The organism is uncultured Senegalimassilia sp. (genome assembly GCF_934630535.1).
Classification (GTDB): domain Bacteria; phylum Actinomycetota; class Coriobacteriia; order Coriobacteriales; family Eggerthellaceae; genus Senegalimassilia.
This window is the reverse complement of sequence record NZ_CAKTVU010000002.1, coordinates 172,641-230,311: the sequence shown is the minus strand read 5'-3', so window position 1 is coordinate 230,311 and position 57,671 is coordinate 172,641. Positions and strand designations below refer to the sequence as shown.

Annotated in this window: 45 protein-coding genes and 1 tRNA gene (1 of these 46 only partly in view); 28 read left to right on the top strand and 18 right to left on the bottom strand. The window is 60.4% G+C overall.

Features of this window, described 5'->3' with window-relative positions; translation table 11 throughout:
• Positions 1 to 13: 13 nt before the first annotated feature.
• Positions 14 to 856 carry a phosphorylcholine transferase LicD gene (locus Q0D52_RS02515; protein WP_294379952.1) on the top strand — a complete coding sequence of 281 codons (843 nt, stop codon included), beginning with the start codon at positions 14 to 16 and terminating at the stop codon, positions 854 to 856.
• A gap of 187 nt (positions 857 to 1,043) precedes the next feature.
• Here Q0D52_RS02515 and Q0D52_RS02510 read toward each other — a convergent pair whose 3' ends face one another.
• Positions 1,044 to 2,153, bottom strand: a complete 1,110-nt coding sequence (locus tag Q0D52_RS02510; RefSeq protein WP_294379951.1) for a glycosyltransferase — start codon at positions 2,151 to 2,153, stop codon at positions 1,044 to 1,046.
• Positions 2,154 to 2,278: 125 nt separating this feature from the next.
• On the opposite strand from Q0D52_RS02510, the gene Q0D52_RS02505 reads away from it, so the two are divergent.
• On the top strand, positions 2,279 to 4,354 hold the full coding sequence (locus tag Q0D52_RS02505; protein WP_294379950.1) for a DUF6541 family protein: 2,076 nt from the start codon (positions 2,279 to 2,281) through the stop codon (positions 4,352 to 4,354).
• A 117-nt stretch (positions 4,355 to 4,471) separates the two neighbouring features.
• Here the strand turns inward: Q0D52_RS02505 and Q0D52_RS02500 are convergent, their stop codons facing one another.
• The 3 genes from Q0D52_RS02500 to Q0D52_RS02490 are packed head-to-tail and all read right to left on the bottom strand — an operon-like array spanning position 4,472 to position 7,658.
• Positions 4,472 to 4,744 (bottom strand): hypothetical protein, encoded by a 273-nt coding sequence (locus tag Q0D52_RS02500; RefSeq protein WP_294379949.1) that lies wholly within the window; start codon positions 4,742 to 4,744, stop codon positions 4,472 to 4,474.
• Positions 4,745 to 4,747: 3 nt separating this feature from the next.
• Positions 4,748 to 5,854 carry a hypothetical protein gene (locus Q0D52_RS02495; RefSeq protein ID WP_294379948.1) on the bottom strand — a complete coding sequence of 369 codons (1,107 nt, stop codon included), beginning with the start codon at positions 5,852 to 5,854 and terminating at the stop codon, positions 4,748 to 4,750.
• Positions 5,855 to 5,891: 37 nt separating this feature from the next.
• Positions 5,892 to 7,658 (bottom strand): phosphotransferase, encoded by a 1,767-nt coding sequence (locus Q0D52_RS02490; RefSeq protein ID WP_294379947.1) that lies wholly within the window; start codon positions 7,656 to 7,658, stop codon positions 5,892 to 5,894.
• 286 nt (positions 7,659 to 7,944) lie between these two features.
• Between Q0D52_RS02490 and Q0D52_RS02485 the strand changes: the two genes are divergently transcribed.
• Positions 7,945 to 11,682, top strand: coding sequence for a hypothetical protein (locus Q0D52_RS02485; RefSeq protein WP_294379946.1), 3,738 nt, complete (start codon positions 7,945 to 7,947; stop codon positions 11,680 to 11,682).
• Positions 11,683 to 11,762: 80 nt separating this feature from the next.
• On the opposite strand, the gene Q0D52_RS02480 is transcribed toward Q0D52_RS02485, so the two are convergent.
• The gene (locus Q0D52_RS02480) at positions 11,763 to 14,363 is read right to left on the bottom strand and encodes a hypothetical protein (RefSeq protein ID WP_294379945.1); all 2,601 of its coding nucleotides are present in this window, start codon (positions 14,361 to 14,363) and stop codon (positions 11,763 to 11,765) included.
• A gap of 158 nt (positions 14,364 to 14,521) precedes the next feature.
• Positions 14,522 to 16,372, bottom strand: coding sequence for a L,D-transpeptidase family protein (locus tag Q0D52_RS02475; protein WP_294379944.1), 1,851 nt, complete (start codon positions 16,370 to 16,372; stop codon positions 14,522 to 14,524).
• Between the two features lie 274 nt (positions 16,373 to 16,646).
• Between Q0D52_RS02475 and Q0D52_RS02470 the strand changes: the two genes are divergently transcribed.
• Positions 16,647 to 18,524 (top strand): GH25 family lysozyme, encoded by a 1,878-nt coding sequence (locus Q0D52_RS02470; protein ID WP_294379943.1) that lies wholly within the window; start codon positions 16,647 to 16,649, stop codon positions 18,522 to 18,524.
• A gap of 143 nt (positions 18,525 to 18,667) precedes the next feature.
• On the opposite strand, the gene Q0D52_RS02465 is transcribed toward Q0D52_RS02470, so the two are convergent.
• Positions 18,668 to 19,030, bottom strand: coding sequence for an Hpt domain-containing protein (locus Q0D52_RS02465; RefSeq protein WP_294379942.1), 363 nt, complete (start codon positions 19,028 to 19,030; stop codon positions 18,668 to 18,670).
• A gap of 52 nt (positions 19,031 to 19,082) precedes the next feature.
• On the opposite strand from Q0D52_RS02465, the gene Q0D52_RS02460 reads away from it, so the two are divergent.
• The 7 genes from Q0D52_RS02460 (at position 19,083) to Q0D52_RS02430 (ending at position 29,100) form a co-directional block, all read left to right on the top strand.
• Positions 19,083 to 21,578: a hypothetical protein gene (locus Q0D52_RS02460; protein WP_294379941.1), complete on the top strand. Its 2,496-nt coding sequence runs from the start codon at positions 19,083 to 19,085 to the stop codon at positions 21,576 to 21,578.
• A gap of 368 nt (positions 21,579 to 21,946) precedes the next feature.
• A tRNA-Asn gene (locus tag Q0D52_RS02455) sits at positions 21,947 to 22,021 on the top strand.
• Between the two features lie 160 nt (positions 22,022 to 22,181).
• Positions 22,182 to 24,266, top strand: a complete 2,085-nt coding sequence (abc-f, locus tag Q0D52_RS02450) for a ribosomal protection-like ABC-F family protein (protein WP_294379940.1) — start codon at positions 22,182 to 22,184, stop codon at positions 24,264 to 24,266.
• Between the two features lie 141 nt (positions 24,267 to 24,407).
• Positions 24,408 to 24,869 carry a tRNA (cytidine(34)-2'-O)-methyltransferase gene (locus Q0D52_RS02445; RefSeq protein WP_294379939.1) on the top strand — a complete coding sequence of 154 codons (462 nt, stop codon included), beginning with the start codon at positions 24,408 to 24,410 and terminating at the stop codon, positions 24,867 to 24,869.
• 39 nt (positions 24,870 to 24,908) lie between these two features.
• Entirely contained in the window at positions 24,909 to 26,117 is a 1,209-nt protein-coding gene (locus Q0D52_RS02440; protein ID WP_294379938.1) for a hypothetical protein, read from the top strand.
• Positions 26,114 to 28,114 carry an AarF/UbiB family protein gene (locus Q0D52_RS02435; RefSeq protein ID WP_294379937.1) on the top strand — a complete coding sequence of 667 codons (2,001 nt, stop codon included), beginning with the start codon at positions 26,114 to 26,116 and terminating at the stop codon, positions 28,112 to 28,114. The genes Q0D52_RS02440 and Q0D52_RS02435 overlap by 4 nt, the downstream gene beginning before the upstream one ends.
• A 5-nt stretch (positions 28,115 to 28,119) precedes the next feature.
• The gene (locus Q0D52_RS02430; protein ID WP_294379936.1) at positions 28,120 to 29,100 is read left to right on the top strand and encodes an FHA domain-containing protein; all 981 of its coding nucleotides are present in this window, start codon (positions 28,120 to 28,122) and stop codon (positions 29,098 to 29,100) included.
• Positions 29,101 to 29,237: 137 nt separating this feature from the next.
• Here the strand turns inward: Q0D52_RS02430 and Q0D52_RS02425 are convergent, their stop codons facing one another.
• The 4 genes from Q0D52_RS02425 to nadA are packed head-to-tail and all read right to left on the bottom strand — an operon-like array spanning position 29,238 to position 33,393.
• Positions 29,238 to 29,846 carry a transcription repressor NadR gene (locus Q0D52_RS02425; RefSeq protein WP_294379935.1) on the bottom strand — a complete coding sequence of 203 codons (609 nt, stop codon included), beginning with the start codon at positions 29,844 to 29,846 and terminating at the stop codon, positions 29,238 to 29,240.
• A 2-nt stretch (positions 29,847 to 29,848) separates the two neighbouring features.
• Entirely contained in the window at positions 29,849 to 30,763 is a 915-nt protein-coding gene (nadC, locus tag Q0D52_RS02420; protein ID WP_294379934.1) for a carboxylating nicotinate-nucleotide diphosphorylase, read from the bottom strand.
• A complete protein-coding gene (locus Q0D52_RS02415) occupies positions 30,760 to 32,385 on the bottom strand; it encodes an FAD-binding protein (protein ID WP_294379933.1) in 1,626 nt (541 codons plus the stop codon). Before Q0D52_RS02415 ends, nadC begins: the two co-directional genes overlap by 4 nt.
• Before the next feature lie 9 nt (positions 32,386 to 32,394).
• Positions 32,395 to 33,393, bottom strand: a complete 999-nt coding sequence (gene nadA, locus Q0D52_RS02410; RefSeq protein WP_294379932.1) for a quinolinate synthase NadA — start codon at positions 33,391 to 33,393, stop codon at positions 32,395 to 32,397.
• A gap of 288 nt (positions 33,394 to 33,681) precedes the next feature.
• Here nadA and serC point away from each other — a divergent pair, with 288 nt between their 5' ends.
• The 15 genes from serC (at position 33,682) to Q0D52_RS02335 (ending at position 50,003) form a co-directional block, all read left to right on the top strand.
• The gene (gene serC, locus Q0D52_RS02405) at positions 33,682 to 34,764 is read left to right on the top strand and encodes a 3-phosphoserine/phosphohydroxythreonine transaminase (protein WP_294379931.1); all 1,083 of its coding nucleotides are present in this window, start codon (positions 33,682 to 33,684) and stop codon (positions 34,762 to 34,764) included.
• An 804-nt stretch (positions 34,765 to 35,568) separates the two neighbouring features.
• Entirely contained in the window at positions 35,569 to 36,255 is a 687-nt protein-coding gene (locus Q0D52_RS02400) for a site-2 protease family protein (RefSeq protein ID WP_294379930.1), read from the top strand.
• Positions 36,256 to 36,270: 15 nt separating this feature from the next.
• Positions 36,271 to 37,062, top strand: coding sequence for a segregation/condensation protein A (locus Q0D52_RS02395; protein WP_294379929.1), 792 nt, complete (start codon positions 36,271 to 36,273; stop codon positions 37,060 to 37,062).
• Positions 37,063 to 38,040, top strand: a complete 978-nt coding sequence (gene scpB / locus Q0D52_RS02390) for an SMC-Scp complex subunit ScpB (protein WP_294379928.1) — start codon at positions 37,063 to 37,065, stop codon at positions 38,038 to 38,040.
• Between the two features lie 42 nt (positions 38,041 to 38,082).
• Positions 38,083 to 38,964, top strand: a complete 882-nt coding sequence (locus Q0D52_RS02385) for a pseudouridine synthase (RefSeq protein WP_294359965.1) — start codon at positions 38,083 to 38,085, stop codon at positions 38,962 to 38,964.
• A 323-nt stretch (positions 38,965 to 39,287) separates the two neighbouring features.
• A complete protein-coding gene (locus tag Q0D52_RS02380) occupies positions 39,288 to 40,460 on the top strand; it encodes a prephenate dehydrogenase/arogenate dehydrogenase family protein (RefSeq protein ID WP_294379927.1) in 1,173 nt (390 codons plus the stop codon).
• Positions 40,450 to 41,769 (top strand): 3-phosphoshikimate 1-carboxyvinyltransferase, encoded by a 1,320-nt coding sequence (aroA, locus tag Q0D52_RS02375; RefSeq protein ID WP_294379926.1) that lies wholly within the window; start codon positions 40,450 to 40,452, stop codon positions 41,767 to 41,769. Before Q0D52_RS02380 ends, aroA begins: the two co-directional genes overlap by 11 nt.
• The gene (gene cmk, locus Q0D52_RS02370; protein ID WP_294379925.1) at positions 41,766 to 42,446 is read left to right on the top strand and encodes a (d)CMP kinase; all 681 of its coding nucleotides are present in this window, start codon (positions 41,766 to 41,768) and stop codon (positions 42,444 to 42,446) included. The genes aroA and cmk overlap by 4 nt, the downstream gene beginning before the upstream one ends.
• Positions 42,443 to 43,294 carry a 1-acyl-sn-glycerol-3-phosphate acyltransferase gene (locus tag Q0D52_RS02365; RefSeq protein WP_294379924.1) on the top strand — a complete coding sequence of 284 codons (852 nt, stop codon included), beginning with the start codon at positions 42,443 to 42,445 and terminating at the stop codon, positions 43,292 to 43,294. The genes cmk and Q0D52_RS02365 overlap by 4 nt, the downstream gene beginning before the upstream one ends.
• 139 nt (positions 43,295 to 43,433) lie before the next feature.
• Entirely contained in the window at positions 43,434 to 44,270 is an 837-nt protein-coding gene (ispH, locus tag Q0D52_RS02360) for a 4-hydroxy-3-methylbut-2-enyl diphosphate reductase (RefSeq protein WP_294379923.1), read from the top strand.
• A 274-nt stretch (positions 44,271 to 44,544) separates the two neighbouring features.
• Positions 44,545 to 45,273, top strand: coding sequence for a LytTR family DNA-binding domain-containing protein (locus Q0D52_RS02355; protein ID WP_294379922.1), 729 nt, complete (start codon positions 44,545 to 44,547; stop codon positions 45,271 to 45,273).
• 252 nt (positions 45,274 to 45,525) lie between these two features.
• Positions 45,526 to 46,944, top strand: coding sequence for a DUF512 domain-containing protein (locus Q0D52_RS02350; protein WP_294379921.1), 1,419 nt, complete (start codon positions 45,526 to 45,528; stop codon positions 46,942 to 46,944).
• A gap of 45 nt (positions 46,945 to 46,989) precedes the next feature.
• The gene (gene der, locus Q0D52_RS02345) at positions 46,990 to 48,306 is read left to right on the top strand and encodes a ribosome biogenesis GTPase Der (RefSeq protein WP_294379920.1); all 1,317 of its coding nucleotides are present in this window, start codon (positions 46,990 to 46,992) and stop codon (positions 48,304 to 48,306) included.
• Positions 48,307 to 48,318: 12 nt separating this feature from the next.
• Positions 48,319 to 48,984 (top strand): glycerol-3-phosphate 1-O-acyltransferase PlsY, encoded by a 666-nt coding sequence (gene plsY / locus Q0D52_RS02340; RefSeq protein ID WP_294379919.1) that lies wholly within the window; start codon positions 48,319 to 48,321, stop codon positions 48,982 to 48,984.
• A gap of 5 nt (positions 48,985 to 48,989) precedes the next feature.
• The gene (locus tag Q0D52_RS02335) at positions 48,990 to 50,003 is read left to right on the top strand and encodes an NAD(P)H-dependent glycerol-3-phosphate dehydrogenase (RefSeq protein WP_294379918.1); all 1,014 of its coding nucleotides are present in this window, start codon (positions 48,990 to 48,992) and stop codon (positions 50,001 to 50,003) included.
• Positions 50,004 to 50,042: 39 nt separating this feature from the next.
• On the opposite strand, the gene Q0D52_RS02330 is transcribed toward Q0D52_RS02335, so the two are convergent.
• From Q0D52_RS02330 to Q0D52_RS02300, 7 genes are all read right to left on the bottom strand, one after another.
• Entirely contained in the window at positions 50,043 to 50,291 is a 249-nt protein-coding gene (locus Q0D52_RS02330) for a hypothetical protein (protein ID WP_294379917.1), read from the bottom strand.
• Between the two features lie 331 nt (positions 50,292 to 50,622).
• Complete coding sequence (locus Q0D52_RS02325; protein WP_294379916.1) at positions 50,623 to 51,984, bottom strand: radical SAM protein; 1,362 nt, start codon at positions 51,982 to 51,984, stop codon at positions 50,623 to 50,625.
• Between the two features lie 25 nt (positions 51,985 to 52,009).
• Positions 52,010 to 52,159 carry a hypothetical protein gene (locus Q0D52_RS02320; protein WP_294379915.1) on the bottom strand — a complete coding sequence of 50 codons (150 nt, stop codon included), beginning with the start codon at positions 52,157 to 52,159 and terminating at the stop codon, positions 52,010 to 52,012.
• Positions 52,160 to 52,299: 140 nt separating this feature from the next.
• Positions 52,300 to 53,418 carry a radical SAM protein gene (locus tag Q0D52_RS02315; protein WP_294379914.1) on the bottom strand — a complete coding sequence of 373 codons (1,119 nt, stop codon included), beginning with the start codon at positions 53,416 to 53,418 and terminating at the stop codon, positions 52,300 to 52,302.
• A 290-nt stretch (positions 53,419 to 53,708) separates the two neighbouring features.
• Entirely contained in the window at positions 53,709 to 54,206 is a 498-nt protein-coding gene (locus Q0D52_RS02310; RefSeq protein WP_294379913.1) for a hypothetical protein, read from the bottom strand.
• A gap of 217 nt (positions 54,207 to 54,423) precedes the next feature.
• Complete coding sequence (locus Q0D52_RS02305) at positions 54,424 to 55,158, bottom strand: hypothetical protein (protein WP_294379912.1); 735 nt, start codon at positions 55,156 to 55,158, stop codon at positions 54,424 to 54,426.
• A 210-nt stretch (positions 55,159 to 55,368) separates the two neighbouring features.
• Positions 55,369 to 55,974: a recombinase family protein gene (locus Q0D52_RS02300; RefSeq protein ID WP_294379911.1), complete on the bottom strand. Its 606-nt coding sequence runs from the start codon at positions 55,972 to 55,974 to the stop codon at positions 55,369 to 55,371.
• 435 nt (positions 55,975 to 56,409) lie between these two features.
• Here Q0D52_RS02300 and Q0D52_RS02295 point away from each other — a divergent pair, with 435 nt between their 5' ends.
• Together Q0D52_RS02295 and Q0D52_RS02290 are read left to right on the top strand one after the other, a co-directional pair.
• Entirely contained in the window at positions 56,410 to 56,592 is a 183-nt protein-coding gene (locus tag Q0D52_RS02295; protein WP_294379910.1) for a hypothetical protein, read from the top strand.
• Between the two features lie 502 nt (positions 56,593 to 57,094).
• Positions 57,095 to 57,671, top strand: partial view of a hypothetical protein gene (locus Q0D52_RS02290; protein ID WP_294379909.1) — the start only. 2,975 nt of this gene lie beyond the right edge of the window; only the first 577 of its 3,552 coding nucleotides appear in the window; the start codon lies at positions 57,095 to 57,097; the stop codon falls past the right edge of the window.

Below are 57,671 nucleotides of genomic sequence, written 5' to 3'. Positions count from 1 at the left end.
TAAAGGGGAATCTATGCAATACGAACAGGCTACATTGCGCCGTTTGCAGATGATGGAGCTTGAGATTCTTGAAGCAATCGATTCCGTGTGTCGTGAGCATGGGATTACTTACTTTTTAGATTCCGGTACTGTGCTTGGCGCTCGACGTCACGGCGGTTTCATCCCTTGGGATGACGATATTGACCTAGGTATGCCGCGCGAAGATTACGAGCGTTTCTTAGAGGTTGCTCCTGTGGCTCTGGGGGAGCGATTCTGCGTGACTTGTTCTCGGATGAATCCGCGTCAGGCTGCTTTGTTTGCGAAGGTTATGTTGACAGACACGCGTTTTGTAACCGACGAAACGGAAGAAGCCGGATTTGACCAGGGCGTTTTCGTGGATATCTTCCCGTATGATGCCGTTTGTGCTGAATCGAATGCGGCTAAGCGGCAGCGTAAACGCTGCATGATGTGGCAGAGTATCTCGTATTTGTATCATTCCAAGCACATTGTGGTGCCGCACAAAGGTGCTATGGGGACGATAGAAGCAATTGCGTGTCGTGTAGCGCACTATGCGGTGCGTGCGCTGTTTTCTCCTGAGCGTATCAACCGTGGGTTCGACAAGGTTGCTATGATTGCGAAGGATGATTCAGAGTCTGATATGCTGATGGCGTCTTCGTATGCGGCTACTGAGCCGTTTCCGAAGAGCATGTTGTTACCTCCGAGCGTCATTTGTTTTGAGGGAAAAGAGTTTTTCGCTCCTGCCGATGTCGAGGGTTACTTGCGTACGCAATATGGTCAAACGTGGAATCAACTGCCACCTGAGGATCAACGTCGTAATCATGCGCCAAAAGAATTGTATTTGGGCAAGGACTTATAGATGCTCTTGCCTTGTCCATACTTCATGCGTGAACCCGGTTGCGTTATGGTCGGTATTTGTAATTGGCGCAGTAAAGTCTATGCTTGTATGGACAAAATCAGTAGGCACAGTTTGGCTGATTAGCTTTACTGAAGCGAATGGGCTGCCCGTATTGGGCAGCCCATTCGCTTGGTTGGAGTGGTCGGAGTTATTTCCCCTCGCGTCGGTTTCGTTTTGCGAGATAGTTCTTTGTTGCAAAAAGGGTATTAACTACCCCGGTGTTCTTCAGATTGTAAACGCCCTGTCCGATTAGTCCCATCATGTGTGGCATGGGGTTGATCTTCGGGCAGGGGATGCCTCTTAGATTTGCATAAAGGCGCTTCATACCCGGCGATACCTCGTTGTCGGTAAACACTAGGTTTGCATCCATGCGCTCGAACATATGCTTTGCCTCCGCGCGAACGTCATCATGGGTCAGGTCGACTTCTTCGATGATGCCGGACAGGTAGGTGAATCCGCGGCTGTTGTGAGCTCGCAGAATGCGTTCGTCGGTGACGTTCAACCGCTCGAGAACATCCATCATATCGTTCCAACGCTCAAGTGGCAGCAGGGTGTTCGTGTGGGCGAAGTTCTTCGATTTTTCCGGCGTTTCCTCGCGATAGCAGTAATATGCGGTGTCGAAGTAGCCGATACGGTCTGTTTGGCACAGCGTTTCAACCAGGAATGGATTGTCGGCCCAGCCGGCACCAGGGATCTCTTTAAAGCGAATGCCATGATCGTCCAAGAATGATTTGCGATAGATGGCAGACCAGATAGACGGATGATGGCACAGCAGGTGTGCTGCATCAGCAATGGCAAAAGGCTGCTTTGCAGGATGGATGCGGTTTTTGTAGCTGCAGTTCAGCTTGCGCTGCTGTTTGGTGTCGGGCATCCAGATGCGCCAATACGGTGTTTTCACGATGTCGAGTGGTGTCCCTGCTTGAGCAAAATCGCTCTCAAAGGCAAGCATGTCGGAATACATGCCAGGTTCGATCCAGTCGTCAGGTTCCACAATGGAGATCCAGGTGCCAGTAGCTTCGGTGAGGCCTCGATTGCACGTGGCGCCATAACCTTGGTTCTGCTTATCGATGATTTTGATACGGTTATCGTTGGCGGCATAGCGTTGCATGATGGAAAGCGACTTGTCGGTGCTGCCGTCGTTGAGCAAGATGATTTCCAAGTTATCTTGCGTTTGCCCGACGATGCTGTCTAGACATTGCTCCAGATAGGGGCCTGCGTTGTAAATCGGCACGATTATCGATACAAGCGATTCGCTCATGTTCGTCCTTTGGTTGATCTGGCGCCTATGCTGTAATGTAAGCTGCGCCGTTATTTTGCCAAACTGTTCAAATCATAACGTAAAATAGTTCGATATTGCTAAATACCATAAGGAAGGTGCCTCCCATGTGGGGTTTGTTTTTTCTGACGACTGCCATAGTCGCGATATCGTTGTTCGGCCCAGGGTTTCTTATGCTGCGCGGATTCGGCGTGTCGCGTTGTCTTGCGTTCTCGCTGGCTTCGCTTTTGGGTGTGGCCGCATACGCACTGGTTGGTTTGGCGTATGAGAAGCTTGGGATTTGGTCTTGCTGGGCGTCGCAGGCGGGTCCGCTGCTTGCTTTAGCTGCGATTATTTTTGCGATTCTGCGTTTCGGTCTCAAACGAAAGCACCCTGTCTCATTTTCCCTGTCGGATCACGGGACGGTGCTTGGTGGCAGGCTATCGTTTGATAGTGCATGCCTTCTTGGCTACATTGCGTTTGCGTGCCTGTTTGCCGGCGGTTTGTTCGTCTGGTATTTAGGGTCTCCTGATTCGTACGCGCAACAATTCGACAACATCAGTCATCTTGGAACTGTTCAGAGCTTTGTTAACTCCGGGGTTTGGTCGCCATTTGCTTCATCGTTGTATTCGTCAGCTAGCGATGCTGCCATTAATCCTTTGCCGGGTGGTGGTTTTTACCCGACCGCATGGTATTCAATAGCTGCATTAGCGGTCACTTCTATGGGGGTCACAACTGCTCTTGCGGAAAACGTGGCAAACTTCGTTTTTGTGGCATTCGTCCTTCCTGCTGGTTCGTTTGCTTTTATGCGTGTGCTGTTCGACGATCGAAAGGCTGTTATTCCTTTTGGCACTTTCTGCACGCTGCTGTTTGCAGGGTTTCCTTGGATGATTATCTTGTTCGGTCCTCTCTATCCGAACTTATCCGCGTTTTGTCTTGTTCCTGCCGCCGCGGCTACTTTTTTGCTGATGTTTCAGTTCGGTTGTTCTCGTAAACAGCGCGTAGGTCTTGCCGTTGTCTTCGTCTTTGCATTGCTGTCGCTGGCTTTGGCTCAGCCGAATGCTGTGTTCACGCTTGCCGTGTTGCTTGCGCCTTTCTGCATCTGGCAGGCATCGCGTATTCCTCTGTCGATGAGGTGCAGGGCGAAATCTTGCGTTGCTATGCGTATCTTGTTCGGCGCAATTGCTCTTGCCATCATTTATGCAATCTGGATGGCGTGCTATAACGCTCCTTTTTTGGCTTCGGTTGTTCAGCATACCTGGCTTCCCTATGCTGATAGGTTGGAGGCTTTTGAGGACGCCCTGGTCGTTGGGTTTATGGCCGAAGGGTCTCAGATAATCCTGGCTGGACTCATTATGATAGGGGCCGCTTGGACGCTTTGGCACCGTAGGTATCTTTGGCTGTCGTTTTCTTATGCGTTTGCCTGCTTGATTTTTGTGGTGAACGGATACTCCGATGGGCCGTTGAAGCACATTTTTGGCGGGTTTTGGTATACCGATCCATGGCGCTGCGGTGCTATGGCGTCGTTGATCGGTATCTTCTTATCGGCAATGGGTCTATATGCATGCTGGCGAGGGATTATCATGCTTATCGAGAAAGTGCGAAAAGCTACGGTTCCGCTTTCTGCGTCAACGGCTATTGCTGCCTGCCTTGCGCTGTTCGCGGTGCTAGGTTCGACGTTTCCGGGAATACCTGCTCCAGGGTCGCAAACTGGAGCCATTGCGTTTAGATCGGTGCTGAGCGGTCTGCATACCGGAGCGTTGGTTGCTTCTGTGTACGATGATGCTGAGCAGGCTTTTGTTCAGGAAGTCAAACATGCGGTGCCTTATGGTGCCTTGATTATCAATGTTCCGGATGATGGATCGGCTTTCGCATTTGCTGCGGATGATTTACGAACCTATTTCAGGCATACGCGCGATTATGACGTCCCGAATGAGACGATGGAGAGTCGAATTATCCGTGATAATCTCTGCGATGCTGCCACTAGAAATGATGTTCGGGAGGCAGTGTCAGTAATCGGCGGACAATACGTTCTGCAGCTCGACCAAGGGGAGCCTTACGTCGAGAGCCCGCATTTGTTCACCTATGGAGAGGGAGAGCAGTGGCGGGGCATTGACTCGATACGTGATGATACTCCGGGATTCGAGGTTGTCCTTGCGGAAGGCGATATGCGTTTGTACAAGATAACCGCGGTGGAGGGCTAGCGTTTGACTTGAACGATTGTGTTTGATTTTGCGCGACGAGCAGGGAGGATCGATTGCTCGATGCTCGTCGCGCTGTGCGTCCCAAAATGATGCGAGGAATGATGCGGATACGTTTGATTATCCGATATACCGCGCAATCATATCTTTCCCGAAGTCGTTCGCAATATAGTAGGTTCGCAGCTCGTTATTGGCGTCTATTTCCCAATCGCACTCGTCTAGAAGCCCATTTTCCTTGGCGGTTGCTAGCGCTTCGTCGATGTCTTTCCTGGTGAACAGCTTGTAGGCGCTATAGCTGGCGGCCAGATCACGCATTACGCCCTCTGCGCAATCGGGTTTGCCGTTGGTGAAGTGTTTCATGATTGCGTAATACAAAGGCAGTTCGTTGCTCATCGTTTAATCCTCCTGCTTTTTGCGAATCATATCGATCGGGTTCACTGCGATGCAGAAGATACCTGCGACCATGATGATCGCTCCGAACCATTGCGTCATCGAGAGCGGCGGGTAATCGGCGCTCATGCCGCCGATGTTCAGTACTCCAAGAATCAACCAGATGAATAGCGGACCCCAGAATGCGTACATGCCATTGCATGCCATGCCCAGAGCTGTACCGCACATCGAATTGCCCTTATACCAGAAGGAGTAAGCTGGCATGGCAAATAGGCCGGAGATGGCAAAGATAAGCAATGCCGGAGTGGAGGTTGCCGCGCCAAGCAGCTCCGGAACGCTGCCGATACCTCCACCGATGGTAGCAAGGATGGGGAAGGCGACCAGCAGTTCTAGGAGTCCTGCGGTGGTTTGGCGAATGGCGATGCCGATTCGGTAATCAATCAATATAGTGCCGAAGCCGGCGACGCAGCCTTCGAATCCCCATCCGAACGCCGCCAGGAAGGCGAACAGGCAACCGAGCAGTGCGTCGGGTCCCATGGAGGCGAAGCTTGCTCCTCCGATCATGCCCGCAGATGCTAGACAAACCAGAATGCCGATAACCTTATGCGCACTCAGCTTTTGCTTGAAGAGGATGCGTCCGAGCACTGCGCCGATGGCGCAATTTAAAGCAGCGATAGGTACGATTACGCCTGGGTTTCCTGAAGCCGTCGCCGAGTTGAGACCGATTACATAGCAGATCGTCGCGAAGGGACCTCCGATTATCGCGCAGAGCATCATCACGCGGCCCGGCTTGGTTTTAAGGGTTTTCCAGAAATCGCCAAGCTGCCGGTTTTTCGCGCAAACTGCAATCGACCATATGCCGCTGAACAGGTCGTTGAGGCCTGCTGCTAAGGCGGCAAGCGTGAACGTGATGGTGAATGCGTTCAGTGCTGCATTGCCGTTGCCCCATTCGGTGCCCGCGAACCAGTCGCCCCATACTCCTTGGGTTTCCGCCAAGGTGAGGAAGCCCGTGTATAAGCCGTAGCAGATACCTGATGCCACGGCAAAGGTGATGCCCCTCGTCATGAACTGTTTTCGCCGCTGGTTGCGTAGTGTTTTGACTTTTGCCTCCATCGGATTCCTCCCTTGATCTCGTGGTGCCTTTTGAGAGCTATTGCTGTTTGTACAGGTCCAGCGCTTTTTTCAGATACGTTTTGCCGTAGCGGTAGTAGATGTAGGCCCACTCGCCGACGTTTTCGCCTTCCGATTCTTTCAGAAGCGACCACGCGTACCAACACCAGCCTGCCATTCCAACCTGGGCAAGGTTATGCCGCCATTCGGCATCCGTGGGCGTGCGCCCGAAGTAGTGCGTGAGAGCGCGATGCATCTCTTCCTCGTCAAGTTGATCGCATACGCAAAACGTGCCAAAATCATTTGCATAGTCGCTCATGCCTGCGTATTCCCAGTCGATTAGGCTGACGTTGCCGTTTTCCTCAACAAGGAAATTCAGGCTGAAGAAGTCGTTGTGGCACAACACCGGTTCGCTGCTTTCCGCCTCAAGCAGCATATGGAGCTCCGTTGCCTGGGCTTCCATGTCCGCCCAATCCGTAACATCGATGGGGCCTCTTGCCAAGAGCGATTGCTCGTAGCCTTTGCCTTCGTCGTAGAAGCTGAAGCGGCGTTCGACGGTGGCGTCGGACTCGTGCAGCTGACGCGCCATAGTCATTGCTTTCTGCAGCTGGGCATCGTTTTTCGGGTCGAGGTTTTTGCAGTCGGGAATGAACTTCGAGATCTTCCAACCGCGTCGAGGATTTTCGAAAACGAAGGTGTTGTCCAGCCCAAGAGTTCGCGCGGTTTCGAGGGCGGTTTTCTCCGCTGCGCGGTCGATGAGCAGCTCTGTTCCTACGCCGGGGTGGCGATATACCCATTCGCCATCATTGGTGGAGAAGTGGCAGCTGAGGTTCGTAAGCCCCTGTTTGAGCGGGTAGACGTTATGGATTTCGGATTTGTCGCAGCCGAGAACTGCGACGATGTTGTCGAAGATCTCGGAATCAAGGTTCTCAAGGAAGAGGGGGTCGAAGTCTCGCAGCTCATCGAGTGAGTCGAACTCGTGGATGATCGGCTGGTCGTATCGTCTGATTTGCATGTCGAACTCTTTGATGTGCTCGACGTACAGGTCTTCCCAGAGCTTGTCGCGAGTTTGGGGTAGATCGTACTCGGCCTCAAGGATTTCGCGGAAATGTGCGGAGAACACGCGGTCGAAGAACACGTGACCAATCATGTACCACGCATCGGTTCCGCCGACAGTCACCTTTGTGATTCGGTCATGCGATCCGGTTTTGATGCACCATTCCTTCGTGAAGCCCTCAGCGTACTCTGCGGAGTAATAAGCCTTCCACACATGGCTTTCGAAGGGGTTTTCCTCAAAATAGTTATCCGACGAGCAGATGTAGGTGTTGTCGAGAATCTCGCGAACCAGCATGAGCGAGGAATTGTTGTTGCGAGATGCATACTCGCGATTAACAACGATCTTCACCCCATATTTGTCCTCGAGGTAGAAGAACGATTCCTTTTTGTAGCCGACTACGATGACGATGTCGCGGATTCCTACAGCTTGGAGCTGTTCGATTTGGCGCTCGATGAGGATTTCGCCGCGAACTTTTAGCAGTCCCTTAGGGCGCTCATAGGAAATAGGGGCGAAACGCGATGAGAGGCCGGCTGCAAGGATAACCGCATTATCTACAGCATAGGGCTTCAATGCGGCTATGCCCGCAATAGTGAGTCGGCCGCTTTCGATCAAGCCGGCAGTTTCGCACTCTTTGCAGGTGGCGTTGATCGTGGCAAGGCTAAGTCCGGTCTCGTTTGAAAGCTCTCTTTGGGTAAGCTCGCTTTGCTTGTTGAGAGCGTTGATCACTTTGAATTGATTCTGAGACAGCATTGTTGAAGCGCCTTTCGTTGTTCGGATATTCGAATCGTAACAAGAAGTTCGAACAATGTGAGGTATTGTTCAAAATCATCACAAGTATGCTAAATATTGAACAGCAGGGTCATTTGCGTATCTATTGAACCTTGCCGAATATATGTGGCTAGATATGAGGGAGGGCTCACATTCCTCGTTTGAGCAAACGTAATAATGCGTTTAATTCGAGCGATACATGCTTTATGAAGAGCTTGTGAGGGGGGATAATACGGTCAGGTAGCTTTCTCTTAGGAAAGGGGTAGAAATGGCAAAGAGATTCCAATCGAGGCCGCCGTCGCGGGCTGTTAGGCTTGGGCTGTCTGCCGTGCTTGCCGTCGGGCTTATGCCCTGGGGTGGCGTGGCGGTTGCCGCTGAGGGGGAAGACGGATCGGCGGACGCCGTTGCGTCTTCTTCAGCCAGTGTTTCCGGTTTGTACGGATGGACGTCAAGCCAGTATTCTTTTGACGAAAACGGATATCCTCTGTATGACGAAAGCGGAAACCCTATCCAGGAGCTTTACTCTGTCGATATTAGCGATGCTGATTTGTCGGGCGATACTTTGGCAATCCCTAAAACATTCGATATGGAGACGAGCCAGGGCAATTCCGGAAACATTACTCCGAAGAACCTTGATATAGCCGGTGACGAACGCGATGGCAATGCGCTTGTGGGTGTGAGGCGCCTGATTCTCGAAGATGCCTCGAATCTGGACTCACTATATGTTCGAGGCATGCCTTCGCTTGAGTCGATTGAGGTTCGCAATGCCAATCATTTGACGCAGTTGATCGTCAGCGAATGCGCCAATCTTAGTTCGCTGGATATCCCGGTCGATAGTATTCGCGGCTTAGGGCTGGTTAAATGTCCCAAGTTGAACTATGAGAGGGTTATTGCAAAATGCAGCAACACGTTGACTAATTTATCTTTGACGTTTTGCTCAGGAGCTTTGAATTTTGATGGATCATTGTTTCCGAATTTAGAGCGTTGCTCATTCAATTCTCTGGATTTGCAATCGTATGATTTCCTTCCATGCAACAAGTTGGAGAGTCTTAACTTGTATTCATGCGGCTTGGATTTTGTCGACCTGAGCAAGATTCCCCAATCGGTAACCAGCTTTAGTTGCCAGGGTAATCGAATCGCTGATACAACACCGATTGTTGAGCGTTTCGGTGATGGGGCGAAAGTTGACGGGCAGTTCTCCAATATGAGCGCGGAGCCGAACTGGGGAATTCATGTTATCGATGATGGATGCGCTAATGGCTACCTGATGCCAGGTGCCTCTGTTGCTTTTGACACCGCTGACACCTATCTTCCTACTATGGATAAGCGTGGCTGGCTTTCCGAGGATCGCGTGGCAAGGAACGCTTTGTCTAACTACTCGGTCGAATCAAGCGATCCCTCGGTGGTTTCATGCAAACTGGATGAAAACGGTAGCGAGTCCGGCATCGGCGGGCGATTGGTTTTGGACGCCGTGGCTTCCGGTACTGCAACGATAAAGGTTCATTACTCGTTCCAGGGTCGATATCGAACCTATGAAGACGATCAGGTTGTCAATGTGGTCGTTTCCGCTGAAGAGAATCCCATTGCATCCATCGAGAGCGCTGATTCCCTGTCCTTCAACGCGGTTACGGATTGCGCTATTTGCAAGGCGAGCGGCGTCAATCACGTGGAACAGCTTGGAACGCAAGCATATGTGTTGGTGCGCGGTGCTGATTCGGCTCATGCGTTCACGCTTGGGCAAGATGTGCGTGTTTCCTCTTCGGATGAATCTGTTGTTTCCGCCTATCTTAGCCGCAACCAGTTTAGCGCCAATGCTAATCTTGAGGTTTGCGTGGGCGACCCTGGCGATGCCGTGTTAACGTTGACTGCTTATAAGGACGGTAATCCGACGGGCGTTGAGAAGAAAATCGCCGTTCACGTTGGCGAGCAGGTGAATCCAACATTGGTTGTTCAGCCTGAAGCGACGATTTACATGGAGAAGAACATCACGAAGGGGGCGAGCATAGTCGCTCGACCGAACTCGTCAGGAACTTACCTCTCTTCATACGAAGCAAATGGAGCTATTGAGGCCCTAAAGCGACAGCATGTTCAGTTTGACTACGGAGTCACCTCGTCCGGTTACCCGGATTATGTTCCGTATGTAACCGCCACTAGCGATAATCCCGAAGTGGCTACCATCAAAGATGGGTATCTTAGCGAAAGAAGCGCAGGTGTTGCCAATATCACTATCAGTGACATTTGGGGCAATCAAGGCACGTGCAAGGTCACCGTTGTCGATCGAGATGATATTGGCGCAAAGCTGAGCTTGACGCAGGATGAGCTGACCGTTGAGCAGGGTAAGCAACTCGATATGTCGAAGTACATTGCCGGTTTGGACAAGCTTACCGAATCGGAACGCAGTGCGCTGCAGCCCTTGGTTTTCAAAACGGGCAATACCGGCGTAGCCGTTTTCAAGAGCGCCGACGGCACCGAAGGTTTGAATAATCAAGATGTTTTGCAGATGCTTGCACGAGGTGTTGGGGATACGACGGTAACGCTGTGCTATCCCACCTCCGCGCGCTATGGCTCTTATGTGCAGGATGTTAACAATTGGGAAGTGAAAGAGCTTGGCTCCATGACGATTCACGTTATCGAGCCGAAACCGGATAAGAGGCAATCCGTTGAGGCTCCGTCAGCTCCGCAAGGGTTAGCGTACACGGGTGCTGAGCAGGTGGGAATCAAAGATTCCGATTTCTATACGGTCGAAAACGGCTCCGCCACGAACGCCGGCTCTTATGCGGCAAAGCTGTCCCTGAAGGATAAGGAGCATTGCGTCTGGGCTTCTACCGGCACCTCCGATGATCTTACCGTTGATTGGCGCATAGAGCCCACTTCCATCTCCGAGGTGGAGGTTTCCGGTATCGATGAAACGTACGCCTATACCGGTAAGGCGATTTCCCCAAATGTGAAATGCACGTTCAACGGGAAAGAGCTGAAGCGTGGGACGGATTACGTGTTAACGCTTTCCGATAACGTGAAGGTTGGGACGGCAAAAGTCTCCATCGCGGGCAAGGGCAATTTCTCCGGCACCCAAGATAAAACCTTTACAATCGAGAAGAACCCGGCGAAATGGATGAGCGATTCGCGTGGCTGGTGGTACAGCAACGGCGACGATACCTATCCTTCTTCCTGCTGGAAAGAAATCGATGGCTCTTTCTATTATTTCGATGCATCTGGATACATGAAAACCGGATGGGTGTCAGACGGTGGAAAGTGGTATTACTGCAACGGCTCTGGCGCCATGCAGACCGGCTGGCAAGTTATCGGCGGCGCATGGTATTGGTTCGACGTTGACGGTGAAATGGCGACCGGATGGCGTATCGTTGATGGCGCGTACTACTTGTTTGCAGGCTCTGGCGCCATGCAGACCGGCTGGCAGCAATCCGGTGGCGCGTGGTATTACCTCGCAAGTTCGGGTGCCATGGCAACCGGGTGGCAAGCTATCGGCGGAGCGTGGTACTGGTTTGCCGATTCCGGCGCAATGGCTACTGGCTGGTCGAGGATTGGCGGTACGTACTACTTGTTCGCCGGTTCTGGTGCCATGTTAACTGGTTGGCAGCAGTCCGGTGGCGCGTGGTATTACCTTGCGGGTTCTGGCGCCATGCAGACTGGATGGCTGCAACTCGGGAGCACCTGGTATTGGTTCGATGCTTCAGGCGCGATGGCTACGGGCTGGAGAAGCATTGGCGGTACTTATTATTACTTTGATGGTTCCGGCGCGATGGCGACCAATCGCTGGGTTGGCGACTATTACGTAACCGGTTCCGGTGCAATGGCCACAAACCAGTGGGTTGGTGGCTACTATGTGGGCGCTGATGGTCAATGGCAGTACGTCTATTGGACGCCAAGCGGTGGTAGCTATCACAGAACTACCGGTTGTCCCACGCTAAGCAAGTCGACTACGATACTTCACGGCACGTGGTATGACGCCGGCAATCGCAGCATGTGCAAGGTTTGCTGGCACTAGCATCAGCTGGCTAAAGCAAGGGAGGGTTGCCATGAAAGGCAACCCTCCCTTTTTGCTATTCTGAATTTAAATCTGGGTATCTACCAGACCAATTCGCTATGTGCTCGATCGATGGCATTTACCAGATTCGCCATGCACCAGCTGTTTTCATGGATGTTATCGGACATGATTGCCACAACATAGGGGTGGTCGCCGCGCATAACCAGATAGCCCTCATTGTGCGAATTAACGTAGCCGTTTACCCATCCTGATTTCGCATAAACCGTTGCTCCGGTCCAGGACAGAGCGCCGCGTGAGGTGATATGGGAGTTGTTGCCCATAACGTTTTGCAGCCATTCGGCGTTCTGGCCGCCATTGATAAGGTAGTCTGCCACATCAACCCACATTTTGCAAAGGTCCTTAGAGTTGTAATAACCGTAATCGCAGTCCCAAGCGAATCCGCCAGCACCTACTTCGCTGACCATGTAATCTAACGGGAAATGCCCATAGCGATTGCAAAGGTTTGCATAGGTGAAATTGCTGGAAACATCAAGCGTGATGAACATATCGGACTCGGAATTCGCCAGCTCCCAAGGCCATAACTTGTTCAGCGCTACGACATAAGGACCTTTGATGGTGGACGCGCTGTTGTGACGCCAGTGGGCATTGTATGCAACGCCAGCACCTGTGGTTAGGTCTATCATTGTGAATCCGACCGTGCATCCCATGTTGGAATAGTTGTTAATAGCATTCTGCAATTCGTCCCAAGCACCGTTTGAAATCGAGCGGCTGGTATTGAAGGAATTGAGGCCGTTGAATCCAAAAGAGTTCAGTGCCCATACCATGTCATTGATCTTAAAAAGGGCGCCATTTGCCTGAAGGAAGTACCAACGGCTTCCGTCCCATATCCAACCCGTTGCCATAGCTCCGTTTTGGCGAAGGTAATACCAGGCGTTGTCCCATATCCAGCCCGTGGCCATAGCTCCGCTATTGTTGAGGAAGTACCACGTGCCGCCTTCCGAAAGCCAGCCGGTTTTCATAGCTCCGCTTGCGGGGCTAAGGTAATACCAGGTGTTTCCAATCGATTGCCAGCCAGTTTGCATGATTCCGTCTTGGCCGAGGTAATACCAGCAGCCATCAACATGGGTCCAGCCTGTGTGCATGCTTCCTGAAGCGGCGTCTAGATAATAGTATCCTTCATCTCGTTTCAGCCAGCCTGTTTTTGCCTGATGTGTCTCGGGATCGACGTAAAGACGCGTGCCGCCAAGTTCTACCCAACCCGACAAGGCATTTCCCTCGCTGTCGACGATGGTGCCATTTGCATCTTTTCTGACAACGCTTGAAATTACGCCGTCGGTTCCTGCGAAGGAGTAGAACCCTGATTCGTCTATGGCTACCCATGCGGCAGTTTGCATTTCGCCAGATGGGCCAAACGAATATTGCTTGTCATCTATAGTTGCAAGACCGGTGGTCATAGGATGCTTGGCATCTTTAGGGTCAAGGTAGTATTTCGCTGCTCCTTTGATAAGCCATCCGCTTGCCATGGCGCCCGATTTGTTGGCCCAATGCCAGTATCCCTCGCTATCGTGGACCCAACTATTCGACGCCATGATGCCATCGGCGTTCACCCAATAGAACGTACCGCGATCGTTTACCCAGTCTGCTGTGGACATCATGCCGGTCTCGGGGTCGAGCCAGTACCAGGACCCGCCCCAGGACAGCCAGCCAGATCCCATGCGGCCCGACGCGTCGACCCAGTACCAGGAGCCGGCCCAGCCGGCGACCCAGCGCTGGCCCGACAGCGTGCCGTCGCCCAGCAGGTACCACCACGCGCCGCCGCCGTCCTGCGCCCAGCCGACGGCCATGGCCCCGCTCTCCGGGTCGAGCCAGTACCATGCGCCGTCCCACAGCCAGCCGGCGTCCATGCGCCCGGAGCCGGCCAGGTGGTACCAGCGCCCGCCGGTCGCCTGCCAGCCGGTGAGCATGCGGCCCGAGCCGTCCGCCAGGTACCAGTCCCCGCCGCCGTCGCGGAACCAGCCGGCCGCCATCTTGCCGCTCTTCGGGTCCAGCCAGTACCACGCGCCGTCCCACAGCCAGCCGGTGGTCAGCGCGCCCGAGGGGCTCGTGCGGTACCACGCGCCGTCCCAGGCCCAGCCCCGCCCGGTGAGCAGCGCGCCCGAGGCGGTGGCGTGCCACAGCGACCCCTGCGCCTCGAAGGTGCCCTCGGCCATGCGCCCGTCCTCGCCCAGCCAGTACCACGAGCCGCGGTCGCTCACCCAGCGGGCCTCTGCGGCGCAGGGGGAGCCGTCGAACCAGTACCACGCGCCCTCGAAGCTCTTCCACCCGCTGGCGGCGCACGGCTCGCCGTTCTTGGTCCACGTCAGGTGCGGGGACGATTCGGACGGAACGAGGGCGTAGACGTCCTCGGCAGGGGACGCGGGCTTCGTTTCGCTGCCGCCTTCGTCGGCGGCTGGGCTCGCGTCCGCCGCAGGTATGGTGGTGGCCGGATCTGCCGCTGAGGTATCAACGAGCTGATCGGAGCCTCGCTCGATTGTGCTCGATGTTGCTTCGTCAGCTATGGCAATGCTTGCGTTTCCTGCGCTTGAGATCGCGGCGCAGCACGCTGCCGCCAACGCGACGATGGCGGCTTGTCGAGTGGCGCTTCGGAAGTACGCGAGCGCTGTGAAGCGTCTGTTCTCCATCTTGTTCCTTTCCTTGGTGTCCGTGAAGCCTAGCTTCGAGATTACATCTTTGTTGATTGCCTCTTGTGCGGCATTTTGCAAGAGGTTTGGCGGAAAGCGCAAAACGCCGGAGCGCAGGTGGGTTTTCATCTGCGCCCCGGCATAATATGCTATCGGGCTTAGCCCATGTATGTTACGACTTTTGTGTTGTATGGGATGTTGTCGTATACCCATTTCGCTCGATCAAGGGTCAATCGAACGCAACCGTGAGAGATGTTCACGCCTTGACGGTTATCCATTTCCACGAAAGTCCCCTGATAGTACTCGCCGGAATGAATCAGGTAGTCACCATAGAATTGGGTGTAATAGTAACAGCTGAATCCTGATCCGAACACGTATCCTTTAATGCCGACGGTATACTCACCGAGAACCGTAGGCGTTGCCCAAGCTCCCGTTGAGCAGCTCCAATGGTATTGAAGCTTCCAATTGCCTTGCCATCCCCAATATACGCCGAATTCGTTGTTAACGGTGTCTATCATAATGAGCCAGTTTGTGGCGCTGTAATAGCCTTGTGCTCGCTGGGTCATGGGGTCGGCATAAGGGTCCCATGCTCCACTGGCGTTGAAGTAGTAATAACCTCCATCGACGTATTGCCAGCCGATTAACATGGCGCCGCTTGCGCTAAGCCAATACCAAGTTCCGTTTTCGTTGAGCCATCCGGTTTTCATCGCGCCCGAGGAGGGGTCGAGATAGTACCAGGCTCCATCGACATATTGCCATCCGGTTTTCATTTCGCCGCTTTGAGCCATGAGATACCACGACCCGTTGGCGCTTGTCCATCCGGTTGCCATCGCTCCTTGGCTGCCGAACCAATACCAGTTGCCGTCGATCATCTGCCATTGCGTTGCCATGGCCCCCGAATCCGGTTTGGCATAGAAGTGAAATCCGTCGATTTTGACCCATCCAGACAGGGGCGCATCGGAGTCGTCTAACAGCACCAGTTCGCCGTTAGTCTTGCTGGCGTTGGCGGTTAGTTCGCCGTTTGCCGTGGCAAAGCGGTACTTCCCGGTATCGTCGACGGGAACCCATTGCTTTGCAGCCATCGAGCCAGACTCTGTGAAGTAGTAGTCTTGCTTGCCGATCGTTTCCGGGCCGGTTGCCATCATGCCGGTCTCGGGGTCGAGCCAGTACCAGGACCCGCCCCAGGGCAGCCAGCCCGAGCCCATGCGGCCCGATGCGTCGACCCAGTACCAGGAGCCGGCCCAGCCGGCCACCCAGCGGTTGCCGGATAGCCTGCCGTCGGGCGCCAGGAACCACCATGTTCCGGCGCCGTCCTGGGCCCACCACGTCGCCATGGCGCCGGACTCGGGGTCGAGCCAGTACCACGCGCCGTCCCACAGCCAGCCCGTGTCCATTCTCCCCGATCCCGCCAGGTGGTACCAGCGCCCGCCGGCGGCCTGCCAGCCGGTGAGCATGCGGCCCGAGCCGTCCGCCAGGTACCAGTCCCCGCCGCCGTCGCGGAACCAGCCGGCCGCCATCTTGCCGCTCTTCGGGTCCAGCCAGTACCACGCGCCGTCCCACAGCCAGCCGGTGGTCAGCGCGCCCGAGGGGCTCGTGCGGTACCACGCGCCGTCCCAGGCCCAGCCCCGCCCGGTGAGCAGCGCGCCCGAGGCGGTGGCGTGCCACAGCGACCCCTGCGCCTCGAAGGTGCCCTCGGCCATGCGCCCGTCCTCGCCCAGCCAGTACCACGAGCCGCGGTCGCTCACCCAGCGGGCCTCTGCGGCGCAGGGGGAGCCGTCGAACCAGTACCACGCGCCCTCGAAGCTCTTCCACCCGCTGGCGGCGCACGGCTCGCCGTTCTTGGTCCACGTCAGGTGCGGGGACGACTCGGACGGCACGAGGGCGTAGACGTCCTCGGCAGGGGGCGCGGGCTCCGTTTCGCTGCCGCCTTCATTGGCGGCTGGGCTTGCGTCCGCTGCAGGTATGCTGGTGGCAGGAAGAGCGCTTTTGTTCGACTTGCCGGTTGGCATCTCTTTCGCGTTTGCGTTGGCCCCAAGCGAAGGCTCATTGGCTGTCGAAACCTGTGCGGTGTTTGTTTCGTTAATTTGAACCGGCTCTTCGGCGATTGCTGGAGACGCGTTTCCCATGCACAGTGCTAGGCATGTCGCCGTCGGTAAAACGGCGAGTTTTCGCCATTGAAACGGATTTCGGTGCTTTCTTCTGCTCATAAGATGCTCCTCTCCTCTATAGTGGTGCTACTTACAGTTCCGAATTTCTAAGTTCAGAATAGCGTATAGGAGTGTGTTGGTCTTGTTTAATCGGGTGACTTTGCCTTTGATTTGTGCGTTAGCGGTGGCGCTGTCGCTTGCTGTTCCTGTTTGCTCGTTTGCCGATGTTGTTGATGATGCATGCGCCGAGCGCGAGTCGGGTGGATTTGCTAACGAATACGACCAAGGCTCCGGTTCGTATGCGAGTAGTTGGCGTTACGGAAATTACGATGCCTATGGAGAGGGAACCGGTATCGCGTTGTTCGCAAATCGGCTAAATTCGTGGTGGAATGAGGGCGGCGTTTGGTATGGCTCTAACGGGACGATAGTCAATAGCGCCGTGGGATTCGGCGTTGATGTTTCGGAGCATCAGGGCAATATCGATTGGTCCCAGGTTCAGTCTTCCGGTGTGACGTATGCGATTCTTCGATGCGGCTATGGAAGCGATTATTCGAATCAGGACGACAAGCAATTTCTGAGGAATGTTCAGGAATGCCAACGTTATGGAATTCCTTTTGGCGTGTATCTGTATTCATATGCTACCGATAATGCAATGGCCCAAAGCGAAGCAGAGCATACCTTGAGGCTCTTGCGAGAAGCCGGCCTTAGCCCTTATAGCCTTTCTTACCCTGTTTACTATGATATGGAAGATGAGAATCAGCAGGGGAAACTTGGATCCGCGGCTTTAGGGAGTATCGCTTCGACATATTGCAATGCTATTGCTGCTGCTGGTTATACGCCAGGTGTGTACGCGAATACCAATTGGTGGACTAACCGTTTGACCGACTCCGCTTTCTCCTCTTGGCCTCGTTGGGTCGCTCAATATAACTATAAATGCACGTATTCCGGCAAATATGGGATGTGGCAGGCTGACAGCAATACATTGATTAACGGCATTGCTGGGGGAGTAGATATCAATTTCGATTTTGCGGGCCCGATTCGTCATAAAGATACGTGGGTTTTCTCTAATGGCTCTTGGTGGTATCAGTATAAAAATGGGAGCTACCCGTCGAATGGTTGGGCCTATATCGATGACACGTGGTATTACTTTGATTCCGCTGGCTGGATGCAGACCGGTTGGGTGCTTTCGAATGGCAGTTGGTACTATTTGAACTCATCCGGCGCCATGTTGAAAGGTTGGCAGTGGATCAATGGTTCCTGGTACTACCTCAGCCCCGCAAACGGCGCGATGGCAACCGGATGGTTGAAGGACGGTCAGAGCTGGTACTGGCTGACCTCGTCCGGCGCGATGGCCATTGGCTGGGCCGATGCCTGGGGGACGTGGTATTACATGGGCGGAAACGGTGTCATGCTCTTCGGTTGGCAGTTTGTGGGGGGAGCTTGGTACTACCTTGACCCCGCAAACGGCGCCATGGCAACCGGATGGTTGAAGGATGGTCAGAGCTGGTACTGGCTAAACGGATCTGGAGCTATGGGCATCGGCTGGTTGTTTGTAAACGGTTCTTGGTATTGGTCTGATAACTCGGGGTGCCTGAGAACGGGTTGGAATCAAATCGGGGCTAACTACTATTATTTCGACCCTACTAGCTGCGCTATGCATATTGGTTGGATAGACGATGAAGGTACCTGGTATTACTGCGACGGTTCTGGCGCGATGGGTACGGGGTGGCAGTTCGTGAATGGCAGCTGGTATTGCTTCTCCGATGCAGGCAAGATGCTGGTTGGGGAGCAGGTTATCGGAGGCGTTGCGTATCGATTCGCGTCATCTGGTGCAATGGTCACAGGTTGGTTTGATGACGGAGAAACCTGGCATTTTTATAGCGGTTCCGGGGCAATGAAATCATCTTCGTGGGAAGGGGATTACTACCTTCTCGAAGATGGAGCTATGGCAAAAGACCAGTGGATCGGTTCGTACTATGTCGGATCGGACGGAAGATGGATTCCTGGATACTAGATCGATGCAGCTGACCGGCTGAAAATGGCCGGGCTGTGCTTAGCGTCTTCCTCTCATACAAGAGCAGGCCGGGTCGCTTTGGTGATCCGGCCTGCTTCGTTGTTTGGTGTGACGTTGATGTGTTGCGTGTGCGCTATCGCTTTCTACCTCCCAAGCACCTCCCGCAAGGCTTCTACTGCCTTTGCGTATGCCTCGTCTAGCTCTGGGAGCAGCTTGGTTGCTGCGGTTTCGTTGCCATCCCGGAGGGCGTCGTTCATGCTTTTCGCCAGCTTGTGCACGTTGGTGAGCGAGAGGTTGCCGGCTACGCCTTTGAGGGCGTGGGCTTCCGTCTCCGCGGTTGCCAGATCGCCTGCGGCAAATGCCCGGCGGACGTTGGGCATGTGGGGGTCGTCGAGGAACAGCTCCGCCAGTTTCAGGTACAGCGATTCGTTGCCTTCGAAGCGGTCGATGATGTCCTCGTAATCTATGTCGGCGTTTTGCAACGCGGCAATGTCTTTTTCGTCCATTGTGCCTCCCTGGGATTCGGACGTGTTCGTTCCTGGAAGTATAATCCGGGCCATGGCTAATCGGAATCAACAGTATCATGACCCTTTCGAGCCGGGCGTTTCCTCGCCCGAGTTCGAGCAATACGCCCGCCAAAGCTACGCTTCCCACGGCGGGCGCGGCGCAGCGCGCCCCAGCAACCCCGACGCGGCTCGTCCTGTTGCCCCTGGTGCGCCTGCCGGCCGCAGCGGGCAGCCTGTGCAGCCCGTCAACACTCCCTATAGCCGTTGGTCGCGCGGCGGGTCGGGAACCTCGCGCATGCCGGGCGGCTCGGCAGCCGCCGGCGCCCACGCCGGCAACTCGGCGCAGCCTGCGTACGCCCGCCACGGCCGTCACGGCGCCGTGCGCCCGCAGCAGGGTTGGGCTTCGCCTTCCGAAACCTGCGACATGGGCTTTGCCGGGTCCGCCGGCGCCTATGTCAGCCCGATCAAGCGCTTCGCCGGCCTTGTTATCTGCGTGCTGATCGCCGTGCTCATCGAGGTGTTCGGCTTCAACCTGGCCTTCTTCACGTCCATGACCTACCCGCAGGTGGGGACGTACCTGGTCAACGGCGTGTCCGCGGGCACCGAGGGCGCGCTGACGCTCGACTCGTCCGCGAACTATTTTGAGATTACGGGCCTTGACGACGCCGTTCGCAGCATCCACTTCACCCCTCAGCTTAATGATCCCGCGGCGGCCGCGAAAGCCACCGACAGCAAGCTGCAGGTGGTCATGTATCTGCAGGACGAAGGCAATGCGAACTATTATCAGCTGCCGGCGGTCTCGGTTGACCCGAAGGACGCCGCCAGCACCTATATCAGCCTGGACCCGGCGGGCGACTGCCACTCCATCTACGTCTCGATCACGAACCTGGCCGACGTGGGCCCGGTGACTGTGACGGGCATCGGGCTGAACCAGCAAGTTCCGCTCGACATCGACCCGCTGCGTTTTGCCTTCATCCTGGCGGTGCTGCTGGCGCTGTACGCCGTCCGTCCGCAATCCGTCCTGTTCAGCCGCGTGTTTGACGGCCGCATCACGCGCCAGGGCTGGATGGTCATCGCGTTGGTCGCCGTGCAGTGCGTGGTCATCTTCATCCTGGTCATGTCCAACACGCACTTCCTGTCCATCACGCACACCGCAAGCACCGAAAACCAGTTTCAGTACCAAAAGCTTGCCCAGGCGCTGCTTCAGGGGCACTTCTACTTGGACGATGTGCCCTCGGCTGCGCTGCAGGCCATGGACAACCCCTACGACACCGCGGCGCGCGAGTCCGCTGGCGTTCCGTACCTGTGGGACCACGCGTACTACCAGGGGAAATACTACGTGTACTTCGGCGTGCTGCCGTGTCTGGTGTTCTACGTCCCGTGGCTTCTGCTCACGGGAGGCGGGTTCCCCACGTGGCTCGGCGTCGCCATCTGCGACTGCGCATACGTGGCGGGCATCGCATACCTGCTCACGCGCATTTCGCGCCGGTGGTTCCCTCGCACGTCGATTGGCGTGCTGCTCGTGCTCGACATCATGATGTTCGTTGCCGGCGGCGGTCTGATCTTGGCTCGCACGCCTAGCATGTACTTCCTGCCCGAGGCCATGGGCCTGGCCCTGATCAGCTGGGGCTTGGGGCTGTGGGTATCGGGCACCACGGGCGGGTTCATAGACCGCCGGCGCGTGGTGGCGGGTGCGGCGCTCATCGCGTTGACGCTTGCCGCGCGCCCGCAGATGGTGCTGGCCGCCGTGTTCGGGCTGGTGCTGTTCTGGCCTTTTTTGCGCGACGCCCGCGGTAACGCCCAAGCGCGACGGGCCTGCTTGGGCGCCTTCCGTGCCGCGCTCGTGCCGTTTCTGGCGGTCGCCGCGGCGGTCATGGTGTACAACTTCGCGCGCTTCGGCAGCCCGCTCGACTTCGGCGCGAACTACAACCTGACCACCAACGATATGACGCATCGCGGGTTCCACGCCGACCGCATCCCGTTCGGCCTGTACGCGTACCTGTTCCAGCCCCCGGCGCTGGGCAGCCAGTTCCCGTTCATGCACCAGACCTACATGGACCCGGCCTACCAGGGCGTCACCATCTACGAGCCCATGTTCGGCGGCTACTTCTTCCTGTACCCGATGACGCTCGTGCTGCTGGCTCTGCCGCGCGTCCGCCATGGCCTGAAAGCGAAGGGCCTTATGCCGCTGTGGATCTGCGCGGTGTGCGTGGCGGTGGTGCTGTGCATCTTCGACCTGCAGGGCGCTGGCATCCTTATGCGCTACATTTGCGACTTCGGGCTGTACTTCGCCCTTGCGGCGGCGCTGTCGTTTTTGGAGCTTTTGCAGGTGCGCTCGAGCGAGCCGCTGTCGAAGGGCTGGACCACGCAGTTGGGTGCCCATGCGCAGGTGCCCGTGCAGCAGGCGGGCGCGCACGCGGTGGCGTCGGCCGCCGTGGCGGGGCAGACGGTGTCGGTGTATCGCATCGCGCTGTATTTCATGTTCGGCTCGCTCGTGCTGATGATCGGCGCGAACGTCCTGCTGTGGAACGCGTTCGGGATGTACTAGAGCGCGGGAACCGTGGCGCGGCGCCTGTGCTGTTGCGTGGCGAAAGCGGCAGCTGCGCTGCCGCGCGGCGAAGCGGGCGGGGCGTGAACGGGGGACGGAGGTGTGTTCACGATACGTCGTCGGAAGCGCGAAGGTCGACCGTGAACACACCTCCGTCCCCCGTTCACGCAGAAGGACTTTCCCAGACTCAGCCGGACATGTGCGGATGAGTTCGATAACGAAACCGAAGTGTTCGGATGAACTTGCGAATTAATCCACTCCCCCCGAAATCGGCTGTTGAAAAAATTTTTGAAAAAGGGGGTTGCGCCGAAAATTGAAATGTCTATAATACTTTCTTGCGCCAAGGAAACGAAGCGCACCGAAGAAATTCCTCGGTAGCTCAACGGCAGAGCATCCGGCTGTTAACCGGAGGGTTGTAGGTTCGAATCCTACCCGGGGAGCCATGAAGCTCCAAGAACCGCCAGCGCAAGTTGGCGGTTCTTTTTTTATCTCGCGCGGATTCCCTTCATAGGCAAGGGCATCCGTTTTTGCGTTCATTTCTCGGTGTCGGCTCCTCGCTGCCCTTGCGTGGTTTCGTTTTAACGCTAAAGGAGTTGTCGCACCATGATCATGCAGGTTGAGCATCTGTCGAAGTCGTTCGGCGGGCGCACGCTGTTCTCCGACGTCACGTTCAAGCTGGAGGAATACGACCGCTTAGCGCTCGTGGGCCCCAACGGCGCCGGCAAAACCACCATGCTCAACATCATCAGCGGCCGCGAGGACGCCGACGAGGGCCGCATCCTGTTCGCGAAGGGCGCCCGCGTGGGCTACCTGGAGCAGGAGGCCATCGAGATGCCCGATCGCCCCATCTTCGAGGAGGTCATGTCCTCGCAGGTGGAGATTCTGGAAGCCGAGCAGCGCCTGCGCGAGCTGGAGGAGTCGCTGGGCGACAACCCCACCGAGCGCCAGCTTGCCGCCGCCGGCCGCGCGCGCGACGCCTACGAGATGCTGGGCGGCTACACCATCGAGGCCAAGGTCCGCGGCGTGCTGTTCGGCCTGGGCTTCAAGGAAGGCGACATCAAGCAGGCCACCACGAACTTCTCCGGCGGCTGGCAGATGCGCATCGCGCTGGCCAAGCTTCTGGTCCGCAATCCCGAGGTGCTCATGCTCGACGAGCCCACAAACCACTTGGATCTTGAGTCGGTGAAGTGGCTCGAGGGCTTTTTGCGCGGCTACGAGGGCACCGTCATCGTGGTCAGCCACGACCGCGAGTTCATGGACAACATGATCGACCGCGTGGCCGAGGTGGCCAACGGCCGCGTCAACCTGTACAAGGGCAACTATTCCGCGTACCTCAAGGCGCGCGAGGAGCGCATCGAGCGCCTGCGCCAGCAGCGCACCAAGCAGCTCGAGGAGATGAAGCACCTGGAGGACTTCGTCGAGCGCTTCCGCTACAAGGCCACCAAGGCCCGCCAGGCCCAGGAGCGCGCGCAGCGCCTGGAGCGCCTGAAAGAGGAGCTCATCGAGATCCCCGAGGAGAAGAAGCCCATCCACTTCAACTTCGTGCAGCCGCCGCGCACCGGCGACGAGGTGGTGCGCTGCCGCGGCCTGGTGAAGGCCTTCGGCGACAAGCGCGTCTACGACAACTTCGACTTCACCATGTACCGCGGCGACAAGGTGGCGCTCGTCGGCCCCAACGGCGCGGGCAAATCCACGCTTATGAAGATGATCGCGGGCGTCATGAAGCCCGACGCCGGCACCATCGACTACGGCGTGCACGTGACGCTGACGTACTACGCGCAGCACCAGCTGGAGGAGCTGCACGCGGGCAACACCGTGTTCGAGGAGCTCGACCACGTGGCGCCGGGCTGGAACATCAGCCAGGTGCGCAGCCTGCTCGGCGCCTTCCTGTTCGAGGGTGACGCCGTCGAGAAGAAGGTCAGCGTGCTCTCCGGCGGCGAAAAGGGCCGTCTTGCGCTGGCGAAGATGCTAGTGGCGCCCAAGCCGCTGCTGTGCCTTGACGAGCCCACAAACCACCTTGACATCGCCAGCGCCGACGTGCTCGAGCAGGCGCTCAACCGCTTCGAGGGCACCATCCTGCTCATCACGCACGACCGCCACCTCATCCGCAGCATCGCGAACCGCATCGTCGAGGTGAAGCCCGGCAAGGTCACCGTCTACGACGGCGACTACGACTACTACCTGTTCAAGTCCGGCCAGCTCGATGGGCCCGAGCCCACCGACGAGTCGCTCGTCGACGAGCTGATGGAGCGCAAACCGGCCGGAAAGGGCGGATCGGGGAAGGGGAAGGCGTCGAAGAGCGCCTCTTCCGCGCCTTCCGCGCCCGCTACGCCTGCGCCGGCGGCCTCGGGAGAGCTGACGGCCAAGCGCGGCAGCTCGCCGAAGACCAAGGAGCAGAAGCGCCGCGAGGCTGAGGCGCGCAACCGCGCCTACGCCGCGCTGAAGAACCACCGCAAGCGCATCGCCGAGCTCGACAAGCAGATGGAGCGCGACAACGCCCGTATGGAGGAGCTGCTGGCGAAGATGGCCGACCCCGACTTCTACATCAACGAGGACGCGTCCTCGGATGCCGTGGCCGAGCACTCCAAGCTCAAGCAGCGCCTGGCCGCCGCCGAGGAGGAGTGGTTCATGCTCAACGAGGAGCTCGAGGAGGAGATGGCCAAACAAGCCGAGGCCATGGGAGTGTAGGGGCGCTGTGCCGGACGCGCGATTGCGCGACCGGCGGCGCTCGGGCTGTCAGGGTTCGGTCGTTTGGGGCTGCGGGTAGGCGCGGTAGCGGGAAGCCGCGGGCGCGTAAGGGGCTATTCGTTCGAACGAAAGGTTGCAAGGATGCTCAACATCGTGTTGGTGGAGCCTGAGATCCCTCAGAACACGGGGAACGTGGCGCGCACGTGCGCGTGCATCGGCGCGCGGCTGCACCTGGTGGAGCCCATGGGCTTCGCCGTTACGCAGCGCAACCTTGCGCGCGCGGGATGCGACTATTGGGACGACGTCGACATCGTGCGCTGGTCGTGCGCCGACGAGTTCTTCGAGGCCCACGTCGCCGACGAGCTGCACCTGTTCACGGGACATGTGCGGCGCAGCTTCGCCGATGTCGCGTACGGCCCGGATGCCTGGCTGGTGTTCGGGCGCGAAAGCCGCGGGCTCGATGAGGCCGTTATGCAGCGTTTCGAGCCCGCCTGCGTGCGCATCCCCATGCGCGACGGCATGCGCAGCTTAAACTTAAGCAATTCGGTTGCAATAGCCGCATACGAGGCTTTGCGCCAGCAAAACTGGCCTGGTTTGGCGTAGCGGCGCCTTTTGGGATAAGAAGGGAAAGGAGGGAAGGCGATGACGGAGCAAAACGCGCACGATGATGAGCGCAACACGGCGGATTTGGCCGCCGGCGATGCGGCGCGCCCTCAGGCGCCCGCCGAGCAGCTGACGCCCGCGGGACGCGCCGTCAGCCCTTCCTCCAGCCCTACGCCCACGTTCGCGGCCACCGACCGCCCAGCGCGCCGCGCGCGCAGGCTGCGGTGGAAGCCCGGCATCACCCGTCCCATGATGGCGCTTTCGGCCGCGTCGTTCGCCCTGATGGTGGCGGGCGTCGGCGGCTACGTGTCCGCCATCCCCGCCGTGGTGGCCGATGCCAAGCCCAGCGCGGTGGTAATCCCGCTGGAATCGGCGTTGTGGCTTGACGGCCAGATGCGCGAGGTTCAGGCGGGCCCTGCGGGCTCGGTGCGCGCGGTGGGCCCGGTGACGATCGAGGCCTCCAAGGTCAACGCCGCCGCGCCCGATGCCGCGGCCGCTTTGGGCATCGGTTCCGGCTCCGGTGCCGGCGCGTTGGGTGTTGCGTCGCTGACCGGGGCAACGGCGGTTTCCTCGGTGGATTCGTCGTTCGCTCGCGCCCAGCAGATCGCCGGCGGCGGCTCGACGGCGTCGGGCTCGGCTTCGACGTCGGGCTCCGCGTCCTCGGGCGGCAGCGGGTCCGCGTCCGGTTCCGGCTCGGGCTCGGGCGGCTCCGGCGGTTCGGGCAGCGCGTCGGGCGGCGCGAGCGGCTCGGGCTCGGAAAGCGCCGGCGGCTCCGGCTCTGCTTCCGCGCCCGCCGCGCCCACGGCCGAGCAGGAGGCGGCGGCGTATGCCGTGCTGGTGGACCATCAGGCGCGCGTGAATGCCTATGTTGTGCGCCTGAACAACGCCGTTGCAGCGTTCAACAACGATTGCATGAGCACCTCGCGCCCCCTTCGCCAAAGCGATTATAACGAGTGCGCGGCCATAGACAGCCAAACGCTCACCGACTTCCTGCTGCTGCGCAATTCGAGCGCGTTCGCAGAGGGCTCGCGTTGGCAGGAGCAGAAAAGCAACCTTCAGCGCGCCTATATCGCGCTGGACCGGTACCTGACCGTCATTTACGACGCATGGGGTCTGAACTTGGAATACGATAACCCGGCGGAAGGGGTCGATCGCTGGATGGAACCTGTTCGCGCCGATCAGGACGCTTCCGGCAACAGCATCAGGGCTGCGCAATTGAACGAAACGTTAGCGAGCATCAGCTTATGAGCGGGCTTGTGGACAAGGGCGGCGCGCTCGCCTCGTCGGGCGCCGTTCAGGGCATGCGCCTGGTGCGCGTGGCCGATTTCAGCGCGCCGCTTTCGCTTTCCGACGCCGATCGGCCGTCGTATGTCCGCCGTTTCGTCACGTTGTTCGTCTCGCAGGGCCAGGGGCATCGCGGCGGCACGGGGCGCGTGGAACATGCGCGCAACGCGCAGGGCGAGCATCTGGCGCTCAAGCTGCTCTCGCTTCCGCATCGCCGTGATGGCGAAACCGAGGACGATCATGCCCGCCGTGTGCGCGCCTCGCGTGCCGCGTTTGAGCGCGAATACGAATGCCATATCCTGCTGTCGGGGCTGAAGGGCTTTCCCCGTCTGTACGGCCGCGGGACGGTCGACGGGGTGCCGTGCATCGTCATGGAATGGGTCGAGGGCATCACCTTGGACCGCGTGCGCCGGCAGCTTGCCGTCGACGGTTGCGGGCGCGTGAGCCCGCTGGTGGCGGCGCGCCTGGGCCGCGACCTGTTCGACCTGGTGGCGCGCATGGGGTATGTGGAAGGCGGGTTCGTGCACCGCGACATGAGCCCGCGCAACGTCATGGTGCGCACGTCGCGGCTGTCCTTGGAGCAGCAGGTGGACGAGGGCGTGTTCGACCTGTACCTCATCGACTTCGGCTCGTCGGCCGAATCGGAGCCGCGTTCCACGTCGTTTACCAGCGAGAACGCGGTGTTCCGCGGCGCCACGGCCGATTTCGCGCCGCCCGAGATGCTCAGCGACGACATCCCGGGCCTGGCCGAGCTGCGCAAATCGCCGGCGATCGACGTGTACGCCGCGGCAAGCGTGGTGTATCAGCTGGCGTGCGGGTGCGCGCCTTACGATTTGCATGCGGTTACGGAAGAGGGGGCGCCCGTTTCGCCGTACCGTGCGAAGATGGCGGCTCCTGCGCCGGCGGCCGTGATGGCGCACGCCCGGGCCGACGAGCTGCTCGAGGCGCTTGCCCGCGAACCCGAGGTGGCGGTTGCGGTGCAGCATGCGCAGGACAAGCTGTCCGCGCCGATGGGCGTGTCGGAGGCGGCCGAGGCGCTGTCTTTCGTGGACGAGCAGCTGGGTATCGTGTTGGGCGATTGCCTGGCACGCGGGCAATCCGATCGCCCCGACGCTGCGGCGGTCCGCGATGCGCTGTCGTCGTTCTCCATCCACTATGCGGACAACGTGGAGCGGTCGTTTTGCGGCCGTCCGCTGGTGCCGTGCGTGCCCGGCGGGTTCGCCGCGTCGGCGCTTGATATGGCCGATTCCACGCTGGCTCATGTGCGCTTGGCGTGCAAGGGCGTTGCGGCGGCGGCGTTGGCGGGGGTCGCGGTCTCGGCGGGTGTGCTCGCCAACGGCGCGCAAGCGTCGCTTGATGCGGCGGGTTTTGCCTGGTCGGGCGGCGTTCCCGGGGCTGCGGTGGCCGTTGCGGCGCTGTTCCCCGCGTTGGTGGGGCTGTCATTGCGCTTCGGCGGCTCGCGCACCACGGCGGGCTTTTTGCGCGGCACGGCGGGCCTTGCGGTCACGTTCGCCGCGCTATGGCAGGTGCTTGCCGACATGCGTTTCGAGGCGGCGGCTCAGCAGCATTTGCTTTCCATGGCATTGGTGGCCGCAGCGGCGGCGGGCTGGTGCCTCATGGCGGCCGATTTCGCGCTGAACGTGGCGTTGCCCCAGGTGATTCGCCGTAAGGCGCTGCCATCGGGGGATGATGGCGAGGCGGCGCTTCCGGGCGCAGCGGCGCCGGCGTTTGAGGGCAAAGCCGGCAAGGGCGAAACGCGGCAGGTTTGCGGCCCGCAGGATGCGGGTGGGCGTGATGTTTGCGAGCCCGGGGTTTCTGGCGATGCACGCAACGGGGTTTGCGCCACCGACCCGCAGCCCGAGTACGAGATCGACGACCCTGCAGGCAAGGCTTCGGACGCAAAATCCCGGTTTGCGGGCAAACGAGATGTGTTGGACGACGATGTGAGCGAAGGAGCGTGAGGCAGATGGCAACGGAGTTGACGCCGTGTGGCGCCTTGTTCGAGACCATGAAACGCTATGGCGGCATCAGCCATAAGGACCTGGCGCGCCTGGTGCTGTCCGGCCGCCCGCTTGCCGACGGCAAAAGCCCGCTGTCGCGTTGCGATGATCGCACGTGGGTGTCGCGCTTCATCGTGCACGCCCCTGTGGGCTCGCTGCAGGACCGCTACTTTTGCGACTGGGGCGTGGCAGCGCTTCGCGTCTCGGCGCGCCTGCGCTCCCGCGACGGGAAGGGCTTGTCGGCTGATGAGGCGTTGTCGCTGGTCACGGACCAGGGCGGCGCGCTTATGAAGCAGGCGCTGCGCGAGTGCCATCAGGACCTGGCGTTGTATCGCAACGTGCTGGAACGCCTGGCGCGAGGTGCGGGCTACAGCGTGGAGGAGCGCGCCGAGCTGGCCATGGTGCTGTTTGTGGCGGCGGGATGCAGCGCAAACGTGAAGCGCGCGTGCGCCTACGTGCTCGATTACGTGAAGACGGTGCACGGCGGAAGGCTGGAAACCGTTCCTGCGTACGTCATGGACTCCGAGCAGCCTGACGCGCCGTCCGCCGACCCGCGCGAGCAGGCGCAGGCGTTGGGCCTGCTGCGCATGGTGGGAGGCCTGGTTTCGGGGGGTTTGCACTGGGTGCAGCCGCTGTCCGACGGCGTGGAGATCGGCGCGCTGGCCTTGGGGCCCGACGACATCAACGACGTGGAGCCCGATGTGTCGGGCCATCATCTGCGCGTTTGGTGCAACGAGGCTGGCCGGTGGTGTGTCCAGGGACTGGGAAGCTCCAACGGCACCGTGCTGATCAGCGGCGAAGACGGCTCCGAGACGGTGGTGGAGCCGGCGCGTGCGGGTGCTTCCGCATGTGCGGAACCGGTCGAAGTGCATGCTGGCGACGAGCTGGTTTTGGCCGGATCGACCCGGTTCATGCTGATAGAGGGCATGCCGGAAAGCTGGGAATAGCAACACGCCGGCTGCAACGCCGGCGTGTCGATGGTGAAGCGGGGATGATATGGGTATCGTCCCCGCTTTTGGTTTTTGGGGAACGAATTGCGCGATGTGGACGGCGAAGGATGCGCCCGACGCGGGCGACTGCCTCCTTACGCTTCCTGCTCGTGGGGGAGCAGCGGGGCTAGGAAGCCCTTGTCGGCGAGCGCTCGGCCGATGGCTTCGAGCACCTCGTCGCTTGGCGCCGATACCAGGTGATAGTGGTATCCCGAGGTGGCGGTGCTCAGCGGCGAGGATTTCCCGCTTTCGATATCGTTGATGAAGCGCTCGATATCCGCCTGGTTTGCGACCTCCAAAGGCGCGGTGATGCGGCCGTAGGCGCGATGGCTGATGGACACGTTGTGCACGCGCCCGCCGAGCGCGATGATAGTTTGCAGCTCGTCCCTGGTTTGCTCGACCTCGTGGTGCAGCTTGAACGTGCGGGCCGGCTCGTCAAGGCGTGCCGCCGGTTGCTCCGCGGCATTTTGCGTCATGGTTTGCGTTGTGTTTTGAGCTGCGGTTTGCGCGGCATCCGCCAACACGTAGCCCTTCGTGGTTGCCACGATGTTTGCGCCCGCCTCGCGCAGCAGCGCGATGTCCTGCACGATGATCTGCCGGCTGACGTTAAGGGTGCTTGCAAGCTGGCCGCCAGATACCGGCTCGTCGGCGCATCGAAGCGCATCGAGCAGCGACGCACGCCTGACCTCGGATTTCGTTGTCATAGCTACTGCCCGCTTTCACGGTTGATATCGGTGACCGGTGCATCGCCGTCAGCAGCGGCGGCTTCGTCCAGCATGCGCAGGTGCTTCATGGACACGTCCAGGATGGGCGCCGAGTGGGTGAGCGCACCGCTGGACACGAAGTCGATGCCCAGGTCGGCGATAGCCTGAACGTTGTGCGCGTCGATGTTGCCGGAGCACTCGGTCTTTGCGCGCCCATCGATGAACGCGACGGCTGCCGCCATGGCGTCATGATCCATGTTGTCGAGCATGATGATGTCGGCGCCGGCGGCGATGGCCTCCTCGACCTGCGCGAACGTCTCGCACTCCACTTCAATCTCGCGCACGAAGGGCGCATAGGCGCGGGCGGCCTCGATGGCTTCGCGCACGCCGCCCGCTGCGGCTATGTGGTTGTCCTTCAGCAGCACCCCGTCGGAGAGGTTGTAGCGGTGGTTGCGGCCGCCGCCACACTTGACGGCCTCCTTCTCGAACACGCGCATGTTCGGCGTGGTCTTGCGCGTGTCCACCAGCTGGGTGGCGCTGCCCTCGAGAAGTGCGGCCACGCGGTGCGTGTAGGTGGCGATGCCGCTCATGCGCTGCAGGTAGTTCAGCGCCACGCGTTCGCCCGACAGCAGCACGCGCACGTCGCCGGTTACCGTTGCAAGCGTTTGGCCTGCGCAAACGCTGTCGCCGTCCGCGGCGAAGCGCTGGACGCGCGTCTCGGGGTCCAAGATGGCGAACGTGCGCTCGAACACGTCGAGGCCGCACAGCACGCCATCGGCCTTCGCGATGAGGTCAACGGCGGCGGGGCGCGCGTCGGGCATGATGGCGGCGGTGGACACGTCCTCGTTGGTGATGTCCTCGGCCAGCGCCTGGCGGATGAGCGGCTCGGCCACGGTTGTCAGCGTGATGGGGTTCATGCGCAAACGACCTCCTTGGAGCTTGCGGTGCGATCGGTATCGGACGGGGAAGGGTTTTGCGGGCAGGTTTGCGTTGCGTTTTGCAGGCAGGTTTGAGGCCTGGTTTGCCCAGCGTTATGCGGGCTGGTTTGCGACTCGCATTGCATCGCGTTTTGCGGGCAGGTTTGCGTTGCGTTTTGCGGCTTGCTTTGCGCCGCGTTTTCGCGGGTTTTGCGCTCGGCTTCGGCGCAGAGGCGCTCGTATGCCTGCGCATCGGTGTCGCAGGGTTGCTCGGGGTAGGTTTGCGCGACGGGCGCCTTCACGCCCAGCTTGCGGCACATATCCCACGCGGCGCGCTGGGCGAACACGAGCGCCTCGAGCAGCGAGTTGCTGGCCAGGCGGTTCTTCCCGTGCACGCCGTTGCAGCTGGTCTCGCCGGCAGCGTAGAGCCCCGGCATGTCCGTGGCGCTGTTGCGGTCCACCCGCACGCCGCCCATGAAGTAGTGCTGCGCGGGCACGACGGGGATGGGCTCGCGCGTGATGTCGAACCCTTCTTCCAGGCAACGCTTGTAGATGTTTTTGAAGTGCCCTGTGACCTCGTCTTTCGGCACGTTGGCGAAAGAAAGGCGCACGTAATCCGAGCCTTCTGCGGCCATCTGCCGATATATGGCCGCGCTCACCACGTCGCGCGGCTGCAGCTCGTCGGTGAAGCGCCGCCCGTCAGCATCGAGCAGGACCGCCCCTTCGCCGCGGCACGATTCCGAGATCAGAAACGCCCGGCCCGGCTGCGTCGAGTACAGGGAGGTGGGATGGATCTGCACGTAGTCCATGTGCTCGAGGGCGATGCCGTGGCGCGCGGCGATGGCGCACGCGTCGCCGGTAAGGCTGGGGAAGTTGGTGGAGCGCGGGTACGTGCCGCCTATGCCGCCGCAGGCCCAAAGCGTCTGACCTGCGAAGATGCGCAGCTGCGCCCCATCGGCGGTGTGCGCGAGGACGCCGCAGCAGCGCCTCTGCGGCTGACGGGGCTCGCCGCCGTCTCGTGCGACCAGGATGTCGTCCATGCAGGTGTGCTCGAGGATGCGGACGTTGGGCAGCTCGCGTACGCGGGCCAGCAGCGTGGAGGTTATCTCGTCGCCGGTGATGTCGCTGTGGAAGCAGATGCGCGGGCGGCTGTGCGCGCCCTCGCGGGTGTAGCGCAGGTTGTCTGCCTGGTCGCGCTCGAAGTCAACGCCGCGTTTCACCAGGTCGGAGATGATGCTGCGGCTTGCGCGGATCATCAAATCCACGCTTTCGCAGCGGTTCTCGTAATGGCCCGCGCGTAGGGTGTCCTCGAAGAAGGGCGCGTAGTCGGCGTCGTCGTGCTGCACGCAGATGCCGCCTTGCGCCAGCATGGAGTCGCATTCGTCCACGGTCGTCTTCGCCAACATCACCACGGAAAGCGTGGAGGGAAGGTTGAGCGCGCAGTACAGCCCCGCCACGCCGCAGCCGACGATGACCACGTCGCAGGCGATATCGCGCACCCCGGCGGCGCCGTCGCATGTCGGTTGCAATCGGTCACCGGCATGCGCGCAAATCGCATCTGCTACCGCCGTTTCCGCAGGTGCAGCGGCCATTTCGCCAGCAAATTCGTTCTCTTCGCTCATATTCGCCACCTACTTTGCCGCGTACTCCAGCATGCGCTCGAGCGTCAGACGCGCCGCGGGGGCCAGCTCGTCGCCGACGTGCACCTCGTACGGGGCGGGGTTGCGCAGGCATGCGGCCAGCTTCGGCAGCGTGACCAGGTCCATGTTCTCGCAGCGCGGCGTGGTGGCGGGGAAGTGGAAGCGCTTGCCCGTGCCTTGCGTGCGCAGCTCGAGCTCGCGGATGATGCCGACCACGGTGCACACGATGAACTCCTGCGCGTCCGATGCGGCGGCGTGCTCGATCATGCCCTTCGTCGACCCGATGAAGTCGGCCTCGGCGAGTACGTCGGCCGGGCACTCGGGGTGCGCCATGACCACGGCGTCGGGGTGGGCTTCCTCCAGGTCGATGATCTGCTCCACGCTGATGGTCATGTGGCGCGGGCAATAACCCTTGTTCAGGATGACGTTCTTGTCGGGCAGCTGGCTAGCCACGTAGCGGCCCAGGTTCATGTCGGGGATGAACAGGATGTTGCGCTGCGGCAGGTTGCTGCAGATCTTCACGGCGTTCGAGGAGGTCACGCACACGTCGGACCAGGTCTTCGCCTCGGCGGTGGAGTTGACGTAGCACACGACGGCCAGGTCGTCGCCGTATTCGGCGCGCACGCGGTCGATATCGGGCTTGCTGATCATGTGCGCCATGGGGCAGTCGGCGGCGGGCTCGGGCAAAAGCACGGTCTTGTCCGGATTGAGCAGCTTCGCCGATTCGCCCATGAACTCCACGCCGCACAGCACGATGGTCTGTTGCGGCAGGTCGACGGCCAGTTTCGCCAAGGCGAAGCTATCGCCGACGTAGTCGGCAGCGGCCTGCACCTCGGGCGGCACGTAGTAGTGCGCCAAGATCACGGCATCGCGTTGCTCTTTCAGCTGCGCTATTTCCTGGGTCAGCGCTGCGATGGACTCGGCTGCGCTTGCCGTCTGCGCGCCTGCGCCGGTTTGCCCTGCGTTGTTTTCGATGCCCTGCTCGCTCATGTTCGCTCCATGCTTCCGTGCGGTTATTTGACGCTGCAGTATGCCGCAAAACTTTACAGCTGACTTGACAGCTGTAAAGTTCCCATCGTTTCTCCATGTGCGCGGGCGGCGGCCCGCCGCCCGCGGAGCGCCTTCGCCGTTTGCCTGCAAATCCCGTATCGCCGGTAGGTTCAACATGCGAAAGGGCCATACTGAGTCGGTGCGGAACGCGCTTGCGTCCCGCGTCCGGCGCCGACCCGCGTGTTGCGGGCGCGCTGCATCCCATTAGTCAACCCAAGGAGGTTCAGCATGGCTCGCGTGTACAATTTCTCGGCCGGTCCGGCAGTGCTCCCCGAGGAGGTGCTGTCCTCCGCCGCCGCGGAAATGCTCGATTATCAGGGCACCGGCATGTCCGTGATGGAGATGTCGCACCGCTCTGCCGCGTTCAAGGGCATCATCGAGACCGCTGAGCAGGACATCCGCGACCTCATGAACATCCCCGACAACTACCGCGTGCTGTTCCTGCAGGGCGGCGCCACGCAGCAGTTCGCGGCCATTCCCATGAACCTCATGCAGAACAAGGTCGCCGACTACATCGTGTCGGGCAACTGGTCGAAGAAGGCCTTCAAGGAGGCCAAGCTCTACGGCGACGCCCGCTGCATCGCCAGCTCCGAGGACGAGAACTTCACCTATGTGCCCGACGTCGACGGCCTCACGTTCAGCCCCGACGCTGATTACGTCTACATCTGCCAGAACGAGACCGTCTACGGCAACCGCTACACCAAGCTGCCCGAAACCGGCGACATCCCGCTGGTCTCCGACGTTTCCAGCATGTTCCTCTCCGAGCCCATGGACGTGTCGAAGTACGGTCTGATCTATGGCGGCGTGCAGAAAAACGTCGGCCCGGCAGGCGTGGTCATCGTCATCGTGCGCGACGACCTGATCCGCGAGGACGTGCTGCCGTTCACGCCCACCATCATGCGCTACAAGACGCAGGCCGACACCGGCAGCCTGTCCAACACCCCGCCGTGCTACGGCATCTACATGTGCGGCAAGGTGTTCCAGTGGCTCAAGGGCCTGGGCGGCCTCGAGGCCATGCAGAAGCTCAACGAGGAGAAGGCCGCCATCCTCTACGACTACCTGGATCAATCCAAGCTGTTCAGCGGCACTGCGAAGAAGGAGTTCCGCTCGCTCATGAACGTGCCGTTCGTCACGGGCAACCCCGAGCTGGACGCGAAGTTCATCGCCGAGGCGAAGGCCGCGGGCATCGAGAACATCAAGGGTCATCGCAGCGTCGGCGGCATGCGCGCCAGCATCTACAACGCCATGCCCAAGGCCGGCGTCGAGGCGTTGGTCCAGTTCATGGACAAGTTCGAGCGCGAGAACGCGTAAGTTCGCGATAAGCGATAACGCTTTCCAGCGGGCGGGTGGCCGCAAAGGCCGTCCGCCCGTTTTGCGTCCGCCCGATTGGTGCGCGCTGCGCGTTGCGGTTGCGTGCGAGCTGCGTGGTTGCGCGTTGCGATTACGCGATAGGCGATAACGTTTCCCAGCGGGTGGGTGGCAGTGATGGCTGCCCACCCGTTTTGACGCTGTGTGGAGAGCATGTGCCATGCGTGGCGCTTGCTTGCGAGTTGCAGGGTTGCGCGTTGGCGGCGTACTGCTGGGGATGCCGAAAGGGCGAAGCCAACTTCTGGACGGTTTTGCAGCTCATGGCGCCTGAAAATGACGCCATCTGCGGAGTTCTGGGTGGTATTTCGGCCGTTTGTTCGATAGACCTCCGAAAAAACCGCCCAGAATTTCGGGAACCATGTCAAATTCTGGGGTCTAAATCTACGAAACCGCCCAGAAGTCGCTTTCAGGTTTGCACCCGCGCCTCCCGTCCCCCGTTAGGCCGACCGGACTCGCGTACGATCCTCCGCGTTGTTGGTCGAGCTTGTGCTGTTTGCTTTGTTGCGGTGAGTGCGGGGATGTCTGGGGTTGCGTCAGCCTAGCATCAGGAAAATCGTTGCCGGTTTTGCGCGCCCCTTCTTCTTGTGGACGTATCTGTTGTTGTGGCGGGTGGAGGGCTGGGTGCCAGCCGCCGGGTCGTCGTCTCGGGTATCTATCAAGTTTGCTTGTGCCTATTGGCATTACGAATAGGTTTCAGGTTGGTTGACGGTTTCGCATCGGCGTTCGTGGCGTTATAATAATGCGATTATGACTACACAACTTCCTCATCTCATCTGCTCCATCTTGAGCTTCGTTCCCGCCATCGTGTTGCACGAGATGGCGCACGGCTTTGCTGCCTGGAAACTGGGCGACCCCACCGCCAAGCGCGCGGGGCGCCTGTCGTTCAACCCGCTTGCGCACGTCGACCCGTTCGGCACCGTTATCATGCCGTTCTTGCTTATGGCCATGAACATGCCCGTGTTCGGCTATGCCAAGCCGGTGCCGTACAACCCCGCGTACTTCAAGGACCCGCGCAAGGGCGACCTGATCGTGGGCTTGGCGGGCCCTGCCGCCAACCTGTTGCTCGCCGTGCTGGCGGCAGTGGTCGCGTGGGTGCTCTACGGGTTCGCGCCCGTTGCGCAGTGGGTGGTGCAAAGCCAGACGTTCTTCTACTTCTACCTGATGTTTTTGCCCATGTTCGCGCTGATCAACCTGTACCTTATGTTCTTCAACCTGCTGCCCATTCCGCCGCTGGACGGCAGCTCCATCTTCGCGTTCTTCATGCCCGTGAAGTGGCTGCCGAAGTATTACAAGGTGCAGCAGTACGCGTTCCCGATCTTCATGATCGTGGCCATCTTGCTGCCGTATATCATCCACGTGAACGTGTTCGGCATCTACCTGGACGTCACCGCCGGCAATCTGGGCAACCTGCTGTTCCCCTTCGCCATTTCGTAGGGGCGGCGGGGCATCGTGTCGTATCGCGTTCGCACCGACAGCTTCGAAGGGCCGTTCGATCTGCTGTTGTACCTGGTCAGCCGCCAGAAGATTGACATCGGCGCCATCAACATCACGCAGATCGCCGACCAGTATCTGGCCGAAGTGGGCCGCATGCAAAACCTTGACCTGGACGTCGCCAGCGATTTTCTGCTGGTGGCCAGCACGCTGCTGGAGATCAAGGCGCAAAGCCTGCTGCCGCGCGAGCATATCGAGGTGGAGGACGACATCGCCGAGCTGGCGCCCTCCGAGGCGCGCGACATGCTGGTGGAGCGCCTGCTGGAGTACAAGCAGTACAAGAACGCCGCCGCCGCGCTGCACGCCCGCTTCGTCACCGAGGGTCGCATGCACCCGCGCCCGTTCGGCCCCGAGGCGTGCTTCCTGAATCTCATGCCCGACTTTTTGCGCGACGTGTCGCTTGACTCGCTCGCGCTGCTTGCCGCCCGCGCGTTGGCGCAGCGCGAGGTGTTTCTGCTGGAAAGCGAGCACATCGCCGCGAAGCCCATCCCGGTGGAAGTGCACGTGCGCGCCATCCATCAGCGCATCCGCAACCTCAAGCAGCTGCGCTTTTCGCAGCTGGTCGCCGATGATACGCCAACACCGCTGGTGGTGGTCACGTTTTTGGCGGTGCTCGAGCTGTACAAGCGCTCCATGGTTCGCGTGGAGCAAAGCCAGCTGTTCGGCGACATCGACATCGAGTACATCGAGGGCTCGGGCGAGCTTTTGCTGGACGGCGACGACGCGCTGACGTCGGTTGGGGAGGAATAGATGTTCGAAGGACTTGATCAGGCGCAACTGCCCGGCGCCATAGAGGCCATGCTGTTCGTCACCGACGAGCCGGTCGGCGTCATCGAGCTGGCCGACATGGTGGAAGCCGACCCGAAGCTGGTCGAGCAGGCGCTGGTGGACCTGCGCGAGAAGCTGGAGCGCGAGCAGCGCGGCATCCAGCTGCGCGAGGTGGCCGGCGGCTGGCGGCTGTACACGCACCCGGCTTACCATAGCCTGGTGGAGAAGTACGTGCTGTCGTGGGACACGCGCAAGCTTTCGCAGGCGGCCATGGAAACGCTCGCCATCGTGGCGTACCTGCAGCCCTGCACGCGCGCCGGCGTTGCCAGCGTGCGCGGCGTGAACTCCGACAGCTCCATAAACTCCCTGGTGGAGAAGGGGTTGATCCGCGAGGCGGGGCAGGCCGACGCGCCGGGCAACCCCACGCTGTACGCCACCACGCGCGGCTTTCTGGAGAAGTTCGGGCTGCGCTCGGTGCGCGACCTGCCGAATCTGGACGAGTTCGCGCCCGATGACGCCACGCGCCAGCTCATCCGCGAGCGCTTGAGCGCGGGCGGGCAGGAGGCGCGTGTGGCGCCCGAGGCGCAGGTGCCGAATGGGGAAGACGCCGATCCGTTCGATGGCCTGCAGTTCGACTTCGATGACGAAGGCGCCGGCGGAGCGTTGACCTCGCAGCAGGGTGCGGGCGGCGCGAACGCGGCCGGCGAAGCTGGCGGGCCGCGGCAGGCGGCGCCTGAGCGCGCCTCGGCGGACGGGCAGCAGGCGTTTGCCGCCGACGGGGAGTCCGCCGCCGATGACCCGGCTCGTGACGCATCGGGTTCGCCGGCCGCGTTCCCGGCCGGCGACGGCCCGGCGAGCAGCGCCGCGCAGCAGATGCTTGCCGATGCCATGGCGCAAAGCTTCGGGCTGGTGGAGAAGATCGACTTCGACAGCCTGAAGTTCGAAACCGACGACGAGTAACCGTTTCCCCGCCTACTTCGACCGACCTGTGATGGGAGAATCATGACCAGGCAACTTAAACCCAATCAAACGCAGCCCGAGGAGCGCCTTGTGCCCATGCGCCTGCAGAAGTTCCTGGCGCGCGCCGGCGCGGCAAGTCGTCGTGGGTCGGAGAACCTCATGACGGCGGGGCGCGTGACGGTGAACGGCCAGGTGGTTACCGAGCTGGGAAGCAAGGTTGACCCGCTGGTCGACCAGGTGGCCGTCGACGGCGTGCCCGTGCGCTTGGAGGGCGGACCCGTCACTATCATGCTGCACAAACCTGCCGGTTACGTGACCACCATGTCCGACCCGCAGGGCCGTCCCACGGTTGCCGAGCTTGTGCCCACCGACCGTTTCCCGGGGCTGTTCCCCATCGGACGTTTGGACTTCGACACCACGGGGCTTCTGCTGTTCAGCACCGACGGCGAGCTGGGAAACGGCCTTTTGCACCCGCGTCATCACGTGGAGAAGCGCTATCTTGCGTTGGTGAACGGCAAGCCCACGCCCGAGCAGCTTGCCCAGCTTGAGCAGGGCATCCAGCTTGACGACGGCATGACCGCGCCCGCGAAAGCCTCGCTGGTGGAGGGCGCGGAAGCGAAGCGCGCGCTGTCCATGCTGGAGGTGCCGCCCGCCGTGCCCGACCACGAGCCCAACGGCAGCGTGCCCAGCCCGCAACGCGCCGCCATCCTGCGCAAGCGCTCCCAGCAGCGCGCCGTGGTGCGCGTGGTGCTGCGAGAGGGAAGGAAGCGCCAGGTCAAGCGCATGCTGTCAGCTATCAAGCACGGCGTTTTGGCCCTGCACCGCGACAGCTTCGGCCCCATCGAACTGGGCGACCTGCCCCGCGGCCAGTGGCGCGAGCTCACCCCCGAAGAGGTGGCGGCGCTGCACGCGTCTATTAAGTAGAGGGTCGCCGGCAGTGCAGGGGCGCGTGAACAGGGGACGGAGGTGCGTTCACGAGGGCTCTTCGGGAAATGAAAGGGCAACCGTGAACGCACCTCCGTCCCCTGTTCGTGTTGCCCTCGTGCTTGCGTGGGGCGATGGGCTGTGCGCTGCCGGGAAACGGCTATAATGGGCACCCGGGTAAACTGCTGGTGTTTGCGAATTCGGCGTTTCGCCTTGTCGCGGGCCTTCTTCGACCTGCGCGGCGGTTTTGCGTTTGCCGATGCGATGCCGGCTTGCCCGCAACGTCCTATCCTAGATCGGATCCGGAAGGTCTGCATCGCCTTATGGCACAAACAATCGATCAAGCGAAAACCGGCGGCTTCGAACGCGTAGCCGTCATCGGCTTCGGCCTCATCGGCGCCAGCTTCGCCGCCGCATTGCGCGGGGCGAACCCTTCGGCGCAGGTCATGGCCGTCGACACCGACCTGGCCACTCGCGTCGAGGCCGTCAACAGGGATTGGGCCACCGCAACCGCCGCCCCCGATGCCGCGGAGTTCCGCGCGTTCATCGAAGACGGCTGCGACCTGGTGGTTTTGGCCACGCCCGTCAGCGTGGTGGAAGGCTATTTGAAGGACCTGGCCGAGTGGGGCTATCGCGGCATCATCACCGATACCGCCTCCACGAAGGGCCGCATCATCGAAATGGCCGCGCACACGCTTCCATATCCGCAGAACTTCGTTCCCGGCCACCCCATGGCCGGTTCCGAGAAGAACGGCATCTCGGGCGCCCGTGCGGACCTGTTCAAGGGCGCGTACTGGATCTTGTGCCCCGATGCCGATACGCCGGCGGAGCATTTCACGCGCTTGCACGAGCTGATCACCGGCATCGGCGCGCGCGTGATCAGCCTGCCGCGCGAGCAGCATGACGCGGCGGTTGCCGTGGTCAGCCACGTTCCGCATTTCACGGCCAGCTCGCTCGTGCAGCTTGCCGTGCGTCACGCCGAGGGCCAGGATTCGCTTATGCGCCTGGCAGCGGGCGGGTTCAAGGATTCCACGCGCATCGCGGCCGGCTCGCCCGAGTTGTGGTGCGGCATCGCCTTCGACAACAAGGACGCGCTTTTGGGTGGTTTGCGCGAGATGCAGGGCATCATCGGGCAGTTCGCCGACGCGCTCGAGGCGGGCGATCGCGCAACGCTGACCAGCCTGCTCGCCGAGGCCGCCGACGCGCGCCGCGCGCTGCCGGCCGCATGGCTGCCGTGCACCGAGCGCCTGCTGGAGGTGCGCATTCCCATGGAGGACCGCCCCGGCGTGGTCGCCGAGGTCACCACCATCACCAGCAAGGTGGGGTGCAACATCCAGTCCATCGAGATCGATCACGTCACCGAGGACTCGGCCGTGCTCTCGCTCGTGCTTACCGACGAAGGCGACATCGGCAAGCTGTCGGCGCACCTTATCAACGCCGGTTTCTCCGTTTCGTTCAGCCCGCTAGCGCCTAAGGAGCACACCCATGTCGGATAACATCACCGTCATCAAACCGCTGGAAGGCCCCATGCACGGTTCCACGCGCGTGCCGGGCGACAAGTCCATCAGCCATCGCGCTGTGCTGTTCTCCGCCATGGCGGAAGGCACCTCGCGCGTGTCGGGCGTGCTCGATTCCGCCGACGTGCGCAGCTCCATCGGGGCTGTGCGCGCACTGGGCGCCCAGGTCAACCTGGAGAAGCAGACCGATGGAAGCCTTGCCGGCGGCATCACCGGCTGGGGCGCCGCCGGTCCCAGCCAGCCTGCCGAGCCGGTGGACTGCGGCAACTCCGGCACCACGGTGCGCCTGCTCATGGGCATCCTGGCGCCGTGGGATATCCGGGTCACGCTCACGGGCGATTCCTCGTTGTGCAAGCGCCCGATGCGCCGCATCACCGCGCCGCTCATGAAGATGGGCGCGCGCTTCCTTCCCGAAGGCCGCGAGACGCTGCCCATCACCGTCCACGGCGGCGGGCTGCGCCCCCTCACCTACGACGCCCCTATGGCATCGGCCCAGCTCAAGACCGCCGTTCTGCTTGCCGGCATGTACGCTTCGGGAACCACCACGGTCAACGAGCCGGCGCCGAGCCGCAACCACACCGAGCTCATGCTGCCCGAATACGGCGTGGCCACCACGGCCGGCGCCCGCACAGCCAGCGTGACCGGGCCCGCCCAGCCCCAGGCCGGCGAGGTGCTCGTGCCGGGCGACCCCTCTTCGGCGGCGTTCCTCGCGTGCGCGGCGGTTCTGCGCCCCGAAAGCTCGATCCAGATCGAGGACGTCAGCCTGAACACGGCGCGCATCGGCTTCGTGCGCACGCTCGAGCGCATGGGTGCCCAGGTCAGCGTCACGCGCACGGGCGCGGCGGGCAAGGAGCCCTACGGCATCATCGAGGCCTGCTACACGCCCGACCTGCGCGGTTGCGAGGTGCCGGCCGACAAGATCGCCGGCATCATCGACGAGATCCCCGTGCTGGCGCTGGTTGCCGCTCACGCGCACGGCATCACCGTGTTCCGCCAGGTAGGGGAGCTTCGCGTGAAGGAAACCGACCGTCTTGCCGCTATAATGGACGGTCTGGCGAAGCTGGGCGTGGACACGTGGTGCGAAGGCGACGACCTTTACATCGAGGGCCAGCCCGGCCTACAGGTTCCCGAGGGGCTCGAGTTCGACTCGCTCGGCGACCATCGCCTTGCCATGACCTGGTCGCTTGTGGGCCTGACCGGCAAGGTTGCCGTGAACATCAAGGATTTCGAGGCCGTGCGCGTCAGCTACCCCGGCTTCCTGGACGATATCGAAAGGCTTGCACGATGATCATCGCTATCGACGGCCCGAGCGGCGCCGGCAAATCGACCGTTTCGAAGGCGGTCGCGCGCCGTTTGGGCTTCTCGTGTCTGGACACGGGCGCCATGTACCGCTCCATCGCCTGGCAGGCGCTGCAAGACGGCGTCTCGCTGGAAGATGGTGAAGCGCTCGGCCGCATCGCCGATACGCACGAGATCGGGTTCTCCCACGAGCCGGGCGACCCGTTCCCACGTCGCGTCTCCATCGCCGGCGTGGACGTGACCGATGCCATCCGCACGGCCGAGATCGACCGTTCTGTCAGCGCCGTGGCCGCTGCGCCCTCCGTTCGCCAGGCGCTTGTCGCCCAGCAGCAGCGCATCGGCCGCGCGGGCAACTACGTGGTGGAAGGCCGCGACATCGGCACGGCGGTGTTCCCCGAGGCCCCGCTGAAGGTGTTTTTGACCGCCAGCGCCGCCGAGCGCGCCCATCGCCGCGTAGCGCAAAACGAGCGTCGGGGCGTGGGCAGCACCGATTACGCCGAGGTGCTCGCCGACATCGAGCGCCGCGACGCCATCGACTCCTCGCGCGACACCAGCCCGCTCAAGCCGGCGTCCGACGCCGTGCAGATGGATTCCACCGGCCGCACCATCGAGCAGATCATCGAGCGCATCTGCGTGCTTGCCCAGGAGAAGGGCGTGCACGTATGAGCCTGTTTTTGAGATATGAGGACATGTGGGACCGCGCGCTCGGCGGCACCACCGATGAGAAGCAGATCCCGCATTGGTTCGCGAACTTCGCGTATGTGCTGATCGGCTTCGTGTTCAAGGTGCTGTTCCGCTACCGCGTGGACGGGCGCGAGAACCTTCGCGCGTTCAAGGACCGCTGCGGTGCGGTGGTGGTTTCGAACCATACGTCGTTTCTGGACGTGGTGCTCATGTACATGGCGGCGCGTCCGAGCCAGTTCGTGCGCCTGATGGGCCGCGACTCGCTGTTCGGCAACGCGCATGGCCTAGCGGGGCAGATCCTCTCGCGCGTGGGCGCGTTCCCCATCAAGCGCGATTCGGCCGACCGCACCGCCATCAAACGCGCGGCGCACATGCTGAAGGGGAACCAGCTGGTGGGCATCCTGCCGGAGGGCACGCGCCGCGGCAAGGGCAGCAAAACGCCTGAAATCCACTCCGGTGCGGCGTTCATCGCGAAGATGGGCAAGGCTCCCATCCTGCCCATGTGCGTGCGCGAGGCCGAGAACGTCAAGCGCAAAGGCGAGCGCATCCGCTTCCCGAAGATCTCGGTGGAGTACGGAAAGCCCCTGGTGGTAAGCGATTTCGACTTCCTGCCGAAGGAAGATCGCCTGGACGGGTGCTCGTGGTACGCCATGCGCGAGGTGTTCGCGCTGCATCAGCGCGTGCCGCGCGAGCAGGTGGATATGCGCGCGCTGTTCCCCGACGGCCGCGACTTCTCCGAGGTGTTCGCCGCCCATCCCATTCCCGAGCACACCCCCGAGGAGGCCATCGAGCTGACCCGCCCCACGAAGAAGGCGAAGGCCGAGCAGTAACAGCAGGTTGGGGGGGATAGGGGCCGCGTAAGCGGCCCTTTGCGCTATCGTGTGGGCTGCGAACTCGCGAGCTCACAAGCCGCAATCCGCGATCCACAAACCACAGCCGCAAGCCGCAAACCATACGAAAGGACCGGACATGGAAGTCATCCGCAGCAAGAACGCCGGCGCATGCTACGGCGTGCAACGAGCCCTTGACCTGGCCCTGAAGGCCAGCGAGGGAGATGGCAGCGCGTTCACGTTGGGGCCGCTTATCCACAATCCCCAGGTGGTGGCCAACCTTGAGGCGCGCGGCGTGATGGCCGTCTCGGAGCCTGAGCGGGCCACGCACGGGGCCATCATCATCCGCAGCCACGGCGTCACTCCGGCTGTGCGCCGTTCGGTAGAGGCGCGCGGGCTTCCCGTGATCGATGCCACGTGCCCGCATGTCGCGCGCGCGCAAAAGGCCGCGGCCACGCTTGCCGAGGAGTGCGGCTACGTGGTGGTGGTTGGCGAGGAAGGTCATCCCGAGGTGGAGGGCCTGGTAGCCTATGCCCATGAGGCTGGGGCGCAGGTGCACGTGGCGGAAACGGCTGCCGACCTGCCTGCCGAGCTGCCCGAGCGCGTGGGCGTGGTCGTGCAGACCACGCAAACCCGCGATGCGCTTGACGACGTGCTCGAGGGCATCCGCGCCCAAGGCGTTTCCGCGCAGGTCAAGGACACGGTGTGCACGGCCACGCGTCAGCGCCAGCAGGCCGCCGCGGAGCTTGCCGGCCAGATGGATGCCATCGTGGTGATCGGCGGCCGCAATTCGGCCAACACCACGCATCTTGCCGAGATCTGCGCCGCGGAATGCCCGCGCACGCATCACATCGAGTCGGCCGCCGAGCTTGATCCCGCGTGGTTCGCGGGCTGCTCCTCCGTGGGCGTCACGGCCGGCGCCAGCACCCCCGACGACCAGATCGACGAGGTGGTGCAGCGCCTGGAGCGCATGTAGCGATCTGCCGTCCTGCGGGTGGGCCTGACAGCTTGCGTTCCCCCATCTGCTACCACCGCATCGCCTTCCTCGCATAGCCCCATGTGAATCGTCCCCGTCCGCGCATGTTCCGGCATGTGAGGGCGGGGACGGTTTTGTGTTCGGGCGGTGTGGAAACGGCCCGATTTGTTGTGCAACAAATCCCGCGAAAACCGGGTTAGCCTTGAAGCATGAAACGAAGCCGAACCGGCGCCGCGATGGCGCCGGGGGCAAACGCGATGCGGAGGTTGCCACCATGTGCAGGATATTGCTCGTCGAAGATGCCGTGCCCGAGGCTCAGGCGCTGCGCGCGCTCATCGAGCAGCATCCCTGCGCCGGCGCGATCCAGCTGGAGAGCTGCACGTTTTCCCAGGTGCGCAAGCGCATCTCCCAAGGTCCGCGCGTCGATGCGCTGTTCGCCCCCGTGGATGCTCCCGGAGATCGCCCGACGTGCGGCCCCGATGAGCGCGCCGGCATCGCGTTGGTGCGCGAGCTTCAGGACCGTGGCGATCTTCCGCTGACCGTGTATTGCACCACGCGCGCCGCCTACACCTCGGCGGTGTACGGCACAGACCATCAGTATCTGCTGTTGGCGCCCTATTCGCCCACCGAGGCGCGCAACGCCCTGGATAAGCTGTTCGGGCTGCTCGGCCATCGCGCGGCAAGCCCGCTTGCGCTGCGCTCCAACGGAACCGTGCACATCGTGGACCCCGCCGACGTGGTGTACGTGAAGAGCATGGGGCGAAAGGTGCTGGTCAGGCTTTCGGATAAGCGCTTGCTGGAATCGTATGCGGCCTTGTCCGAGCTTGAGCAGCAGCTTCCCGGCAGCTTCGTGCGTTGCCACAAGAGCTATCTGGCGAACATGGAGCACGTCGTCCAGGCCTCAAGCGACGGGCTGGTCATGGACTGCAATGAGGCGGTGCCCGTCAGCCAGCGCCAATACCGCAGCGTCCGCGACGCCCTCATGTCGTTCTCCGCGTTGTAGGGGGATGCCGCGGTCGACGGGGCTTTGCGCCGCCGTTTCGCATCGCTTCCGCGAGCGGGCGCCGACCCGCTCTTCGCCGGTTCGTTCGCGCTCCGCTCCGCGGGGCAAACGCGAGCCCGCCCAGAACCCAGTTGCGCTGATTTTCCGCGCCGTGTTCCCGCCGTGCGCCTTAGCGTGCGCGGCATGCTACCATGATATGCTGCGAAAAATCGACGGCATATGGGCGAACGGATGCGGAAAGGCGGTGTTAACGTGGGCATTTATCCTCCTCAGGATGTGGCGAAGCAGGCTGCGAAAGCTGCAGGCGGCCGCAAGCGCCGCGCTCCCGAGCCCCCGAAGGCCGTCATCGAATCCGTGCTGCCCGAAAGCCCCGCCGACGACGCGGGCTTCACGCCGGGCTGCATTATCACCAGCGTTGACGGCCAGCCCGTGCGCGACATGATCGACTGGCGCTGGCTTACCGCCGACGACGTGATCACCCTCGGCTACATCGACACCGACGGCGACTCCGGCGAGGTGGAGCTTGAGCGCTACGAGGGCGAGGAGTGGGGCTTCGAGTTCTCCGGCGTGGTGTTCGACGGCGTCAAGCAATGCCGCAACGCCTGCATCTTCTGCTTCATGCGACAGCTGCCCGACGACATGCGCCCGTCGCTGACCCTGCGCGACGACGACTTCCGTCTCAGCTTCCTGTCGGGAACGTTCGTCACGTTCACCAACTTGTCGGCCGCCGACGAGGCGCGCATCATCGAGCAGCACATCAGCCCGCTGCGCGTTTCCCTGCACGCATCCAATCCCGAGGTTCGCCGCCGCATCATCGGCCGGCACGCCCAGCACGGCATCGAGGTGATGGACCGCCTGCTTGCCGCCGGCATCGAGTTCCACGCTCAGATCGTGCTCATGCCCGACGAGAACGACGGCGACGCGCTGCGCGAGACGCTCGATTGGGCGTACGCGCGCCCGGGTATCCTGGACATCTGCATCGTGCCGCTGGGGTTCACCAAACACCAGACGTGCTTCACGAAAAGCTTCAACGACCCGGTTGCCGCCCGTGCCGCCATGGATGCCATCGTGCCTGCTCAGCAGCGTGCCCTTGCCGAACGCGGCCACCTGTGGGCCTTCGCCGCCGACGAGTTCTACTGCAACGCCTACGGCGACGAGCTGCTGGAGAACCTCCCGCCCACCGAGCACTACGGCGACTTCGGCATGTTCGAGGACGGCGTGGGCATCATCCGCTCGTTCGTGGACGATTGGGAGGCGGCTGAAGCGGCCGGGCTTGACGAGCAAGCTGCCCAGGCGCTGCAGCAGGCGGGCATGCGCGTGCGCTACATCGCCGGCATGGCCACGCCGCACTTCTTCCGCCCGCTGTTCTCGCGCGGCCCGCTGGCCGGGGTGGTGGAGCCGCTGTTCTTGGAGAACCGCTTCTTTGGCGGGAACGTGGACGTCACAGGGCTGTTGTGCAGCTGCGACATCGCCGATGCCATCCGCGCCGACGCGGCCGAGCACCCGGGCTGGACGTACGTGGTCCCCAAGGTCATCTTCAATGACGACGGCGTCACGCTCGATGACGCAACGTTGGAGGATATGGGGAAGGCGGCGGGCGTGCCCGTGAGCGTGGTATCCTGTAACGCGACTGGGTTCTTGCCGGAACTCGTCGAATTGGCGCGCGGATAGCGGCGCCGCAAACGTAGTATTTTCCTCAACCGAAAAGGATTTGATATGGCTCTGCCCATTGTGGCGGTTGTTGGACGGCCGAACGTCGGCAAGTCCACCTTCGTTAACCGCATTGCCCAGGCCGACGAGGCCATCGTGCACGAGATGCGCGGCGTCACCCGCGACCGTTCGTATCACATCGCCGACTGGAACGGCGTGCTGTTCAAGCTCATCGACACCGGCGGTATCGAGATGGGCGACGACGACGCGTTCCAAAGCTCCATCCGCACCCAGGCGTTCGCCGGCGTGAACGAGGCCGACGTCATCGTGTTCATCGTCGACGGCCGCACCGGCATCAACGCAGATGACGAGGAGGTGGCGCGCGTGCTGCGCAAGACCTCCAAGCCGGTGTATCTGGTGGTGAACAAGATGGACAACCCCGACACCATGGACCAGATCTGGGAGTTCTACCAGCTGGGCCTGGGCGATCCGTGGTCGGTCTCCTCGCTGCACGGCAACGGCACGGGCGATCTGCTCGACGCCGTGGTGGAGGACCTGAAGAAGGTCGAGACCGCCGACGACGAGGAGGAGGACGGCGGCATCAACATCGCCATCATCGGCCGCCCCAACGCCGGCAAGTCCTCGCTGACCAACCGCCTGACCTCGGATGATCGCTCCATCGTGTCCAATGTCGCCGGCACCACGCGCGACGCCATCGACACCGTCATCGAGCACGAGGGCCAGCGCTACACCATCGTCGACACCGCCGGCCTGCGCCAGAAGAGCAAGATCGACGAGGACGTGGAGTACTACGGCTTCGTGCGCGCCATGCGCGCCATCGACCGCGCCGACGTGGCCATCCTGGTCATCGACGGCTCCATCGGTCTGACCGACCAGGACCAGCGCGTTGCCGGCTTCGCCGCCGACCGCCAGTGCGCCATGGTCATCGTGCTGAACAAGTGGGACCTGGTGGAGGGCCCCGACGCCAAGGCCGAGGTGCGCGAGAAGATCGCCGACCGCATGACCTTTGTGGGATATGCCCCGGTTGTGGCCACCTGCGCGCTCACGGGCAAGTCCGTCCATCGCATCTGGGAAGCCGTCGACGTCGCCTACGAGAACTTCTGCAAGAGCATCCCCACCAACCAGCTCAACGTCTGGCTGGGCGAGATCCGCGAGGGCGGCCACACCGTGTCGAAGGGCAAGGCCATCCTGCGCATGAAGTACGTCACGCAAACGGCAACGTGCCCGCCGCAGTTCACGTTCTTCGTGAACCGCCCCGACCTGGTCAACGATAACTACGAGCGCTTCCTGGAGAATCGCCTGCGAAAGTCGTTCGACCTGACGGGCACGCCCATCCGTATGAAATTTAAAAAGAAGGACTAGGAAAGAGTCGCTGTGGAACTGCTGGGAGCATTAGGGGTTTTCGTCATCTCTTTCCTGCTGGGGTCCATCCCCTGGGGCGTCATCATCTCAAAGGTGTTTTACCACACCGATATCCGCGAGCACGGCTCGGGCAACATCGGCACCACCAACGCCATGCGCACCATGGGCAAGGTGGGCGGCAGCGCCGTGTTCGTGCTGGATTTCGGCAAGGGCATCGTATCGGGCCTGATCGCGGCCGCGGCTGCTGCCATGTTCGGCGGCGGCATGTCGCTGTCGGGCCATGTGGTCGGCTACGACGATTTCGTCACGGTGGCCTTCCTAGGCTGCGTGTGGGGGCATATCTTCAGTCCCTGGCTGGGATTTAAAGGCGGCAAGGGCATCGCCGTGGCCGTCGGCTGCCTGTTCGTGACGTTCGGCTGGCAGGGCGCATGCCTCGAGCTGGCCATCTTCGCCGTGCTGGTGCTTGCCACCAAGTATGTGTCGGTGGGCTCTGTGGCCGCCGCGGCAGCGTGCCCGCTGTTCGCCGCGTACTACTTCCTGTACGCCACGTTCGCGCCGGCCGCGTGGGTGTGCACCACGGTGGCGGCGCTGACGGTGGTTTGGGCGCATCGCGGCAACATCGAGCGCCTGCGCGCCGGCAACGAGCGCCGTATCGGGCAAAAGGATAAGGAAGCGTAAGGAAAGTGGACGACGACATGAAGGTTGCAGTCATCGGCGCCGGTTCGTGGGGAACCGCGCTGGCGCAGACGCTGGCCCTCAACGGGCATAACGTGAGCCTGTGGGCACGCAAGGATTCGGTGGTGCACGGCATCAACCACGAGCACGTCAATCCGCGCTACCTTTCGGATGCGAAGCTGTCCGACAACATCGTGGCCACCACCTCGTACCGCGATGCGCTGCATCGTGCGAAGGCCGCCGTCATCGTGACGCCCTCGAACCTGTTGCGCGGCGTGGCGCGCGCCCTGTCCGACGTGGTGGACGACCAGTTCCCCATCATCATCTGCTCGAAGGGCGTGGAGGCCGAAAGCGGCTATCTGCCCGTGGGCGTGTTCGAGTCCGAGCTGGGCAACAAGGACCGTCTGGCTGTGCTTTCGGGCCCCAATCATGCCGAGGAGGTCATCAAGGCGAAGCCTGCGGGTACCGTCATCGCGTCGTCGGGTCAGGACACGGCGGTGATGTTCCGCGACCTGTTCGCCTCGCCGACGTTCCGCACCTACACCAGCGACGACGTCACGGGTGTCGAGCTGTGCGCTGCGTTCAAGAACGTCATCGCCATCGCCGTGGGCGTGGCGTATGGTCTGGGCTATGGCGACAACACGGCCGCCATGCTCATGACGCGCGGCCTGGCGGAGATGAGCCGTTTGACGGTGAAGTGCGGCGGGCAGGCCATCACGTGTATGGGCTTGGCCGGCGCGGGCGACCTGATCGCCACGTGCACCTCCGAGCACTCGCGCAACCGCTCGTTCGGCGTGGAGCTGGCGCAGGGCGGCACGCTTGACGCGTATCGCGAGCGCACGCACATGGTGGTCGAGGGCGCGCTGGCGTGCAAAACGCTGAAAACGCTGTCGGAAGCCTACGACGTCGAGCTGCCCATCACCGATGTGGTGCGCGGCGTGGTGTGGGAAGGCGCCGACCCGAAGGCCGCAGCGAAGGACCTGTTCGCACGCCCGCTGACCACGGAGTTTTACGGACTGTAGTCTGACCTGGGGAAACGTTATCGAATATCCTAACTTATCCTAAACGGTTCGATTGTTTGCAAAGTAGTCATCGGCAAAAGCACGCAGCAGCATGTCCAGATCAGGGCGAAGATAGTGCTTGCCGGTGACTCCTTCCATCTTATGGCCCATGAGCGGCTCGAGCACCGACTGGGAAATCCTCCACTCGTATTCTGCTATGGTTCGCCATGAGCTGCGAAGGTTTTTGAACGGTACGGCGTCATCGCCGGCGGCGCGTTTAAAATAGTAGCCTATGCCGTCACCGACCATCGGTATCCCATCGCCGCGGTCTGCGAGCCATTCCCAACCATGACGTTGCCGCTCTCTTGCGATTTCGAGCAGTCTTCCCTGTATGAGGACGGCTGACCAGGTCCTTGTCCTTCATGATGCGGGCTATGCGGCGCTTGCTGAGCACGATATCCCTGCAGACGAGGGATGCCTTGATCTTCCTGCCCCCGGACCTTTCACGGCGGGATCGGGTGCCTTGGATGATTCGGGTCTGCCATGCGGATTCCTTTCCCTCAAGCGGGCCGGCATCCCTCATGAAACTGTCCAGCATAGTGGAGCCGATGCACTGCTATTGATTTGTCAAGGAGTTCGATCAGTCGTCGAACATGCCTTTACCAAGTTCTTTCCTACTGAGGTAAACGTAGAAGACCGTGTCGTACCACTTTCGTCTGTCATCGCACTCGGCGGTCGCGAGCTCGTCGTCCTTGATTTCGATGCCCCTCCTCATGGAGGAGCAGCACATGTCGCAGATGCGCACAAGGTGGCAATTGCCACAGTGTCTCTCATAGAAGTCGCTCACATCGTTAATGACTCGCTTATAGGCATCTATGTTCATCACGTCTTCATCGAGATGTCCGAGACATCCGTAGCCGCCCACTCTCTCGCAGGTGTACTTCCTTCCGTCGGCGGTGACGAAGAGGCGATGCCGTCCGACCTCGCATTGTCCAGGTGGGTACGCGTGGGTCTGATGGAACATGCCGCGTTCATCTATTCTACTGGCGCTGTTGGCGAAGAGCGACACAATGAAGTATGGAACCCTTCCATTGCAGTCGATGTAGGCATCAGCTAATACCTTAATCTGGCTAGCCAATGAAAGCTTCTCTTTTGCAAGGTCGAAGCTGTCCAAGAAGGAATTGTCCGCCTCGTTTACAAGGTTCACGGAAACCCTCACCCTTGACAGGAGCTCATGTCCCATGAAGAAGCTCGCATTGGCAAGGAGGTCGTATGGTGGTGCTAGAGTAGTTGAGATAGTCACGTTTTTCTCAAAATATCCGCAATTCAGCTCGTTGATTTTGTTGAGTGCCTCGAGCACCATGGCTGACGATGGCCTTCCATCGACAGTGCGCCTGTAAAGATCGTGATTAAGCCCGTCGAAACTGACGTTGATGTGGAAGCCCCTGTCCATGAGAAACGTCAGGATGTCGCGATCAAGAAGCAGGGAACCGTTCGTCGTAATCGAGTACTCTGGGTGTCCTCCCAGATTCTCCACACGTTCGCACAGTCTCTTGATGAGGTCGAACCGCCGCAGGGGCTCGCCGCCATAGAAGCTCACGTAGCTCGGGTCGCGACCTGATCCAAAATATGCCGAGCATATGCGCTCGATGTCCGTCTCATTCATCTGTGTGTTGCCGTGCTTGCGCTCGAAGCGGTAGCTGCCCGAGTAGATGCAGTATTCGCAACGGAAGTTGCATTGCTGCGTCAGCTCAAGAACCAATATCTCTGGCTGCTCGAAGCTATCGGGCACCATATCGTCGCGCAGTACACTAAGAGCAATCGACTCCTCATTGCAGAAGAACTCGTTGTAGAAGTCGTCACTGATCCTGCGGAGAAATGAAGTTTCGCCTTCTGTCGACCCAAGCCTTTCGATGCTCTCGTCGTCTGCCTCGAATATTTGATTTGTCGTAGTCTCGTAGAGGTATTTCTTGCCGAGCCTGCTCTTGAAAACCTTGAACATGGTGGACCTGGGCGCAGATGCCCCGTTATGCGCCTGCGCCGTTGGGTGCTAGGCGGTTGACCTGCACGGCAGGCTTGTTGCTGCTGATCGCACCGATGGATGGATGGCAGGCGCAGCCGCAACCGCCCATCTCGCGCACCTTGCCGTCCTTCTTGCCTTCGAAAACTACCTTCATGCCTGTTCTCCTATCTGCTGAATCTGGACTTATTGGGGTTATAACCAGGATTGTTAATCCTTCCTCTTTATGACTCCGGTGCCGTTGCAGTTGCCACGGCGAGTAAACTCCATATTCGCCATCGATATCATTTGGTCTCTCTAGTGTTTAAAGTCCGTTGGGAAACCCTCTTGTATTGCGACGATGCCATCAGTTAGGAGCTTGCGCCGCTCGCGACTAATCCTCAGTTCCTCATCGCTGTATTTCTCAAGCAGCCGGTACCAGAGGAAGCTGTTTGCCATTGCCATGGTTTTGGTGAACGTGCACAAGTCCCTGTCCTTCTTGGCTATGTTGCCTGTCGCCGCATAGTTGCTGCCGTAGCAGGTTGGGCAGATGGGCATGAGTATGCATCCATCGCACTCGGGGTCTTTTAACTGTGCTGCGTTGGCGAAATCGATCGTAAGAGATTGTCTGGCCATTTCTTTCCCAACGGCCATGGGCTCAAAGAAGTGGCACGGGTAGCACGTCCCATCTGGGGCATAGACTTTCATATTCGTCCCTGCACCGCACCACTTCGTGTACTCGAGCTCGTCCGCAATCGCTACATAGGGTATCTCCATGCTCAGCATCGAGCATGGAGATATGTCTGGGTTGGCGACGTAGAAGTCAACAAGGTCCATGAGCTGAGCCTGAAGCACGTTTTCCCACTGCTGCGAATCCCAATCAGGCCCGTAGGCAAGGTTGCAGTTGACTGAGAAGCCCTGTGCGTGGAGGTACTTCACGCCATCCGCCAGCGTCGGCAGCGTCTCCCTCGAGACGGTCATCTTTACGCCCTGCGCGGGCCAGCTTTGCGAAAAGAACGAGAGGTCGATGAGGCCCGAGCTCGAGTCGCGATTAGCATCGTTCATCTCAGGCGTTCCGTCGAATGAGAGGCCCACCCAGAAGTCCTCCTTGTGGTCTGACAACCAGTCCTGAACTTCCCCGTGCACTAGCGTCCCGTTCGTAGAGACGAAGAACTTGTATTCCACATCCCACTCTTTCGACCAGACGTACTCGCATATCCTCCTTATAGTCGGAAACTCAAGGAAGGGCTCCCCGCCAAAGAAGTCAATGGTCAGAGAATCCATGCCAGTGTTGCTGAGCTCTCTGTCGAGGATATCCCTCGCTGTGTCGAAGGTCATCCTGTTGGTGGACTTGTGGTGCTCATAGCAATATGAGCAGCGGAGGTTGCAGGCGGCGGTAAGAGTTAGCGTGACGCTTCCTGGATTGTTCTGGCTCATTGCGGCCTCTGCTTCCCATTAATGCAACTAGTGGCTTGTGGCGGCGCAGAGGTTAGTGCACGGCGACCAGGCGCAAGTACCGCTGCAGTTGTTCCCGCAGCGTCCCCCGGGACACTCACCCATGGCGTGCAACTTGCCCGGGTTGACGTTGGATACGGTCGCGCTCAGCGCGTCAAGCTTTTGTTTCTCGATAATGAACAGCATCGCTATTCCTTTCTTCGTTGACCTTTCGGTTCCCAGTGCTTTTTACGCTTGGAGTCGTCCCCCTCATCTCCAAACAACTCGCGTCGTTACTTCATCCAGTCGTTAATGACCTCCGTAATAACCTGGAGCAACGTGTCGTAATACATACGCTCGGTCTCAACGGCATCCTGATTGACAACAGCGCCAGCGATGGCGCGATGAAGTATGCCACCCACTGAATACTGGTCCTTGCTTTCCGCCTCATTCATGCGTTGGACGGCCTTGGAAGGCGCACCGACCTGTACGATATCGACCGAGATGATTGCTGCCTTCTTGTTAAAGCCGACAAGGTAGCCGGCCCAGTCAGCATGCCCGGTAAACGAGAATGACACGCCAGGGAATGTTGTCCTGTTGAACAACCCGCCAACAGTCACGTCGGTCTTATTGGCGTTAACGTCGATGCCATAGTTGTCGGTCATAGCGATTATGACTTTTTCGGTAAGCTTGTCAGCCAAATCGCTAGGGTCTACTCCCACAGCGCCCCCAATGCGTGCGCCCCACTGGTGGAAAGGGTTTTGGGCTAGCGGCTTCGAATACTTGGGCATTGTTTTTCCTTTCGCGCGGTAAATTGATTTCCTATCAGTTACCTTCCGTAATGCTCACGTCGTATTGGGCAGTCCTTGTATTTCGGGTAACGCTTGCAAAAATACTCAAACTGCCTCCTGCTTATCTCTGCTTTTGCGAGCTTGCAGTAGGGCTTATAGGCATCTGTTACATGCGGGGACACGTCTTTGCAGTTAGGGCATTCGATGGCCATGGAGCTCACCTCTTAAAAACGTATCCGCCAAACATCTTTTTCTTGAAGCAGGCGAGGATGTCTGAACAGTCGAATCCCTTTTGCCCGGCTTGTACGAAGCACTCGTATGCGGCGTTGTCGTCAGTGGTGCATCCTTTTCCTTTGAGATAGCAGAATCCAAGGGATGCGTCCAAGATGCCCAATTTCACGTCGTGCTCATCGTCTTCGGTGTATCTAGTGCATCGCTTGAGCAAGTTGAAGCATAGACTGGCATCGTCAGCAGAGAGCTGATCTGCTTCATATAAAGCAAGTGCAAGGTAGATATCCACTTCAGGTGTTTTATCGGTTGTTGAGCTGGCCTCCTTGAGATATGCAATCGCCTGACTGCTTGTTATCGCGGCGCCTTCCTTTTTAGAAGCTTCATAAGCACATAAGGCACGCTCTCTGACCACTCCGCTCTCGGCGTTGCAATCGACACCGTGTTCTTTTGCGCACCGTATCCATTGCAGGGCGTCGTTTAGGTTGTATACATCTTGGTCGCGTATTGCGTCGCCGCCGGACACCTTTCGCGCCGCTCGGGAAACCATGCTTGTGAGCAAAGCTGCAGGTACCATGGCCTCGATGCGACCGTTAACAGCAGCCTTGCAATACCAATTGCGTGCTTCGTTATATTCGTTCTGGTCATAATAGTAGCTTCCGAGCATCTGCATTACTTCAAGATCGCCCTGTTCAGCAAGGCCAATTGCTTCTTCGAGATTCATACTCTGCCTACTCCCTCTTGCAGTCGCCAAAAAGTACGCTTTGTGAACAGCGGCTCAAAAGGGGTCCTCGTTTGCCGATACGTGGGTGGTTCAGGGGGTTTGTTGCGAATCCGGGTGTATAATCAACTGTGTTCGGGCGCAAATAAAAGCGTACTTTTTGAGAGCCCAAAAATGTACTGTTTATCTGCACATATGCGCTTTTCATCACGCCTATCGTGTCGCGCCATCTTCTTTTAACCATCGGTCAAATGTGCTAACCGAAATCTTTAATCTTGCTGCAGCTTCGGTTCGATTTAGGCGTCCTTCAAGATAGGAATCCCGAGTAGCCTTATAGGCGGAAGGCTGCTTCTTCTTTGGCCTTCCAAACCGGACTCCACGTGCTTTAGCTGCGGCGATGCCCTCAGCCTGACGCTGCCTAATATTCTCACGTTCGACCTGTGCGACATACGACAGTAGCTGTAAAACGATGTCAGATATGAGCACATTCGAAATACCGCCATTCTGCTCCCTTGTGTCTAACAAAGGCATGTCGAGCACTACAATGGCAGCTTTACTTTTCTTTGTGATGAGCCTCCATTGTTCCAAAATCTCGTCGTAATTCCTGCCGAGTCTGTCAATGCTCTTGATTACAACGACGTCACCTTCGCGCAGCATGCCTATCAGCCTTTGGTATTCTGGGCGTAGGAAATCTTTTCCGCTTGCTTTGTCGGCGAAAATCAGATTTCGTTCGATTCCAAACCTGGTAAGAGCATCAATTTGTCTATCGAAATTCTGGTCGCGTGCAGATACGCGTGCATATCCATACATTCTGCTCATTCTAGCCACCTTTTACAACAACGTTATTCCGCCTTGGAATGTGGTCGTGCTGAGCGACGAAATCGATTACAGAGCCATGTGGACTCTATCTACCAGCGCATATGCTCAAGCACGGTGCATTCGGACGGCTTGGCAAGCAGCGTATGCCGCAGTCGCAACTAGACCTTTTGAATTTGTGGGTGTATAGCACAGACAGCAGTGATGGGGTGGCAATCAAGTAAGCAACAACCTCAGTATCGAAGATTATGCCCGCCGCACCGTTATCAAGCTATTTTGCGGTCGGCGTGTATTCGACAACTATGAAATCGGCATTGGGGACGCTGACGTTTTTCGTACGAAAGCGCTTATGCCGTTAGTGGAGCGGTCAAGGCTCTTGAGCGGAGCAATAAGATTCTTCACGCAACATCTCGCTCTAGGTCGCACGGTGCGCAGTACGTGAGCCTGCTGCTCGGCAAGATCATGAAGGAAGCCGGCATAAGGCCGCCCATGGACTTCGTCTCGTCGCCCTGGGGCAACGCCGTGACCGAATCGCTCATGGGCGTCATGAAGTCCGAGTGCGTGCGCGCCCGCACCTACGACAGCCGCGAGCAGGGGGCGCTTTCCCCTTCGCGTACATAGAGGCCTTCTGTAACAGGCTTCGGATTCACTCGTCGCTGGGCTGGCTTAGCCCGATGGGGTTCGAGGAGAGACACGCAAGCGAGGGCCGCTCGAAGGCGACATAGACCCTGTCAACGAAAACGGGGCGGATTCAAATTTAACACTGCATCAGAAGAAGATTGTTGGCACAGGCATGCACCGAGGGGAGCGAAATTCCACCTATCGGTCGAGTTCTATGGGCTGTAGGTTTGACCGGGGCCTCCCTGGGTTGTATAGTTCCACCTGATATCGTTTTTGCCAGTGGGCGGTTGCTGCGTTTTGCGGCAGCCGCTCTCTTTGCGCATGAACAGGGTGAACAGGGGGACGGAGGTGTGTTCACCCGGTCGTCGTCTCTTGTTTGCGCAGTGACGACGGTGCGCGAACACACCTCCGTCTCCTGTTCACCGCCGTTCCCGTTTCGCTTTCAAGCTCTGTAAGGCGTGAACCGGCGGATGACGGGCCCCTCCCTTGGGAAAGGAACCGCATGAGCAATCACTCGTCGATCGTTGGTGCCCTTGCGCATCGGGTGAAGGTCATCGTTTCCGGCACAGTTGCGGTCATCGCGCTGGCCTTGGCGTTCGCGACTGCGCCTGCTTCAGCGTTTGCCGTCGGCGCCGCCGGGGCGGGCGAACAGGTCTCGCCGTGTGTTCCTACCCAAGAGCAGGTCGAAAGCTACTGCGCGGACGGCTCGCTCGATGAGCGCGTCCAGGTTGCCGAGCGCCTCGGCCATACGCAGCTGTCAACCGATCTGACGCAGCAGGCTCTTGCCCGGCAAGCGGCGGCGTTGGGGCAAGGCGCGGACGTGTTCTCCCTGCGCTCCGCGGTTCCTTCGGTCTGGAAAAGCGGCATGGCCACGGTCGGTGCCGGTCGCGTGCTGGCGTTGCGCGTGTCGTTCCCTGATTATTCCTTCGCCGACGACGATACGCTTGAAGCGCTCGATGCGCTCATCAACGGCGGCGGCGCGCACGCGTTCCCTTATGAAAGCTTGCACGCGTACTATGAGCGCGCGAGTTACGGCGCGCTCGATATCTCCGGAACCGCCGTGGACTACCAGGCGAAAC

Bases quoted from the DNA above. Each gene is read 5' to 3' on its own strand.
- Q0D52_RS02330 (WP_294379917.1), bottom strand. From the start codon at position 50,291: ATGGTCGGTGACGGCATAGGCTACTATTTTAAACGCGCCGCCGGCGAT.
- Q0D52_RS02320 (WP_294379915.1), bottom strand. From the start codon at position 52,159: ATGAAGGTAGTTTTCGAAGGCAAGAAGGACGGCAAGGTGCGCGAGATG.
- Q0D52_RS02440 (WP_294379938.1), top strand. From the start codon at position 24,909: ATGACGGAGCAAAACGCGCACGATGATGAGCGCAACACGGCGGATTTG.
- abc-f (WP_294379940.1), top strand. From the start codon at position 22,182: ATGATCATGCAGGTTGAGCATCTGTCGAAGTCGTTCGGCGGGCGCACG.
- scpB (WP_294379928.1), top strand. From the start codon at position 37,063: ATGTTCGAAGGACTTGATCAGGCGCAACTGCCCGGCGCCATAGAGGCC.
- cmk (WP_294379925.1), top strand. From the start codon at position 41,766: ATGATCATCGCTATCGACGGCCCGAGCGGCGCCGGCAAATCGACCGTT.
- Q0D52_RS02315 (WP_294379914.1), bottom strand. From the start codon at position 53,418: ATGAGCCAGAACAATCCAGGAAGCGTCACGCTAACTCTTACCGCCGCC.
- Q0D52_RS02510 (WP_294379951.1), bottom strand. From the start codon at position 2,153: ATGAGCGAATCGCTTGTATCGATAATCGTGCCGATTTACAACGCAGGC.
- Q0D52_RS02325 (WP_294379916.1), bottom strand. From the start codon at position 51,984: ATGTTCAAGGTTTTCAAGAGCAGGCTCGGCAAGAAATACCTCTACGAG.
- Q0D52_RS02365 (WP_294379924.1), top strand. From the start codon at position 42,443: ATGAGCCTGTTTTTGAGATATGAGGACATGTGGGACCGCGCGCTCGGC.
- Q0D52_RS02355 (WP_294379922.1), top strand. From the start codon at position 44,545: ATGTGCAGGATATTGCTCGTCGAAGATGCCGTGCCCGAGGCTCAGGCG.
- Q0D52_RS02505 (WP_294379950.1), top strand. From the start codon at position 2,279: ATGTGGGGTTTGTTTTTTCTGACGACTGCCATAGTCGCGATATCGTTG.
- Q0D52_RS02300 (WP_294379911.1), bottom strand. From the start codon at position 55,974: ATGAGCAGAATGTATGGATATGCACGCGTATCTGCACGCGACCAGAAT.
- Q0D52_RS02425 (WP_294379935.1), bottom strand. From the start codon at position 29,846: ATGACAACGAAATCCGAGGTCAGGCGTGCGTCGCTGCTCGATGCGCTT.
- der (WP_294379920.1), top strand. From the start codon at position 46,990: ATGGCTCTGCCCATTGTGGCGGTTGTTGGACGGCCGAACGTCGGCAAG.
- Q0D52_RS02475 (WP_294379944.1), bottom strand. From the start codon at position 16,372: ATGCCAACCGGCAAGTCGAACAAAAGCGCTCTTCCTGCCACCAGCATA.
- serC (WP_294379931.1), top strand. From the start codon at position 33,682: ATGGCTCGCGTGTACAATTTCTCGGCCGGTCCGGCAGTGCTCCCCGAG.
- Q0D52_RS02380 (WP_294379927.1), top strand. From the start codon at position 39,288: ATGGCACAAACAATCGATCAAGCGAAAACCGGCGGCTTCGAACGCGTA.
- nadC (WP_294379934.1), bottom strand. From the start codon at position 30,763: ATGAACCCCATCACGCTGACAACCGTGGCCGAGCCGCTCATCCGCCAG.
- Q0D52_RS02515 (WP_294379952.1), top strand. From the start codon at position 14: ATGCAATACGAACAGGCTACATTGCGCCGTTTGCAGATGATGGAGCTT.
- Q0D52_RS02435 (WP_294379937.1), top strand. From the start codon at position 26,114: ATGAGCGGGCTTGTGGACAAGGGCGGCGCGCTCGCCTCGTCGGGCGCC.
- Q0D52_RS02490 (WP_294379947.1), bottom strand. From the start codon at position 7,658: ATGCTGTCTCAGAATCAATTCAAAGTGATCAACGCTCTCAACAAGCAA.
- Q0D52_RS02400 (WP_294379930.1), top strand. From the start codon at position 35,569: ATGACTACACAACTTCCTCATCTCATCTGCTCCATCTTGAGCTTCGTT.
- Q0D52_RS02385 (WP_294359965.1), top strand. From the start codon at position 38,083: ATGACCAGGCAACTTAAACCCAATCAAACGCAGCCCGAGGAGCGCCTT.
- ispH (WP_294379923.1), top strand. From the start codon at position 43,434: ATGGAAGTCATCCGCAGCAAGAACGCCGGCGCATGCTACGGCGTGCAA.
- Q0D52_RS02430 (WP_294379936.1), top strand. From the start codon at position 28,120: ATGGCAACGGAGTTGACGCCGTGTGGCGCCTTGTTCGAGACCATGAAA.
- Q0D52_RS02485 (WP_294379946.1), top strand. From the start codon at position 7,945: ATGGCAAAGAGATTCCAATCGAGGCCGCCGTCGCGGGCTGTTAGGCTT.
- Q0D52_RS02310 (WP_294379913.1), bottom strand. From the start codon at position 54,206: ATGCCCAAGTATTCGAAGCCGCTAGCCCAAAACCCTTTCCACCAGTGG.
- Q0D52_RS02465 (WP_294379942.1), bottom strand. From the start codon at position 19,030: ATGGACGAAAAAGACATTGCCGCGTTGCAAAACGCCGACATAGATTAC.
- Q0D52_RS02495 (WP_294379948.1), bottom strand. From the start codon at position 5,854: ATGGAGGCAAAAGTCAAAACACTACGCAACCAGCGGCGAAAACAGTTC.
- aroA (WP_294379926.1), top strand. From the start codon at position 40,450: ATGTCGGATAACATCACCGTCATCAAACCGCTGGAAGGCCCCATGCAC.
- Q0D52_RS02500 (WP_294379949.1), bottom strand. From the start codon at position 4,744: ATGAGCAACGAACTGCCTTTGTATTACGCAATCATGAAACACTTCACC.
- Q0D52_RS02445 (WP_294379939.1), top strand. From the start codon at position 24,408: ATGCTCAACATCGTGTTGGTGGAGCCTGAGATCCCTCAGAACACGGGG.
- Q0D52_RS02480 (WP_294379945.1), bottom strand. From the start codon at position 14,363: ATGGAGAACAGACGCTTCACAGCGCTCGCGTACTTCCGAAGCGCCACT.
- nadA (WP_294379932.1), bottom strand. From the start codon at position 33,393: ATGAGCGAGCAGGGCATCGAAAACAACGCAGGGCAAACCGGCGCAGGC.
- Q0D52_RS02415 (WP_294379933.1), bottom strand. From the start codon at position 32,385: ATGAGCGAAGAGAACGAATTTGCTGGCGAAATGGCCGCTGCACCTGCG.
- Q0D52_RS02460 (WP_294379941.1), top strand. From the start codon at position 19,083: ATGGCTAATCGGAATCAACAGTATCATGACCCTTTCGAGCCGGGCGTT.
- Q0D52_RS02305 (WP_294379912.1), bottom strand. From the start codon at position 55,158: ATGAATCTCGAAGAAGCAATTGGCCTTGCTGAACAGGGCGATCTTGAA.